The organism is Gemmatimonadaceae bacterium, from assembly GCA_036273715.1.
Lineage (GTDB): Bacteria > Gemmatimonadota > Gemmatimonadetes > Gemmatimonadales > Gemmatimonadaceae > JADGGM01.
The window spans coordinates 1-57237 of record DASUHB010000038.1 but is presented as its reverse complement, the minus strand read 5'-3'; the positions used below and the strand labels follow the sequence as shown (position 1 = coordinate 57237).

Below are 57237 nucleotides of genomic sequence, written 5' to 3'. Positions count from 1 at the left end.
AGCACGGCGACGTCGTCGGGCACGTGTTCCTTGCAGCTCGTCTATCGCGAGCCATTCGAGTGGGACGCGCTGCTGTCGTTTCTGGGCGCGCGCGCGATGCGCGGCGTGGAATGCGTGGAGGGAGGCGCGTATCTGCGCACCGTGCGTCTGGGGACGCACCGGGGATGGCTGCGCGTGACACACGCCCCGGTCCGGCGCGCGCTGATGGTCGAGCTCACGCACACGCTGACGCCCGTGCTGCCGGCCGTGTTAGGCAGGCTGCGCCATCTCTTCGATCTGAGCGCCCGGCCCGATGTGATCGCCGCGCATCTGTCGCGCGATCCGGCGCTCGCCTTGTCCGTCGCGCGCCACCCCGGACTGCGGGTGCCGGGCGCCTTCGACGGCTTCGAGCTGGCGGTGCGCGCCATCCTTGGACAGCAGATCACGGTCAGGGCGGCGACAACGATCGCGGGGCGCTTCGTGGCGGCGTTAGGCGAGCCGGTGCGCACGCCCCATGCCGGTCTCGACCGCGCCGCGCCGACCGCCGACCGCGTGGCCCAGGCCCGCGTCGAGGACCTGGCGGCGCTCGGCATCATCCGGGCGCGCGCCGGGAGCATTCTGGCGCTGGCGCGCGAGGCGGCCTCCGGACGGCTCGTGCTCGCAGCCGGCGCGCGTCCCGACGAGGTGATCTCGCGCCTCGAGGCGCTGCCCGGCGTCGGGCCCTGGACCGCACAGTACATCGCGATGCGGGCGCTGCGCTGGCCCGACGCCTTCCCGAAGGAAGACCTCGCCGCCCGCAAAGCGTTAGGCGGCGCGACGCCGGCCGCCGCCGACGTCGCGTCGCACGCGTGGCGGCCGTGGCGCAGCTACGCGCTGCTGCACCTGTGGCAGAGCTCCGCCGGCCGGTGAGGCGCGCCACAGGGAGAGCTCAACACCCGCTCCCGCCCTTGCCGCGCGCCGGCGCCGCGACGTCGGTGAGCGAATGACGGCCGAGCGCAGCGTCGACCGCCGGAAGGTCGGTGGTCGTTAGGCGCTTGGCGGCCGTCGCGACCTTCGCCAGGTCCGTGCAGGCGGACGCGACCGCCGCGAGCGACGACGGCGTCGGCGCCATGTCGCCGTTGTCCTGGCCCTCGAGCAGTTGCACGAGCGTGCCGCTCACGCGCACGTAGTCGGGCGGCGGCGTCGGGCCGCGGCCGAAGCGAAATCCACGACCCCCCGACGGATTGCCGGCCACGCTGTCGAGCTTCGCATCGAACGTCTTGACGGCGTCCGATACGTCGGACGGCGGAGACGAGCCAGCTGCTTTCTCGACATCGGCCCGCAATCCCGCGAGTGCGTGGTAGCCGGCCCACGCGCTCGCGAGGCCGTGATAGACGCGCATCATGAGATCGTTCTGCGCGCGCAACGCGGCCATCGTCGCGGGCGAGCGCGGATCGTTCCGGACCGTCGCCGTCTGGCTATAGGTGGCGCCGTCGACGGTCAGCTTGAGCGTGTAGACGCCGGGCAGCGCGAGCGGCCCTTCGGGCGACGCCGGCGTTAGGCCGGGGTTGGCGTTGATCTCGTACGTGTGCTCGAACGCGGGCGGCGGGTCGAAGCGCAGGTCCCAGTTGATGCGGTTGAGTCCCACGGCGGTCGGCATCGGCGCCGGCTTGGCGAGCCAGAAGTTAGGCTCCGGCGGATCGGACGCTTCCTTGAGCGGCGGGATCGGCGCGCTCGACAGGTGCCGCACCACCGCGCCGCTCGCATCGAGCACATCGAGCGTGATGTCGCCGCGAGGCGGCGCCGCGAGCGTGTAATAGATGATCACGCCGTCCGGCGGATTGAGCGCGTGCGGCACTTCGGGCGGAAACGGTGTGTCGGCGCCGTCGTTGCGGCGAACGCGAATCGCGTCGTCGGGCTTGAACAGATGTGCGCTCGCCGTGACGATCGCGGGCGTGATCTGCCGCAACACGGCGTAGTCGTCCAGGACCCAGATCCCGCGCCCGTACGTGCCGACGATGAGATCGGACCCGTGGAACGCGATGTCCCGATACGATGTGTTAGGCAGGTTGAGCTGCAGCGACTGCCAGTGGTCGCCATCGTCGAACGAGACGTACATGCCGCTCTCGGTGCCCGCGAACAGCAGGCCCGCGCGCTTGGGGTCGTTGCGGATCGTGTGCGCGAAGCTGCCGCTCGGCTGATCGGTCGGGAGGCCGGTGATGATCTTGGTCCAGGTTTTCCCGTAGTCGCGCGTGCGATAGAAGTACGGAGTGTCGTCGCCCGAGTTGTGCTCATCGATCGCGACGTACGCTCCGCCGGCGCTGGCATGGGAGGCGTCGATGGTCTGGATGTCCGCGTGCGCCGCGTTCGGGAGACCGGCCACCGACACGTCGGACCAGGTTTTTCCGTTGTCGCGCGTGACGCGAATGAGGCCGTTGTTGGTGCCGACCCAGATCGTGCCCGCCGCGACCGTGGACGGCGCGATGGTTTCGATGATGCCGCCGTTAGGCGGGCCGCCGCGGCCGCCGCGCGATGGCGGCTGCGGCGCCGCCGGTTCGCTGCCGTGCGGCACGCCTAAATCCGGACTGATTTTCGCCCAGTGCACGCCGCCATCGGTCGTCTCCATCAGATACTGGAAGCCCGCCAGCAGCTCGCGCTGATTCCACGGCGCCCAGACCAGCGGCTGTGTAGAGCCCGTCCGCAGCTCCAGCTTGGGATCCTGCTGCGGGCTCACATTGATCCACTGTTCGCTCGGGTACGTGACCTTCACGATGCCGTTGCCGCTCGCGTAGACGGTGTCGGGGTGCAGCGGATCCGGCACGATCGTGCCCCATTCCCACGTCGGCACCGGACTCCAGTCGAGCGGCGTGATCTCGCCCAGGTTGCCGCGGTTCCGCGTCCGCACGGCGCCGGCATCCTGCTGCGTCGCATAGATCCAGAACGGATACGAGTTGTCGATCGAGATGTGATAGACCTGCTCGGTCGATTGATTGTACCACTTGCTCCAGTTCGCGCCGCCGTCCAGCGTGACCGTCGCGCCCTGGTCGAGCCCGAGCAGGATGCGTTTTCCGTTAGTCGGGTCGATCCACATCTGCTGCGGGTCGTCGCCGCCCGGAGCGCCCTTGAAGCCCGTGAACGTGTTGCCGCCATCGGTCGAGATGTAGCTCGACGTGTTGATGGTGTAGACGATGTCGGGGTTTTGCGGGTCGACGTAGACGCCGCAATTGTAGCCACCCTGGCCGTTGCCGACGCGGTGGTCGGTCGAATCCATCTGACGCCACGTGTCGCCGCCATCGTCCGACCGATAGAGTCCGAAGTTGCCGATCAGAAAGACGCGCTCCGCATTGGTATGTGCGGCGACCGCGACCGATGTCCGTCCGTAGAGACGCGGCAGTCCGCGGCCGTCCACGGCGTGCCACGTTAGGCCTTCGTCGGTCGACTTGTAGAGCGCCGTGCCCGTGGGTCCGGACGCCGGCTCGGCGCCGCGGCGCGGGGGCGCGCCGGGCGCGTTGTAGTGGCGGTCGGTGGTCGCGAACATCACCTGCGGTTGGTCGAACGCGCTGGCCAGCTTCTCCACACCCGTCTCGTCATCGATGGAGAGGGTCCGCGTCCAGGTCGCACCGCCATCCGTGGTGCGAAAGACGCCGCGCGCGTCGCTCTTGTGGTGCAGGTCGCCCTGCGCCGCGGCGACGACGAGGTTGGGGTCGTGCGGGTCGACGATGATCGACGGGATCTGGCGCGAGTCGTCGAGTCCGACGTGGCGCCACGTCAGGCCGGCGTCGCTCGACCGATACACGCCATCGCCCTGGTTGATCGATCCGCCGGTCGGCATGTCGCCGGTGCCGGCGTAGACGATGTTGGGATCCGACGGGGCGACCATGATGGCGCCGACCGCGGCGACGCTGGTGACGGAGTCGAAGACGGGGAACCAGGTGGTGCCGGCGCTGGTGGTTTTCCAGACGCCGCCCTCCGGCAAGCCGACGTAGAACACGCCCGGTTGGCCGATCGCGCCCGTGACGGACGCGATGCGGCCGGCGCGGAATGGGCCGACGTTGCGCCAGACGAGACCGTGATAGAAGGCAGGATCGATGGGTCCGGCCGGTGCGGGCACCGGCGTGGTATGCGGAACGAAGAGGCCGAGCAGCGCGACGGAGACGGCCGGCAGCCACTGATGCGGGCGAAGCGGTGTCATGGGTGAGGTCCGAGACGCGAAAGGAAAGGAGTAGGAGCGAGTATGTACGGATGACACGCGCCGAGGCAAGCAGCCGGGCCGCCGGCGTGGACGCGGCGGCCGGACGGCCTCGCGTGGCGCGCGTAGCACAAATGCAGTACATTGTGGTACATGAGGGACATGCACCTGACGCTTCGGCTCTCGCGCGAGCTCGCCCGGGCCGTGGCCCGGTGGGCCCGGGCGCACGGCGTGCCCAAGTCGCAGGTCGTGCGCGACGCGGTCGCGGCGCACGTGGGCGTCGCGGGCGCTGGCGGCGCGGCCATCGATACCGCCCGCATCACTCCCGCGCGCTCCGCGGCTGCCCGATGGGCGTCGTTGCCGCACCTGACGTCACAGGAAGCGGGCGGGCTGGCCGGAGGGATTGCGGCGAGTCGGACGGGTCTGCCGTCGGTCGAGTCGCCGTGGGAGTAGTGCTGGACACCTCGATCATCGTCGCCGGTGAGCGCGGCACGCTCAGACTCGAAGCCATGCTCGCGTCGCTCGGCGAGGAGCCGGTCGCGATCGCCGCCATCACCGCCTCCGAGCTGCTGCATGGCGCGAATCGGGGGGCGGATGCCGGCCTGCGCGCGCGACGGGCGGCGTTTGCCGAGTCGGTGCTCGACCTCCTGCCGGTGCTGCCCTTTGGCCTAACTGAAGCACGGCGCCATGCGCAGCTGTGGGCTGACCTGCTGGCGGCGGGCGAGCTCATCGGGCCGCACGCGATGCTCGTCGCCGCCACGGCGATGGCCCATGGCTACGGCGTAGCGACGATGAGCGAGCGCGAGTTGGCGCGCGTGCCGGGGTTGCGCGTGGTGCCGACGGCGCCCTTCCGCACCTGAGTCGGCCTTCGCGCCTCAGGACACGCGCTGATAGATGGAAATGTGCTTGGTGCTCTCGCGCCCGAACGTTTCTTGCCCCCAATCCGCCCATCGATGCTCGAGACGCAGGCCCGCGATGCGCGCCATGAGATCCAGTTCCGACGGCCAGACATAGCGGAGCGTGACCGGATAGAGGCGGACGCCGCCCTCCGTTAGGACAATGTGCTGGCTGGTCACCCGTTGCTGCGCCAGATCCAGCAGCGACGCATCGATCCGCACTTCTCCCGTGTCGACACCGATCACGCGCATCGTCTGCCCCGACACGAAGCGCGTGAGGTCCGGCACGAACGCCTCGATCACGAAACGGCCTCCGGGAGCAAGGTGACGCGCGACCGTCTCCATACACCGGACTTGCTGCGCCTGCGTGAGGAAGGCGAAGAACGTATTGAACGCGATGAAGGCGAGCGAGAAGCGCTCGTCCAGCGCAAAATCGTCGAACGACGACAGGGTGACGGGAATCGCCGCGCCGCCGGGTTTGGCGCGAAGCTTCGCGACCATTGCCGCCGACGCATCAACGCCGTGCACCTGGACGCCCCGGCGCCGCAATGGAAGCGCAATGCGGCCTGTGCCGATGCCGAGTTCCAAGACGGGTCCAGCCTGCGCGAGGTCGGCGAGCGCGTCGATCGAGCGCTCGTCGTACGCGGCGTACCACGAGTCGTAGATGTCGGCGATGCGCTCGCCGTATGTCTCGGCGGTGTAGTCGTGCATGGAAGACGTCCAACGGTGACGCGAGGCGCTCACCGCCAATGTCGCGCGCCCCGTCCGCGAGAGCAAGGAATAGACGCGTCGCGGCGTCGGTCGCGCTGGCGATCCGCGAGGAGGAGGCGGATATTCGGTTTCACGCACCGCCGGCGTCCGAGACATGAACATTCGCGCGGGAGGCATCGCATGCGCGCAGCGTGGAAGCGAGCGACGGTCCTGGCATCGGCAGCGGCGTGTGTGGCCGCCATGTCGGTACAGTCGCAGTCGTCGAGCGCCCTGACGCTCGCCGGATATGGGTCGGTGGATTTCCCGACGTCGACGACATCAGCCGCCGCCCAACGCGAATTCTCCCGTGGTGTGCTGCTGCTGCATCTCTTTCACTACGACGAAGCGGCCGACGCCTTCCAGCGCGCCGAGCACGCCGACACGAACTTCGCCATGGCGTACTGGGGCGAAGCGATGACCTACACGCACGCCGTGTGGGATGAGCAGGACACCGCGGCCGGCCGCAAGGCGTTAGGCAAGTTCGCGCCCACCGCCGATGCGCGCGAGCGCGCCGCTCCAACCGCGCGCGAACGGGCGTACATGCGCGCCGTGGATGCGTTGTACGGCGAGGGCGCCAAGGCGGCGCGGGACACGTTGTTCTCCGAGCGCATGGCCGCCGTGGTGCGCGCGAATCCAGGCGATGACGAGGCGCGGCTCTTCTACGCGCTGTCGCTCATGGGATTGAGCCAGGGCGTGCGCAACGTGCCGACGTACGTCCGGGCGGCGTCCATCGCCGAGAGTGTGTACGCACGACATCCGAACGAGCCGGCGGCGGCGCACTACTGGATCCACGGCATGGATGATCCCGACCACGCGGCCGAGGCGCTGCCGGCCGCGCGCGCGTTGTCGCGCGTCGCCCCCGACGCGGCGCATGCGCAGCACATGACGTCGCACATCTTCATGGCGTTAGGCATGTGGGACGACGTCGTACGCGCCAACGAGAACATGATGCGGATGATGGACGCGATGGCGGCGAAGCGCGGCGTGGCGCACTTCTACTGCGGCCATGGCCAGTCGTGGCTGGCGTACGGCTACGTCGAGCAGGGACGGCTCGCCGACGCACGGCGGATGGTCGTGGGCTGCGAGCAGCAAGCGGCGCGGGCGAAGTACAAGCCGGACATGCGCGATCTCGATCCCGATCTCTCGGCGCTCGGCAGCGCCGCGATGATGTGGGCCCACTACGTGATCGACGCCGAAGCGTGGTCGGGCGGCATGATCCAGTGGACGCCCGATTTCGACAGCGCGGCGTCGCCGCGCCTGTCGTATCAGTTCGCGCGCGGGTTCGCAGCGGCGCGGCGCGGCGACGGCCGGACGGCCTCGGATGCGCGCGCGGCATTCGAGCGCGAACGTGCGCGTGTGGTGGCGCTCATCGGAGCGGAGCAGACTCCTGATCCGTCCGATGTGGAATACACGAAAGGCTTGTCGGTCCTCGGTACCGAGCTCGACGTGGTGACGAGGCTCGCGCTGCGCGACCAGTCACTCGATTCGGCGGCTGCGGTTTCGGCGCTGGCGTCGGCGGCCGCTGCCGAAGACTCGCTGGCCTACGCGTTCGGACCGCCGCCGGTGCTCAAACCATCGCACGAGCTGTTAGGCGAGTTGCTGCTCGGTCTCCGGCGCTTCGGCGATGCCGAGCGCCAGTTTCAGGCATCGCTCGCGCATCAGCCGCGGCGGGTGCTCTCGCTGCGCGGCCTCGCCGCGGCGGCCGTGGGTGCCGGCGATTCGGCGGCCGCGACGCGCGCCCGCGCTGAGCTGCGCGCCATCCAGCACGCCGGCCGTCCGGCGGCGGCGGCCGGCGCGCCGCCGGGCCTCCGTTAGGCGCGCGGCGTCAGGCCAGCTCCGTCAGGCCAGCTCCGTCAGGACGCGCGCCAGGTCGGCAGCGCTGGCGAAGCGGTCGGCAGGGTCTTTGGCGAGCAGCCGCTGCACGACGGCGGAGACTCCGGCGGGGATCTCGGCGTCCAACGACGTGGGGTTGGGCGCGGTGTCGCGCAGCACCTTGGCGATCAGCGCGACGGGCGAGCTCGCCTCGAAGGGCAGCCGGCCGGTGAGGCACTCGAAGAGCACCACGCCGGCGGCGTAGAGATCGGCCCGCTGGTCGAACGCTTCGCCGAAGAGCTGCTCCGGCGCCATGTACGACGGCGTGCCCACGAGGAGTCCCACTTCCGTTAGGCCGCTCGCCGCGGCTGCCGGCCGCGCGACGCCGAAGTCCATCACCTTGAGCACGCCCGCGGCGTCGAGCAGCAGGTTTTCGGGCTTGATGTCGCGGTGTACCACGCCTTGTTCGTGGGCGGCGGCCAGCGAGTACGCGAGCTGGCACGCGATGGCCATCGTCGGCGCGATGCCTAACCGGCCGCGCGTGTGCAGCAGCTCGCGGACGGTGATACCGTGCACGTACTCCATGGTCAGGAAGTACACGCCGTCCTGCTCGCCGATGTCGTGCGTCCGCACCACGTGCTTGCTCGAGATGCGGCGCGCGAGCCTGATCTCCCGCTTGAATCGCTCGACGCTCGCCGCGTCGCTCACCAGCTCCGAGCGCAGGATCTTGAGCGCGACCTGCTCCCCGAGCTCGCGGTCGAGCGCGCGGTACACCGCGCCCATGCCGCCGGCGCCGATCTCCTCGGCGATCTCGAAGCGGTTGGCGAACAGTTCGCCCGCGGCCAGCACAGGCGCCTCCCGTTGGGCAGTGTCGCGCGCCGTTTCGCGCACGACGCCGATCTCGCGCTTCAGCGCCTCCAGCTGCTCGCGCAGGCGCGCCTCGCGCACTTTCACCTGGTTGGCCATGCCATCGAAGACCCGGGCGAGCCGGCCCAGCTCGTCATCGCGGCGCGACACCTGCGCGAGTGCGCCGGCCTCGTAGCGGCCGGCTTCGACCGCCGTCGCGGCCTCGATCACCCGTCCGACTTCCCGCAGATACTCGAGCTCCGTGTCGCGGAGCCGCTTCTTCTCGAGGCACGCGCCGACGCGCGCGCGCAGGAGCACGGGGTCGAACGGCTTCGAGAGAAAATCCTCGGCGCCGTTCTCGATGCAGCGGACCACGCTCGACACATCGTCGAGCGCGGAAATCATGATGACGGGAATGTCGCGTGTCGACGGCCCGGACTTGAGGCGCTCCAACACGGTCAGGCCATCGAGGTCCGGCATCATGACGTCGAGCAGCACGAGGTCGAATCGCTCGTGCGCCAGCATCGCGAGCGCGGCGTGGCCGCCGGCTGCGCATGTGACGTCGTGCCCCTGCCGTCTGAGGCGGCGCTCGAGCACCGCGCGGTTGTCCTCGAGGTCGTCGACGACGAGGATGCGCGCCGAGTCGATGGCCGGCGACGGGACCGCGGCATCGAGCGCCGGGTGGTCGCCCGTGTTCGTTAGGCGCGTGCGGCCGACTTGCTGCGGCAGCTCGACGGTCAGCAAGCGTTCGGCGGAGCTGCGGATCCGGCGCACGTCGCGCTCGAACTGCGGATCCGCATCGGCGCTGGTGAGGGACGCGAGCAGCTCGCCCGTCGCAGTGACGATGCGCTGCTGCGGCTCGCGCAGGGCGCGCCGCAACGCCGCAAACTCTTCGTCCGTGATTTCGCCGCGCGACGGCGGGACCGCGGTGTTGATGCGGTCGAGGATGTCGCGGCCGGCCGTCAGCGTGCGGTCGAGCGCGTCGCGGCGCGCCGGGTCCGTGGCGTCTTCGACCAGCATCTCGCAGTAGCCGATGATCAGATTGAGCGGAGTGCGCAGCTCGTGCCGCAGCTCGGCCACCGACTCCTGCGTGGTGAGTCCGCTCACACGGGTCTCGCGAGCAGGGCTTCGATCTTGCCTAACAGACGATCGAGCTCGACCGGCTTGGTATCGTAGTCGTCGCAGCCGGCGGCCAGCGCTTTCTCGCGGTCGCCCGACATGGCGTGCGCCGTGAGGCCGATGATCGGCACGTGGTGGCCATCGGCCTCGGCCTCGCGCACGCGGCGCGTCGCCTCCCATCCATCAAGCTCGGGGAGGCTCATGTCCATGAGAATGAGATCGTGGCTGCCCGAGAGCGCCATGCGGACACCTTCGAGCCCGTCGACGGCGATCGCGACGTCGTATCCTTTGCGCTTCAACCGGCGCGACAGCATGTCGCGGTTCAGCTCGTTGTCCTCGACGAGGAGAATGGTGGGCATGTGCTATCTCGCGGGTTGCGGCACGGTGCCGGCCAGCTGGCGAACTTCGGCGAGGAGCGCGTCGGTTTGCAGCGCGCGCTTCTGCAGCACGCGCTCGACGCCGCCGTTCAAGCGATTGCGATCTTCGGCGGAGAGCGTGCGGGCGGTGATGACGACGACGGGAATCGCGCGACTGGACGGATCCTGGTGCAGTGCATCGAGGAACTCGAATCCGTCCATTTCGGGCATCATGAGGTCGAGGAGCACGAGCGCCGGGCGCGATGCGGCGATGCGATCCAACGCGATGCGCCCGTTCTCGGCCTGCACCACGGACCATCCTGCTTTCTCGAGGGTCCGCGCGTACAAGGTGCGCGTGTGCTCGTCGTCCTCGACGACGAGAATCGGACCGGCGGACTTGTTCGGCACGTGGCGCCGGACGAGCGCCGCGAGCCGTTTGCGCTCGATCGGCTTGGTGAGGTATTCCGCGGCGCCTAACGCGAAGCCCATGTTGCGGTCTTCGACGATCGTCTGGAGAATCACCGGAATGGCGGCGATGTCGGGGTCCGCCTTGAGCGCCGCGAGCACTGCCCATCCGTCCATGCCCGGCATGAGCACGTCGAGCATGATGAGCGCGGGGCGGCGTTCACGCGCCAGCCGCAGTCCGGTTTCGCCGTCGGCGGCTTCGATCACCTGGTAGCCATCGCGGACGAGCACGCGGTGCGTGATGGCGCGTGCGGCCGGGTCATCGTCGATGATCAGCACCGCCGTGCCGCGCGCTTCGGGCGCGGCCGTCGCAGGCGCGTCGCCGGCCGGCGCGGCAGGTTGTTCGCCTAACGGCGCCGATGCGTCCACGGGCAGCCGCACGGTGAACGTCGAGCCGCGTCCCGAGTCGCTTTCGACGCTCACATCGCCGCCCATGAGCTCGCAGAAGCGTCGTGTGATCGCGAGGCCGAGTCCTGTGCCGCCGTATTTGCGGCTCGTCGACGTGTCGGCTTGGGAGAAGGGCTCGAACAGCCTCCCCATCTGCTCGGGCGTCATCCCGATGCCGGTGTCGCTCACGCGCACGACCACGGCGTCACCGCGCCGCTCGGCGGCCAACGTGATGCGGCCATGCTCCGTGAATTTGGATGCGTTCGAGAGAAGATTGAGCAGCACCTGGCGCACGCGCGTCAGATCCGATCGGATCGCGCCGAGGCTGGGTGCGCACTGGACGGTCAACGTGTTGCCGCGGCGCGCGACTAACGGCTCGACCGTCGTTGCCACGTCCTTGATCGCAGTGGCCAGATCGAACGTCTCGAGGTAGAGCTCCAGTTTGCCCGCCTCGATTTTCGACAAATCGAGCACGTCGTTGATCAACGCGAGCAAGTGTCGGCCGGCAGCGCGGATTTTCTGCAGGTCGGGCACGTAGTCCGGGTGTCCACGGTCGGTCGCGTCCTCTTCCAGCATTTCGCTGTAGCCGATGATCGCGTTGAGCGGCGTGCGCAACTCGTGGCTCATGTTGGCGAGGAACTGACTCTTCGCGGTGTTGGCCGCCTCGGCTACCTGACGCGCGGCGAGCAGTTCGCTCACGTCGTGATACAACCCCATCATGCCCGTGCGAACGCCGTCGACGATCACCGGAACGGCGAGCACTTCGACGTCCACCATGGTGCCGTCTTTCCGTCGCCGCTGGCCGATGCCCTGCACGGTGCGCGACTGCGCCGCTTGCACCGTATACGACACCGCCTGGCTGCGCGTCTCCGCCGTCGTGATGAGATCATCGAGGTTTGCGCCCACGACTTCCCGTTGGGCATAGCCGTACATCTGCTCGAACGCCGGATTGCACGAGAGCACGTGGTGATTGACGTCGAGCACGACGATGGCGACCGGACAGTTGCGCACCAGCACCTCGAAGTACTCGCGCTCCCGTTGGGCGGCGGCGAACAAGCGCGCGTTTTCGAGCGCGATCGCGGCCTGCTGGCCGAACAAGGAGAGCAAGCGGCAATCGGCCTCGGCGAACGTGAGGGACGGGTCCTCGTGCCATACGTTGATCGCGCCGACGGCGCGACGTCCCATGAGCAGCGGCGAGACGACGACCGCGCGCGCGTCGATGCGCGCGTACTGCGGCGAACGCCCCGACCACGTTTGATAGTCGGGAATCATCATCTGCTCGCCGGTCTTCACGACGAGCCCCATCGCGCCCTCGTTCACTTTGAGGTGCGTTCCGCGCGAATCTTCGACCATGTTGTGATTCGCCGCGATCACGAGCTCTCCGGTTCGATCATCGTACGTCGCGAGCTCGCCGCCGGCGGCGCCGAGCAGCCTCACGGCGCGCGTGAGCACGGCATCGAGCAGGCGAGACAGCTCGAGGCTGCCGGAGAGATCGGTGATCGTGTCGAGCAGCGCTTGGCGCTCATCGGCGCGGCGTCGCTCGGCGGCGACGAGACGTCGCTGCTCCTCGACGAGGCGGAGGCGCGCGAGCGCGATGCCCGCGTGCTGCGCCGCGGCGGTGAGGATTTCGCGATCGGCGGCCCCGAACGCGTCGGGCTCGCGGCTCTCGACGACCAGCACGCCGAGCACATCGTCGCCGGCGCGGAGGGGGACGTCGATTTCGGAGCCGCTGCCCAGTCCGGGCACGTATTCCGGCTCGAGCGTGACATCCGGTGTGTACTGCACCTTGCCGTCGCGGAGCGGCCGCGCGCTCAGCCCTTGATCGGCGGGCAGGCGCATGCCGGGTGGAATGTCGTCCCAGCCGACCGATGCGCCTAACACACGCTCGCTGGAGGCGGCATCGAGGAGAAACACACCGATGAAGTCATAGCCGATGGCTTCATCGTGCAGGCCATCGACCACTGCTCGGCAGACGTCCGGCTCGGTTTGCGCGGACGCGATGGCCGCGCTAAGACGCAGCAGCGCGGACTGGCGGTGTGCCAGTCCGGCGGTGTTGCCTTCGGGGGGACGCCGTGCTTTTCGGGCTTGCGCCATGGTGGGTGGCCTCGCTCGCGATAAGCTACCGCTTTTGGCGCTGATCGCCAGGCGACACGCCATGGCACGTGCACCGGCAGTGCCGGGCGAGACGCCCGGCACTGCGACCGATCCCACATCTCGCCGTTAGTCCGTTGCGTTCCGGGTCACCAGGTATCCGCTCGGGTGCCCGTTCGCGTCGATGTAGCCGCCCACGATGTCCCCCTGCTCGTTGATGCCAACAGCCGATGTGGCCTGGGCTCCCGGGTAATCGATCGTCGTGAGCTCGCCGCCGCTCCACAAGAACCCATGCTCCTGGAAAGGCCCGACGAAACACGCGCCTGGAAGATCGCAGTAGGTGCCGACGATATCGCCTCGCGAGTTCGTTCCGCCGTCATCCAACGAGACGTTCTTCCCGTTTGGAAGCGTGAACGTCGTGAACGTGCCGCTGCGGTAGACAAACAGTCCTCCCACGCCGCTTTCCATGAAGCCGCCGACGACGGCGCCGTTTGCCTGCTCCTTGAACGCATCCGTCTCCGTCGCACCGGGCACGTCGAGGACGACGAACCCGCCATCCTGGTAGAGGAAGCCATGGAAGTCTCCGCTACCGACCGGCCGGCATGTGACGGCGGTGCAGAACCGACCGACGACATCACCGCTCTCGCTAATGCCCAACGCATTCGTGAACGTGGCGCCCGCGGGATCGAGTGACGTGAACACGCTCCCCTGCAGCACGAAGCCGTGGCGAACGGCCGGTGCCGCCGGGAGCGTGTACCAGCCCGAGATGGCTCCCGCGTCGTTGATCGATGCAGCGACCGTGAACCCCGAACCGGGATAGTCGATGGTGCTAATCGTGCCATCGGGCTCGCGCAGAAATCCGTGGGTTTTGCCGGCGCTCATATATCGGCCGACAATTTCGCCGCGCGTATTGATGTCGGTTGCCAGCGTTAGGGCCGAGCCGGGCGGGTCGAAGGAGACAAAGATTGTACCGACGCCGCGGCCGGCCTGGCCTACGGGTTCGGCCCGTTCGGGAGCGGAAACACCGGCGCCATCGGCGCAACTGCTCAGTGCCGCTGCAACTGCAGCCATGGTGAACAAGGCGGGAATCGAACGCATTGTGAGTCTCCGGTAAGGGGATGGAATGTCGCGGCCTTGCTGGCTGCGACGGCGCGCCGTAGACTCGGCACCGGCGCTCATTTTTCGCTCAGATTCTCGTCAGATCAGAGGCGGCGGCTCATTGTGTTTCGTCTCGATACATTCGGCGGCCTGAGGCTCACGTGTGACCAGCACGAGCGATCGCTGCGCCGGCGTCAGCTCGCCTTGCTCGCGCGACTCGCCGCCGCGACTGATCGAGCGGTGAGCCGCGACGAGCTCCTCGCGATGTTCTGGCCGGAGAGCGACGGCGACGGGGCGCGCCACTCGCTCGACCAACTGCTCTACGAAGCACGGCGGACCGTTGGCGCGGCATTCACGAGCGGCACCACGGCGCTGCGCCTCGACCCGGATGTGATTGCCTGCGACCTTGCCGAATGGGCTTCGGCTCTCGCCGATAAGAATCTCGAGCGAGCCGTCGCAGTGTATCGGGGACCGTTTCTCCAGGGGTTCTATCTTCAGGGAGCGCAGGGTTTCGAACGCTGGGTCGAGTCGAGGCGGACGGAGTTCGCCACACAACACCGCCGCGCTCTCGAGACCTTGGCCGGACGCGCGTCTCGTGAAGGCAGGTTCACTGACGCGGTGGAATGGTGGCGACGACTTGCCGCGGAAGACCGGTTCGGGTCGCGCACCGCGCTCGGGTTGATGCGCGCGATGGTCGATGCCGGCGATCGGGCCGGAGCGCTCGATTTCGCGCGGGTGCACGAGCAAATCGTACGGGCAGAACTGGAGTCGCCACCGGATCCTGTCGTCACGACGTACGTTGAGTCGTTGCGGGTGTCGCCGCCGCAAGCAGCGGCCGTGTCGCTCGCCGAGCATGCGTTGCCGGTGCCTGCGTCGACCGCCGCGGCGCCGGGACCGGAGGCCTCCACATCGTCAGCCGTGCCGCTGTCGACACAGCCAGGCCAGCCGAGACGAAGCTGGATGCGGTTTCGTGCCGGCGCCGCTGGGCTCGTGCTCGCGCCCATGCTCGCGCTCATGCTCGTGGCGATCCGGCATCGCGACGCGGCGGATGGGCGCCAGGGCGACGTGCCTAACGCACGGCACGACAGCGTGCAGGACAACGCGGCTCCAGGGCGACGTCACGCATCGCGGGGGACGAAGAACCTCGCCGCATACGATCTGTACGTGCATGGGAACGACCGGCTGCACCAGCGCAGCGATTCCGGCTTCATGCGTGCGATCGCGGAGTTGGAACAGGCGGTCGCCCTCGATCCGAATTATGCCGAAGCGTACGCGGCGCTCGCCCGAGCGTACGGAACCGCATCGACGTTCACGTTCTCACTCTCACCCACCGACCGCGAAAACATGCATTCGCGCGCCGTGGCTGCGGCGAGTCGCGCGATCGCGCTCGACAACTCGCTGGCTGACGCGCACGCGGAACTCGGGTATCTCTTGGGACTCGGGGGCGATCCACTGGCCGCGATCGCCGAGCTCGAGCGTTCGATCGCTCTCGACTCGACTGTCAGCGGCGTCTATGAGATGCTGGCCAAGTCGTACGAATTGGCCGATCGCCCGGATGATGCGATCGTTGCCGCAAAGCGCGCCGTCGCCACCGACTCGATGTCCGCCGCTGCCGCCGCGGAGTTAGGCGACGCGTTGTACTACGCGCGGCGTTACGACGACGCGCTCGCGCAGCTGATGAAGGTGGTGGCGCTTCGGCCGCCGCTTCGACGTACGGCGTTCTATCTCGCCGAGGTGTATCTGGTCAAACACCGATGGAAAGAGGCGATCGAAGTGATGCAGCCGGATACCTCGGACCGCGACAGCCGGGGCCTCGTCGGTTATGCGTTGGCGCGGTCCGGGCATCGACCGGACGCGAGGCGTTTGCTGGTACGGATGCTCGCGGCGAGGTCCACCGCTGCGGGGGCGATCGCGGAGGTGTACGTCGGGCTGGAACGATACGACAGCGCCTTCGTGTGGCTGGACCGGTCGTTCGATGATCACTCACTGCATCCGATGATCATGGGGCCGCTGTTCGATGACGTGCATGCCCGGCCCGAATTCAAGCGCGTTAGGCAGCGGCTGGGCCTTCCAGCCGAGTAGACGGCTGGCAGCGCCTTGATGGGCGATCAGGCGCCGCTGCGGGAGAGACCCGCGCGCACTTCTTGGAGCACGCGATCATCGCATTCGTGGGAGAGTCGCGCGCGCAGGGCGGCGAGAGCGTCCGGAGAGCCAATTCGCGCCAGCGCCCACGCCGCATGTGAGCGCACCGCAGGCTCGGAATCGGATAGTGCGCCGACGAGCGACGGCACATCCTCGGACGTTCCGACATTGCCGAGCACGATGGCGGCGTTGCGCTTCAATCCCCCCAATTTGGCTCGCTTCATCGGTGAGCCCTGGAGCACGGTCGAGTACTCCGATGGCGACATCGACAGGAACTCCCGGGCCAGCATCCGCGCATCCTTGCCCGCTATGGCTGGTCGGGGCGCGAACGCGGGTTCGAGCAGCGGTCGCGAGAACTTGCTGGAAAACGGGCAGACTTCCTGGCACACATCGCATCCGTAGAGCAGCTCGCCGATCAGCGGGCGCAGCTCGACGGGGATCTCGCCGCGATACTCGATCGTGAGGTACGAGATGCAACGCCGCGAGTCGAGCACGTGAGGTGCGGTGAAGGCCTGCGTTGGGCAGGCATCGAGGCAGCGGGTGCAGCGGCCGCAATGATCCGTCGCGAACGGTGCGTCCGGCGCCAGGTCGAGGTCGAGCAGGAGCGAGCCGATGAAGAAGTACGACCCGATCCGGGGATTGAGCAGCATCGTGTTCTTGCCTAACCAGCCGAGCCCGGCGCGGCGCGCAAGGTCGCGCTCGAGGACGGGCCCGGTGTCGACGTAGGCCTTCCCCGGGATGCGGCGTCCGAGTTCCGATTCGATCGACGCGTGGAGCGCGCGGAGCTTGTCGAGCATCACGTCGTGGTAGTCGTCGCCGCGCGCGTACCGTGCGACGGGTCCCGACGGCTCGCGCCCGCCGTAGCCGAGCCCAACAACCACGGCGCTGGTAGCGCCGGGGACGGGCAGCCGCGAGTCGCGTCGCACCTCGGCGCGCCGCTCGAGGTAGGCCATGTCGCCGGCGTAGCCGTTCGCGATCCAGTCGTCGAACGCGGCGGCGGAATCCGCGATGCCTAACGGAGCGATGCCGGCCAGGTCGAACCCCAGTCCGTAGGCCTGGGCCTTGATGCGGTGCTCCAGCCGCGGCGCGCGCGGCGTGGTCACGGCGGCGTCCCTGCCCAGCGCGCGTATCGGATGACATCCTCGACGGGCGGAATGGCGTCGTAATCGCCGTACGCCGTGTACATGCGCCACCGCACGTAGTCGCGCGCCGGCAGCGGGAGAAACGGCGGACGGCGATACCAGTCGCGACGCCTGAAACGCCACGCGACGCGCAGAAGATCGATTGCCAAGGGCGGTCGCACGATCGCGCGCGCTGCCAGTGTGATCGCAAGACGAGACCACGAACGGCGAGCGGATCGACTATCGTTTGTGGTCAGGTGTGTCTCCGGCGCAGCGAGTGGTGTCGACAACTCACGTTCAATTTCACGAGGAGCCCGTGCTCTCTCAACTGGGGTATCAAGTCGTGTCGCTGAGCGGGGCCGTCCTGGTCCTGATCGGATATGCCGCGCTGCAGCGCGGAATGCTCCACCGCGAGGATCGCTGGTTCAATCTCCTCAACTTCGTCGGCTCGGCGCTGCTGGCGTGGATCGCGATTCTCGATCGCCGCTGGGGATTCATTTTACTGGAGGTGGCGTGGGCGCTGTTGTCGGTGCCGCCGCTGCTTCGCCGGCCGAATCGACGTCCTACCTGACCTCATACGTCGCTTCGTCCGTCGAGCGCGCCGGGCGCGGACAGCCCCAGCACTCGCAAGGCGGAGGGCATCACGTCCGCGGTCCGACGGGGCGGGATGCCTAACGGGCGGTTCGTGAGCAGCGGGACCAGCATGTGCTCGCGCAGCAGTGCCCCGTGCGTGCTCACGTGCGGGATCGGCTCGTAGCGGGCTCGCAGATCCCAGCCGCGCGACGCCGACACGATCATGTCGCCGGAGCGGGGGGCGGCGGCCAGCGATGCGATCTGCACCAACGCATCCGGGTAGGCGCCGGCAAACGTCGCCTCATGGGATTCGATGGTGTCGAGCGGCGGCAGGTCGCCGAGTCCCAGCGGGTCTCCGCTCAACGGGCGATAGGTGAATCGATTCCGGTCGCGCTCGAGGAGCGCCGCACCGCGATGTCGCGCGCGAATCTCGAAACGCCGCGGCGAGTGCGGCAGGACGAGCACATCGATCGACTCTCGCTCGAGCAACGCCTCGGCGAGCGATGCCCAACGATCGCGCAGCGCGGGCCACCACGGGCGGTCACGTTGGGCGATGTCGAGATAGACGTGCGCCATCGCGTTCCCGCTCACCATCACCGCCGCGTCGGCGCGCGGCGCAACGATCCACGGATGCGCGAGCACGCGGTGGCCGGCAGCGCGAATGGCGTCCGCAAGATCGTCGTGCGATGATACCGGCGAGTGCCCGTGATCGCTCGCGATCCAGAGGTGCGTGCGGTCCCAGCGCCCGGCGCGCTCCAGATCCGTGCGCAGCGCGCCCACGAGGTCGTCCAACGCGACCACGGCGCGGTGCGCGTCAGGCGAGTCATGCCCCGATGCATGCGAGCATTTGTCCAACGCGAGCAGCGCGAGGAAGGTGACGGCCGGATTCTCTTCCTCGATGCGCCGGCGCGTGACCCGCGCCGCCAGCTCGTCGATGGTGAACCACGCGCGCGCGTCGCCGCGCCAGTGCGTGCGCGCGAGATTCCACAGCAAGCCCGCGTTGCGTCCCATCTGCGAGCGACCGCGCGCGCCGCGCGAAATCATGCTCATTGCGGTGAAGCACGACGGGGAGAGCTCGAACAGCGTGCGCGCATCCCGATCGAGATCGGCATCCATGTGACGCATTTCCGCGCCCAGATAGCTGCGACAATACGGCGGCACGCGGCATCGCGTCCGCGCCCGGTCGTACCAACGCAAGCCCGGCAGTCCAACCGCTCCTGGAAATCGGCCGGTGAGGAACGGCGCGTACGCGGGGCCCGTGACGGACGGGAACACGGTGGTGACCGTGTGCAGTCCTCCTTCTGCGCGCAGCCGTGCCAGATGGCCGAGCTCGCCGCGCGCGAAGGGCGCGTCGAAGACATCGGCGCGAGCGCCGTCGAGCAGAATCAGAACGAGCGACAACTGGAGGCGCGGTGTGTCGGTTCAACGGGCGCACAGCGTCCCTCCCGACGCGTGGATCGTCGGGCTAGCTTTGAGTTTCTCTTTCCGCGCACACATGGCCTCACGCCCCAAACCTCGAAAGAAACGCGCCGCGGTAACAACGGCATCGGGAAAGAAAGCCGATGTGAACAAGATGGCCGTGGCCGAGCAGGGATCGCGCGAGGGATTTCGCGAGCGCACGGAAGAAGGTCATCTCAAGGCGGGCAGGATACCACCATCGCAGATGGAGCGGGGTAGACAGGCGGGCGCGGTCAAGATCGTCGACGAGCGTCCGATCGACCAGTCCATTCGCGATTACATCCCGCCGCTCATCACCGAAGATGAAAAGCTGCTGCGCGTGCAAGGCGCGCGCGAGCAGTCGCGCGACTTCACGCGGACGGATCCGTGGCGCTTGCTGCGAATCATGTCCGAGTTCATCGAAGGGTTCGACACGCTCGCGGCGGTGGACAAAGCGGTCACCGTGTTCGGGTCGGCGCGTGTGGGTCCGGATGATCCGCAGTACGCGGCTGCGCAGGAGACGTCGCGACTCTTGGCCGAGGCGGGTTTCACGATCATGACCGGTGCGGGTCCGGGCATCATGGAAGCAGGGAACAAGGGCGCGCGACTCGGCCACGGGCGCTCGATCGGTTGCAACATCGAGTTGCCGTTCGAGCAGGGTGCGAATCCGTACGTCGACACGCTGATCAACTTCCGCTACTTCTTCGTGCGGAAGACGATGTTCATCAAGTATTCATCGGCATTCATCATCTTCCCCGGTGGGTTCGGCACGTTAGACGAGTTGTTCGAGGCGTTGACGCTGATCCAGACGGGCAAGATCTATCACTTTCCGGTGGTGATGTTCGGGCGGCACTACTGGGCGGGATTGATTCGCTGGCTGCACGCGCGCGTTTTGCAGGAACGGAAGATTTCGCCCGGCGATTTGGAACTGATGCTGATCACGGATGATCCGGCGGAAGCAGCGAAGGCGGTGATCGACGCGTACGAGGCGCGATCGGCCGCGCTGCGGCCGTGAGCGCTGCAGGGGTGGCGCGATCCACGTAATCGTTAGGCGGCGGCAATGGCGAAATCCAAGAAGGGCGGCGCGGCGCGCCGCGGCCCGACGGCGGCCGCGCCCAAAGCGGCGCAGAAGCGCGAGGCCGAAGAGCGCGAACGCACGCATACCGCGCACGTGGCCCGCGAGACGAGCCGGTTCCTGCGCGGACAGCGGATCAATCCGCGGCGGATCGACGGCACCGAGAGCGTCGCGCAGCTGATCGACGAGACGTTTCTCGCCTACAACGCGGGACGGTTGCGCGAGGCGGCGCAGCTCTTCGTCGAGAAGATGCTGGAGCGCGACGTGACCGTTGGGCTGACGCTCACCGGCGCGCTCACGCCGGCGGGCCTGGGCCTGGCGGCGCTGATTCCGCTCATCGAAGCCGGCTTCGTGGATTGGATCATCTCGACCGGCGCCAATCTGTATCACGACACGCACTACGGGTTGGGTCTGTCGATGCACCGCGGAAACGCGCAGGAGAGCGACGTGGTGCTGCGCGAGGAAGGCGTCGTGCGGATTTACGACATCTTCTTCGACTACGACGTGCTGCTCTCGACGGACGCGTTCTTCCGCCAGATCATGCGGAGCCCGGAGTTCCAGCGGCCGATGTCCAGCGCCGAGTTCCACTGGCTGTGCGGGCGGTACGTCCGGGAGCGCGAAGATGCGTTAGGCATTGGCCAGCGGTCACTCATTTCGGCGGCGCATGCGGCGGCCGTACCCATCTTCACGTCGTCTCCCGGCGACTCCTCGATCGGCATGAACATCGCCGCGCTCGCGCTCGAGGGCAACGCGCTGGTGATCGACCCGAACCTCGACGTGAACGAGACGGCGTCGATCGTCCTGGCCGCCAAGCGTGGCGGCGGCAAGAGCGCGGTGATGATCATGGGCGGCGGCAGTCCCAAGAACTTCATGTTGCAGACGGAGCCGCAGATCCAGGAAGTGTTAGGCATCGACGAGAAGGGCCACGACTACTTCCTGCAGGTGACCGACGCGCGCCCGGATACCGGCGGCTTGTCGGGCGCGACGCCGGCCGAGGCGGTGAGCTGGGGCAAGATCGACCCCGACCGGCTGCCGGACGCGGTCGTTTGCTACACGGATTCGACGATCGCGCTGCCCTTGCTCACCGCGTACGCGCTGGCCAAGCGAAAGCCGCGCCGGCTCAAGCGATTGTATGAGCGGCGCGGCGCCATGATGGAGGCGCTGGTGCGGGAGGCGAACGCCGCCTCGAGGCCCGCGGCGACGCGCCGTTAGGCAACGTCGGCGCGGCCGCCCCGGCGTCAGGAGCCGGACCGGGTGTCCAGCCGCAAGCGTTAGGCAATTTCGTCGCGCACGCGTGAGACGAACATGATCCGCGACATCGCGCCACGAGAGACATAGTAGGCGAGGTCCTCGCGCCCGAGGACTGCACGCGCGATGGCCCGGTTGGACCAGCCTTGTTCGATACGTCGCTCGATCGCGTCGATCATCTGCTCGAGCCAGTCCGCTTTGGCGAGCAAGGCCGATACGGGATCGCGCACGAGGCCGCGGTGCGCATCGAAGTAGCGGCGCGGACGGAGCGATGCGGCGTGGCGCAGGCTGCGCACGAGCTCGCGCGGGCGTTCGTCCGAATGAGCGGCACGCACTTTGACGCCGAGGAAGAGATCGCCGCCGAACATGGTTTCGCGCTCGGCGTCCCAGACGACGTGATGGTCTGCCGCATGCCCGGGCGTCGGCACGAGACGCAGGGCATCACTCGCAAATCGCACGATCGGGGTGCGCAACGCCGGCGGATTGCCCCAGATGATGCGGCGGTGCAGTCCGAGGTGCTCTGGATTCCGGAGCAGTGCCAGCGTGCCATCGGATGCGCCGATCGGTATCCGCATACGCGCGGCCAATTCGACGTTTCCGCCGTGATCCTCGTGGTGATGGGTAATGAGAATGGCGTCCGGACGCGCACGCGCCAGATACTGCGCGACCGCTCGAGCGACCAACGGAAAGCCGAGGTCGATCATCACGCCGCGCACCAGGTAGGCGCTGACGTCGTAGCCGATGGACCGGCCTGGCAAGCTCGACATGCACACCTGCGTCACGTCGGCGTGTGACTCGATTCGGAGCGTCACTGGAACGTGATTCGCGTCGAAGATTTCATGGGCCAATTTGTGCGGAGTTCGTGCCTCGCTTCAGGGTAGACACCGCCCCGTTTGTCGTCTACTATGAGACATGAGCCTTCTCTCTGGAGCACCAGCGCGTGGATTCGCGGCGGCGGCGCGGTCGCGCGTGCGGCGTGGACCGGCGCGGACCGTTTCGTAGAGAGAGGGACCCTGGCACGCTCGCCCGCAATCGCCCGGCCCCCTTTCCGGAGGCCGGGCGCTCCACTTTTTGCGCCGTGATGAATCGATGATCGAGGAACTGAAGCAGAAGCTGCAAGGCGAGGTCGACCGGCTGCAGCACGAGCTGAACGTCGTGCTGCCGCAGGAAATCCGCAAAGCCGTGGAGCTGGGCGACCTGCGCGAGAACAGCGAGTACAAGGCGGCGCTGGAGCGGCAGCAGTTCGTGCAGGCTCGGTTAGGCCACTTGCGTCAACGGCTCAGCAAGTTGTCGCAGATCGACATCGCGCAGATCCCGACGGATCGCGTGGGCCTCGGCTCGCGCGTCACCGTGAAGGACGTGAAGAGCGGGACGCTCGAGGTGTACTATCTGGTCTTCGGCGACGCGGTCGAGTTCGAGGACGGTCACGTGACAATGGCGTCGCCGATCGGTCGCGCGTTAGTCGGCAAGGCCGTCGGCGAGGTGGCGATGCTCAGGCTGCCGGCCATGACGCGTCAACTGGAGATCATCGAGCTGCTCACGATTCACGCGCAGGCGTAGCCGCGCCCGCGGGCGGCCCGAGCACGAGCGCCGCATCGCGCACATACTCCGCGACATCGGCGGCCGACCAGCCGTATGCCGGGGCGATGGTGTCCGCCAGCGCGGCGCCGTGATCGGCCAGCTGCCACGCGAGCGGTGCGCGTCGCATCAGCACATCGCCTAACGAAAGCGCCATCTCGCGCGCGACGGCCCAGGACACCTCGGCACGGATGTACGGCAGCGGCGGAACGAGCGGAACGGCGAGCGCGCCATCCGCTTCGGCGAGCGACCAGACGCCGGCCCACTCGCCGCCGTAGCGGTGTACGAGATGCGCGGCGAGCGCGCGAGATCCCGTCCGCTTAGCGGCCTGCTCGAGCTGCGCGTCGATGGTCGCGGCGCCGCCCGGCAAGGCGACGGATCCGGTGGGCGCCTCGCTCACGCGCTGGCCGAGCGACCGTTGGACGGCATTGACCGTGTCGCGGGCCATCACGCGATACGTGGTCAACTTTCCGCCGGACACGGTGATGAGACCGGGCGCCGTCGTCGTGACCGCATGCTCGCGAGACAGCGCGTCGGGCTGACGCGCGTCTCCGCCGACGAGCGGTCTGATGCCGGCCCAGGCGGCGATGACGTCGTCTGGCGTCAGGCACGCAGCGGGGAAGTACGCATCTACCGACCGAAGGAGATACGCGACATCCGTCGGAGTGGCGCACACTGCCTCCGGGTCGCCATCGTAATCGGTGTCGGTGGTGCCGACGATGGTCGTCGCACCGGACGGGAGCACGAAGAACACGCGTCCGTCGATCGGCGACAGCAGCGTGAGCGCGCCGGCATTGCCGACGCGCTCGGCCGGAAGCGCCAGGTGCACGCCTTTGGTGCCGCGCACCGACGCCGTTGCGTTAGGCTGCGCGAATCGGCGGATGGTGTCGCTCCAGGGGCCCGTGGCGTTCACGACGCAGCGTGCGGCGATGTCGAACGATTGGTTTCCGATGATGTCGTGCGCACGCGCACCGCGCACGGCGTGGGCCTCGAGGAGGAGGCCGTCGGCGCGGACGCGAGTAACGACGACGGCGCCGGCATCGTGGGCGGCGCGCGCATTGAGGAGGGTGAGACGAGCATCGTCCGTGGCCGCATCGAAGTAGGTAGCGCCGCCGCGCAGCCCGGGGCGGCGGAGCGCAGGCTCGAGCGTCGAGACCGCCGCCGCGTCGAGCGCATGGTGCGGCGCCACGTTGCGAAACAGCGCGAGCGCATCGTAGAGCGTGAGCGCCGCGCGCAGCTTCCACGTTGGAATGCGTGCGCCGTCGAACACCGGCCACAAGAACTGCAGCGGCCGCACGATGTGCGGCGCGATCCGCATGAGCGTGCGCCGCTCCTGGCTCGCCTCGAACACGAGATGCAACTGTCCATTCTCGAGATAGCGGAGGCCGCCGTGCACGAGCCGCGACGAACGGCTCGACGTTCCGCTCGCGAAATCGGATTGCTCGACGAGCGCCACGCGCAGCCCCCGCATGGCGGCGTCGCGGGCGACCCCGGCGCCGACGATGCCGCCGCCGATCACGAGCACGTCGAACGCCTCCCGCGCCAGTGCCTCGATGAACGCGGGCCGGTTGGCGGCGCCGAATTCGGGTCGCGCTGCTGTCGTCACCGGGCGCGCCGCGTCATGGCAGCATGAGCGATCGCGAGACGTGGGACGCGCGCCATCGTGCGGCTCTCGGGACGCCGCTCGGTGCTCCATCGGCATGGGTGATGTCGCGTGCGCTGTCGCTGAGCGCACATGACACGATCGTCGATCTGGCTGCCGGACGAGGCCGTCATGCCGTGCCGCTGGCGCGCGCCGGGCATCGCGTGGTGGCCATCGACATCGTCGCGGCCGCACTCGCCGATGCGCGCGCGGCGGCACCGATGGACGCGATTGCCGCCGACGCATCGCGACTGCCGCTTCGAAGCGGCAGCATCGATGCGATCGTGTGCGTCAATTTTCTGGATCGCACCCTGTTTCCCTCGCTGGCATCGCTGTTGCGACCCGGCGGCGCCGCGATCGTCGAGACGTTCACCGTTGCGCAACGGGCGTTGGGCAGGGGACCGAGCAGCGACGCGTTCCTCTTGCAGAGCGACGAGCTGCCGGCGCTTCTGGCGCCGTTGGTGATTTTGGAAAATCGTGAGGGCCTGGTGCGCGATGCCGCGGGTGAGCGATACGTGGCGCAGGTCATGGCGATGAAGGAGGGTGTGTCGCGGCGATGAGTGCAAGAACGATACGGGTCCGCGCGCGGGGGGCGCGAGGGCTCGGGACGTCATGCCGAATGGCGTCCGGCAACTCGCAGGTCTAAGTTTCCGCCATGGAAAGCTATGGACGCAACGGCCGGCGGGTGGCGCTCGTGGCCGGTTTGCGTACCCCGTTCGCCAAGGCGGGAACGATTCTCAAGCCGATGAGCGCGCAGGACCTCGGCCGCGCCGTGGTCGCAGAGCTACTCGAGCGCACGACGCTCGATCCGGGCGAAATCGACATCATTGTGTTCGGCACCGTCGTGCCATCGGTGCTCGCGCCGAACATCGCGCGCGAGGTGGCGCTGCTGCCCATGATGCCCAAAGACATCCCGGCGTTTACGGTGAGTCGGGCGTGTGCTTCGGCGAACCAGGCGATCACCGACGCGGCGGACCAGATCGTGCTCGGCCACGCCGACGTAGCGATTGCGGGGGGTGCCGAGTCGTTGTCGAACGTGCCGATACTGCATTCGCGCCGGTTTGCGGATGTGCTCGTGCGCGCGAGTAAGGCGAAGTCGTTGGGCGCGCGGGTGAGCGCGTTCTCGCACGTGCGTCCGCGGGACCTGGTGCCGGTGACCCCGGCGATCGCCGAGCCATCGACGGGCGAGACGATGGGGCAGTCGGCGGAGAAGATGGCCAAGCTCAACCACATTCCTCGCGAGGAACAGGACCAGTTCGCGCTGCGGTCGCACCGGCTGGCGGCGGCGGGGACGCAGGACGGTCGCCTAACGTCGGAGATCATGCCGTTGTTCGTGTCGCCATCGTACGAGGCGTGGGCGACGACCGACAACGGCGTGCGGACGGACACGAGTCTGGAGCAGTTGGCGGCGCTCAAACCGGTGTTCGACCGGCGCTACGGCTCGGTGACGGCCGGCAATTCGTCGCCGCTCACCGACGGCGGCGCGGCCGTGATTCTCATGAGCGAGGAGAAGGCTCGTTCGTTAGGCATGCAGCCGATCGCGTACCTTCGATCGTACGCGTACGCGGCGCTGGACCCGGGCGAGCAGTTGTTGCAGGCGCCGGTGTTTGCGGCTCCGAAAGCGCTCGAGCGCGCCGGCCTCACGCTGGCCAACATCGACCTGGTCGAGATGCACGAGGCGTTCGCGGCCCAGGTGTTGTCCAACCTGCAAGGATTCGAGAGCAGGGCGTGGGCGGCGCGCGCGGGCCTGTCGCAGCCGATGGGTGAAGTGGACCGGTCGCGTCTCAACGTCATGGGCGGCTCGATCGCCATCGGCCACCCCTTCGGCGCCACCGGGGCGCGCATCACGACGACGCTGGCGCACGAGCTCAAGCGGCGCGGCGGCCAGTTCGGCCTCATGACCGTGTGCGCGGCTGGCGGAATGGGCTTCGCGATGGTGTTGGAGAACGCCGCGTGAGCGCCGCGACGGACCCGGTGCAAGCGGCGTCCGCGCTCGCGGTCGACATCCAGAACGGTATCGCGGTCGCAACGCTCGACGTGCCCGACGCGTCGGTGAACGTGCTCGACGCGCAGGTGGTGGCGGAGTTTGCGTCGTTCCTCGACCGTGTCGACCGCGACGCTGCGGTTCGCGCGGTGGTGTTGATGTCCGGGAAGCCCGAGAATTTCATCGCCGGCGCCGACATCGAGCAGTTCAACGCCTTGCGCACCGCGCACGACGGGGAAGAGCTGAGTCGTCGCGGGCAAGCACTGATGAGCCGGCTGGAGCACTTGCGCGTGCCGGTGGTGGCGGCGATTCACGGCGCCTGCCTGGGCGGCGGACTGGAAGCGGCGATCGCCTGCTCGTATCGCATCGTGACGGACCATCCGAAGAGCGTGCTCGCGGCGCCGGAGGTGCAGCTCGGCATCTTCCCGGGCGCGGGCGGCACGCAGCGCCTGCCGCGTTTGATCGGCTTGCGCGCGGCGCTGGACCTGATGCTCACCGGGCGCAACGTGCGGGCGCGCAAGGCGCTGCAGTTAGGCTTGGTGGACGAGATGGTGCACCCGTCCATCCTGCGCGAGATCGCGGTGGATCGGGCGCGGCAGCTGGCCGACGGCACGCTGGCGCGGTCGCGCGGCCGGGCGTCGCGCGGGGTGGCGGGCGTGCTGCTCGAGGACAACCCGTTAGGCAGGCGTCTCATCTTTTCGCGGGCGCGCGCCGGCGCGCTCGCCAAGACGATGGGCAACTATCCGGCGCCGATCGCCGCCATCGACGCCGTGCGCGCCGGCTACGAACTGGGCCGCGACGGCGGGTACGCCGAGGAAGCGCGCCTGTTCGGCGAGATGGCGGTGTCCGAGGTCTCGCGCCAGCTGGTGTATCTGTTCTTCGCGACCACGGCGCTCAAGAAGGATTCGGGGACCGCGGTGGCCGCGGCGCCGCTGCCCGTGCGCAAGTTAGGCATCTTGGGCGCGGGGTTCATGGGCGCGGGCATCGCCTCGGTGGCCGCCATGCAGGGCGTGATCGTCCGGCTCAAGGACGCGGAATACGGGCGCGTCGCCAAAGGCCTCGCGGCGGTGAGCGCCGTGATCGGCGAGCGCGTGCAGAAAAAACAGATCACGCGGCGTCAGTTCGAGGACCAGATGTCGCTCGTCGGCGGGACCACCGACTACGCCGGATTCTCGAGCTGCGACCTGGTGATCGAAGCCGTGTTCGAGGACATCGATCTCAAGCAGCGCGTATTGCAGGAAGCCGAGCAGGTGATGCCGAGCGACGCGATTTACGCATCCAACACGAGCACGATCCCGATTTCGCGCATCGCGGAAGTGTCGAAGCGGCCCGAGCAAGTGCTCGGCATGCACTTCTTCTCGCCGGTGCACAAGATGCCGCTCCTCGAGGTGATCGTGACGCCTCGTACGACGGCCGTGGCAACATCCACCGCCGTCGCGTTCGGCAAGAAGCTCGGCAAGCACGTGATCGTGGTGAACGACGGGCCGGGCTTCTACACCACGCGCACGTTGGCGGCGTTTCTCAACGAAGCGGGCTACCTGTTGGACGAGGGTGTGTCGATCGAAGCACTGGATCGCGCGCTGATCGACTTCGGCTTTCCCGTTGGGCCGATCACGCTCATGGACGAGGTCGGCCTCGACGTGGGCGCCAAGGTGGCCACGGTGCTGCGCGATGCGTTCGGCGACCGGCTCACGCCATCGCAGTCGTTGTCGCGCGTCGTCGCATCGGGGCGGTTGGGCAGAAAAGGCGGAAGCGGGTTCTATCGCTACGACGCGCCGGGCGGCAAGAAGACCGGTGTGGATGACACCATCTACACGCTGCTGCCCACGGGAGCGAATCGAACGGAGATTCCTGTGCTCGAGATGCAACAGCGATGCGTGCTCGCCATGGTGAACGAAGCGGCGCGGTGCCTCGAGGAGGGAATTCTTCGCTCGGCGCGGGATGGCGATGTCGGCGCCGTGTTCGGCATCGGCTTCCCGCCGTTCCGCGGCGGGCCCTTCCGATACGTGGATTCGGTCGGGCTCGCGCACATCGTGCGTCAGCTGGAGGTGTATCATGGCCGGTTCGCGCCGCGCTTCGAGCCGGCTCGCATTCTGCACGACCGGGCGGCGCAAGGCGGCGGACGCTGGCTCGATTGACTGGATGGCGGTGAACGCGAGGGCTAGCTTATGCGCCGCCGCGCGTCTGTAAGGCATTCATCGGCCGAGTCGCATTCTCCGTCCCCGATCATCAGACGACATGCTGCGTCGAACTTTCCTCTATCTGTCCAACCAACCTCGGCTGTTCCACTTCGTGCGTCACAACGGCATGGCGAAGAAATTCGCGTCGCGGTTCGTTGCCGGGGAAACGCTGGACACGGCGCTGGCAGCCGTGCGCCAGCTCAATGCCCGGAAGATTCGCGCGTCGCTCGATTTGTTAGGCGAGAGCGTGACCAACGAAGCGGAGGCGCGCGCGGCGAGCCGGTCGTACCTGCAGATGCTCGACCGGATCAATCAGGCTGGAGTCGATGCGAACGTGTCGGTGAAGCTCACGCAGATGGGACTCGACATCAGCGAAGAGCTGTGCGTCGACATCATGCAGCAGATTCTCGAGCGTGCACGCAGCTACCGCACGTTCGTGCGGTTGGACATGGAGGGCAGCGACTACACCGATCGCACGCTCCGATTGTTCGAGGACCGGTTGTATCCGAGCTTCGCGGAGAACGTCGGCATCGTGTTGCAGAGCTATCTCTACCGCACGCAGGCGGACGTGGAGCGGGCGATCCAGCTCAAGTGCCGCGTGCGGTTGTGCAAGGGCGCGTACAATGAGCCGGCGACGGTCGCGTTTCCGGAGAAGCGCGACGTCGATGCGAATTACGTGAAGTGCATGCAGCAGCTCCTGCTGAACGGCAACTATCCGGGCATTGCCACGCATGATCCGGCGATCCTGGCGCAGGCCAAGCGATTCGTGCGCGCGCAGAGCATCCCGCCGGAGCGCTTCGAATTCCAGATGCTGTACGGCGTTAGGCGAGACCTGCAGGATCAGATCGTGCGCGACGGGTTCAATATGCGGGTGTACGTGCCGTTCGGCACACAGTGGTATCCGTATTTGATGCGCCGGCTCGCGGAGCGTCCGGCGAATGTCGCGTTCATCACGGGCAACATGGTTCGCGAGCTCCTCGCGGGCCGGCACTGATGCATTGGCCGGCGCGGATGCGTCGTGGGTAGGTTTCTTCCACCCGATCACTCGAAAGGCGACGAGCGGACGCTCGGCGGCTACACGGCGGTGCACGCGCGGCCGCCTGCATTCGAAGGACGCGATGGCCGCTCGTACAGTGTGTCGATCGAGACGGACGCGACCGGCGATGCGGCGGCGCCCGTTGGTGCGTATCTCTTGTTTGTGCAGTGGAGTCCGGGCGAGCCCCGGGTGAGCGGCCATCTGGAAACGGACTTTCTGGAGCGGGCCGCGACGGAGGACGAGGCGCGCGAGCGCGTCGGCGCGCTGCCGCTCGAGCGGGTGCGCGAGATGCTCGACGCGTTGATCGCCGAACGGGCGCCTAACGCAGATCGCCCCTGGTGGGACGTGATGCGTGATGAGGACGGCGCGTGAGCGCGCCGGTACCAGCGTGAAGGCGGTCGTGCTCCGCGGATCGGGGGGCGTCTGGCGGGTGCGCGACGCCGCGGGTGCGGAGCACGAGGTCTCGCTCCGCGGCCGGGTCAAGCAGCGGGCCTCGTCAAAGCTCGTGGTGGGCGACGAGGTCGATCTCGAGCGCGACGCGCGGGACGGCACCTGGGCCATCGCCGAGATTCTGCCGCGCCGCTCGCGGCTGGCGCGGCGCGCACCGGGGGGTGCGCACGGGGAGCGCGTGGTCGCGGCCAACGTGGATCAGATGGTGGTCGTGTTCGCGGCGGCGCATCCGACGCCTAACGCACGGATGCTGGACCGGTTCCTCGTCATCGCTGCGGCCAACGACGTGCCGGCGCGGATCGTGATCAACAAGCGCGACCTCGCTCCGGACGATGCGCGCGATGTCTTCTCGCCGTATGCCGCCGCGGGATACCCGGTGCACGAGACGAGCGTGTCCACCGGGCAGGGCCTCGGAGCGCTCCGCGATGTGTTGAGCGGCCGGGTGTCTGCGCTCACGGGTCCTTCGGGCGTGGGGAAATCGTCGCTGCTCAACGCGATGTATCCGGGACTGGCGCTCCGCGTGGGCGAGATCAGCCGATCGGTGGACAAGGGGAGGCACACGACGGTCGGCGTCACGATGCATCCGCTGCCGGACGGCGGCTACGTCATGGACACGCCCGGGCTGCGCGAAGTGGGCGTATGGAACGTGGCGCCGTACGAGCTGGATCGGTGCTTTCCCGAGTTCCGGCGGTTCATCGCCGAGTGCCGGTTTCGCGACTGCAGGCATCACGACGAGCCGGGGTGCGCGGTCCGCGCCGCGGTGGAGGCGGGCGGCGTCGCCATCCAGCGCTATGACAGCTTTCGCCGATTGATGGTCGAGCTCGAGGCGGCGCCGCCTAACCGATGATCGCTCTCCGATAATGGATCGCAGCCGTCCGCTCCACTTCCGTGAGGCGCTGCTCTCGCGTTTGGGCACGCCGTGGGCACGGGTGGTGACGCTGTTCGCGCGCGCCGATTGGGACGAGGGCGCCTTGCTGATGGGCTTCGCGCTGCTCATCGGCGTCGGCGCGGGGTTAGGCGTCGTCGGCTTCTACCATTTGATCGATGCCGCGTACGATCTCTTCATCACCATGGTCGGGACGCGGTTGCACATCACGACGCACGTGGCGTATCGGCCGGCGCTCACGGCGCTGGGGCTGTGGGCGGCGTGGGCGCTCGTACGCCGCATTCCGGACGGACAGAACGTCGCCGACGTACAACTGGCCGTCGCGAAACGCGGCGGTGTGCTGGGGTGGCGGGACATCCTGGTCCGCACGCTGGCGTCGGCGGTGACGTTGGGATCGGGCGGCTCGGCCGGAAGCGAAGGCCCGACGGCTGTGTTAGGCGCCGGCATTGGTTCGATCATCGGCCAGGGGCTGCGATTCGAGCAGCGGCGCCTGAAGATTCTCGTCGGCTGCGGCGCCGGCGCCGGGATTGCGGCGGCATTCAACGCGCCATTCGCCGGCGCGTTTTTCGCGCTCGAGGAAGTACTCGGGTCATTCTCCATCGGGGCATTCAGCCCCGTGGTCATCGCGAGCGTCGCCGGCGCGCTCACCGTGCGGCCGTTCCTCGGCTCGCATCCGGCATTTCACATTCCGGCTTACGGCACGATCCGTCCGGCGGCAATCTTCGTCTTTTATCCGCTGTTGGGCATCGTGTGCGGCCTCTGGTCCGCGTTCTATACGCGGACCTTTTTTGCGACGGCGACGGCATTCTCGAGGGCGCGGGGCCCGCGGTGGTTGCGGCCCGTGGTCGGCGGCCTGATCGTCGGGCTCATCGTCTATGCCTCCGGCGGACTGCTCGTCGGCAACGGACACCTTGCGATTCCGACGCCCATTTTCGGCGGCATCGCGTGGTATTTCCTGTTAGGCATCGCGCTCGCCAAATCGGTGGCCACCGCCGTCACGCTCGGCTCCGGCGGATCGGGCGGCGTCTTCACCCCCACGTTGTTCATCGGCGCAGCGTTGGGCGGCGCCATGGGACGCATCGGCTATCTGAGCTTCCCCAACTTCGGGCTCCATCCGCAGGCGTGGGCGCTCGTGGGGATGGCTGGATTGGTGGCCGGCGCGAACCGCGCGCCCATCACCGCCATCTTCATGGTGTTCGAGATGACGAACGATTACCAGCTCGTGCCGCCGTTGATGCTGGTGTCGGTCATCGCGTTCGCCGTCGCCCGCAAGGCCGCGCCTTACGGACTATATGATGGATGGCTCGAGCGCCGCGGCGAGCATCTCGCACACGGCGCCGACCGCGCGCTGATGGATCGCATTCGCACGGCGGAGGCCCTGGATACGCATCCGATTGTCGTGCGCCCATCGGACACGCTGGCCGACGTGATTGCCGCGGCCGGACGCACGCGGTATCCGACGCTGCCGGTGGTCGACGTCGATGATGTGCTGCTCGGCGTGATCACGTACGATGGACTGCGGCAGGCGATGCTGGATCGCGGCGTGCTGGCCGGCGTCGTGCTCGCGGCCGACCTCGCCGCTCCGACCGAGGTGGTATTGCCATCCGATTCGCTCGCCGTCGCGCTGCGAAAGATGAATGCCCGCGCGATCGAGGTCATTCCGGTCGTGATGAGTGAATCGCATCCGCGGATCGTCGGCATCTTGAGCCGGGCGGATGTGCTCGCCGCGTACGAACGGCAGCTCATGCACGAAGTCTGACCGCCCGGCCGAGGTTCGCAATCGCCGGCTAATACAGGGCCGGTCGGGCGGCGGCCGCCGGGTACGGGTCGGGCCGGCGCACCACGCAACCCTTCTCGCGCGGGTCGTGTCCCAAGGACAAGTCACTGCGTGGGATCGCGTTCGCCCACGACTGTTTGCGACCGAGGTTCGGTGGACGAAGCGGATCTCCTAACCAGAGCCCGAGCCGGCGATCCCGCGGCCGAGCGCGCGCTGTACGACGCGCACGTCGACCGTGTCTATCGGCTCGCGTACCGGTTGGCGGGGAGCGACGATCTCGCGCAGGACTTCACGCAGGAGACGTTCATCCGCGCGTTCGCCCGGTTAGGCGACTTTCGCGGCGACTCCAGTTTCGGGACGTGGCTGCACACGATCGCGCTGTCCGTCTCGATGAATGGACTGCGGAAGGTGAAGCGGTTCCGGACCCGCGAGGCCGATCTGGATGAAGCGCGGAACCACGGGTGGACGGCCAGGCGGTCGGAGCCGGACCTCAAGCAGCGGCTGGCGGCGGCGATCGATGCGCTGGCGCCGGGGTTTCGCGCGGTGTTCGTGATGCACGACGTGGAAGGATACACGCACGAGGAGATCGGTACTGCGTTAGGCATACAGCCGGGGACGTCCAAGGCGCAGCTTTCACGGGCGCGCGCCAGGCTGCGCGAGATGCTCTCGGATTTTGCCGGAGAATGGACCGCATGAGCGACGACAAGTTCGACGAATTCCTGCAGCGTGCGGCGCGCTCGTATCACGAGCCCCCGCCGGCGCCGCGCGAGGCGATGTGGGCCCGCATCGACGCCGAGCGCCGGGTGCGCCGGCTGGCGCCGGTGTCGCCGCGGCGGCGGTGGTGGCTCGGCGCCACGGCGCTGGCCGCCACGCTTCTGTTAGGCATCGCGTTGGGCACCTGGATCGCGGGCCGGAGGGGCGCGCCGGGCGGCGCGCCGGCGGCCATCGCGCTGGGGCCGGCTGCGTCGCCGGCGGCGCCGGTGCCGGCCGCACCGCTCGGACCGGCGCCCGCGCCGCACGCGGCGAACGCCCGCAGGGCGCCGGCATCGGGCGGACCCGCATCGGTGACCTTCGACGCGGCGGCCGCCGATCACCTCGGCCGCGCCGAAGCGTTGCTCACCACGTTCAACACGGAGTCCGCGCACGGCGACCTCGACCCGCAGATCGGTGCATGGGCCGGCGATCTCCTCACGACGACGCGGCTCCTGCTCGATTCCCCGCGGGCGCGCGATCCACGCACGCGCACGCTGCTGAGCGATCTGGAAGTGGTGCTCGCACAGATCGCCCAACTCACGTCCCAACCGGATTCGCAACGCGATGAGCTCGAGATCATCGAACAAGCGGTCCGCAGCCAAAACATGATGACCCGACTTCGCGACGCGACGCCCCCCGGGAATGTCGTCGTCACGACTGGCTCCTGAGGAGAATCTCGATGCCGACCTTCTTGATGGTGTTGTCGTTCGTCCTGCTGATGGGCGCGCCGCGCCAACCGGCGTCAGCGCCTAACGCGAAACCGGCGCCGGCGCCGGAACGGTTCGCGACGCAGGCGCCGGCGGCGATGTTCCCCGGCGACTCCGCCGACTCGCTCTACCGGGTCGCGCGGAAGGCCATGAACGACGGCGACTATCGCCGGGCCGCCGCGGTCTTCCGCCGGATCGCCGAGGCGTATCCGTCGTCGCGCTACGCGGGCGACGCGCTCTACTGGCAGGCGTTCTCGCTCTACCGCCGCGGCGGATCCGGCGATCTCCGCGCGGCACTCGATGCGCTCGCTGCCCAACGATCCAGGTATCCCGCCGCCGCCACACACGGCGACGCGGCTGCGCTCACGGCGCGGATCAATGGGGTGCTGGCGCAGCACGGCGATCCCAACGCGGGCCAGGAAGTGGCGCGGCAGGCGGACAGCGCCGCGCACGGCTGCCCGAACGAAGACGATGACATGCGCGTGGCGGCGCTCAACGCGCTGATGCAGATGGATGCGCAGGAGGCGCTGCCCGTGCTGCGCAAAGTGCTCGCCCGGCGGGACGCGTGCTCGGAAGCGCTGCGGAAAAAGGCGGTGTTCATCGTCGCGCAGAAGCAGGACGACCAGAGCGCGGACATTCTGTTAGGCGTAGCGCGCGGCGATCCGTCGTCGGACGTGCGCCAGAGCGCCGTGTTCTGGCTCGGCCAGGTGTCGGGCGACCGGTCCGTGTCGCTGCTCGACTCGATTCTCACGTCGACCAAGGACGAGGATCTGCAGGACAAGGCGATCTTCGCGCTGTCGCAGCACAGCGGCGAGCGCGCGGGCAAGATTCTGCGCGATGTCATCACGTCGCCATCCACGTCGGAAGACGTGAAGTCGCGCGCGATTTTCGCTCTGGGCCACTATCGCGCCAACGCGAGCGACTTCGCCTACCTGCGCGACGTCTTCCCGACGCTTCACAGCGCGGACCTCGAGGCACAGGTCATTCAGTCGATCGCGCAGAGCGACGATCCGGACAACCGGCGCTGGCTGATCAACGTCGCGGATGATCCGCACCAGGACATCGAAGTCCGTAAGAAGGCGCTGTTCTGGGCCGGACAGGGTGGCGTGCCCATCGCCGATCTGTCGGCGATGTACGACCGCATGACCGACGAGCCGCTCAAGGAGCAGGTGATTTTCGTGCTGTCGCAGCGCGATGAACGTGAAGCGACCGACAAGCTGATCGACATCGCGCGCCACGACCGCAACGTCGAGCTGCGCAAGAAGGCCATCTTCTGGTTAGGCCAACGCGATGATCCGCGCGTCCGCAAACTTCTCGAGGAGCTGATCAACAATGATTCCATTTGATCGGGTGACGCGCGCGGCCTGGGTCGGGGCGGCCGCACTCGTGCTGCTCGGCGTGCCGACGGCGCGTGCGCAGTCCATCGCCGACCGGCTCCGTGGCGCATCGGGCGATGTGGAGATCCGGTTCGCATCCCGCCCGGGAGTGTGCGGCGACGGGGAAGGGTCGATGTCCTTCCGCCGCCCGGAGCGATCCGATGACCGCACCGACTGGAATTGCGAGCCGGGGCCGGTGCGTGTGCGCCTCACGGTGCACGATGGGTCGGTGCAGGCCATCCATACGCTCGTCGGGACGCGGCACCGGCCGATCCAGGGCCTAACGGACCTCGGCGCCGTCGGCGACCGTGATGCGGTCCAGTACTTTCTGTCGCTCGCCCGCACCGCCGACGTGCCCGTGGCGCGTGAAGCCGTGACGCCGGCGGCGCTCGCGGATTCGAGCACGGTCGCCCCCGAGCTGCTGGCGTTGGCGAACGAGCGCGCTCGGCCGATCGAAGTGCGGAAAAGCGCGCTGTTCTGGGCCGGCGAGGTGGACGAAGGCAACGTGAGCGCCGCGGTACAGCGCATCGCCGGCGATTCCACCGACGACCGGCGGCTGCGCGAGCAGGCGGTCTTCGTCCTGTCGCAGCTGCCGGATGGCGCCGGCATCCCGGCCCTCATCCGGGTCGCCCGGTCGAGCGCCGAGCCCTGGCTGGCGGCCAAGGCGACGTTCTGGTTAGGCCAGAGCGACGATCCCCGGGCGAGCCAGACGCTGCGCGAGCTGGTGACCAACGGCGACGTCCCGGACGAGGTGAAAGGCCAGGCGGTGTTCGTCCTCGGCCAGCACGACGCGCCGGAGGATCAGGCCTTTCTGCGACGCCAGTTCGATTCGTTAGGCAGCACCAAGCTGCAGGACCGCGTGCTCATGGGGGTGGCGCAGCACGGCGGCGCGGACGCCAAGGCCTGGTTGTCCGGCATTGTCACGGACAGCGCGCGGCCCGTGGACCTGCGCAAACGCGCGTTGTTCTGGGCAGGACAGAGCGACGCGCTCACGACCTCCGAGCTCAGCGCCCTGTACGATCGGCTGCAGGGCGATGCCATGCGGCGCCAGGTGATTTTCGTGCTGTCCCAGCGCGACGATTCCCTGGCGACCGACGCGCTCATGCGCATCGCGCGCTCGGATCCCGATCACGACCTGCGCAAGCAGGCGATGTTCTGGTTAGGCCAGAAGAACGATCCGCGCGTGGCCAAGTTCCTGACCGACATCCTCGAGCACTGAGGCGCCCCATGCGGTATCGACACATGCTGGCCGCGGCTGCCGCGGTGGCGTTAGGCGCCGGGCACGCGCCGGCGCAATCGATCGCGCAGCGGGTGAGCGGCGCCGGAGACGGGCTCATCCAACTTCGATTCGCCTCGCGACCCGGCGTGTGCGGCGACGGACGCGGCATGATCGCCGGCGGCGACCGCATGATGCTCGGCGACGGCGGGTGGTCCGACGGCAGTGGCGGCTGGCGCCGCCGATGTCAGCCGGGCCCGGTGCGTGTGGTGCTCAAAAAGACGAACGGCGCCATCGAACGGGTGAGCAGCTTCATCGGCGGCAACGATAGCAGTGCCGGCGTCCACGACCTCGGTACCGTCTCGGCGCCGGAAGCGGCAACGTATCTGCTCGCGCTCGCTCGCGACGCGGCGCACACCGTCGGCAATGGTGCGGTAGTCGGTGCCATCCTCGCCGACAGCGCCGCGCCCTGGCCCGCCCTCGCCGAGGTCGCGCGCGACGCGCACTCGCACGAGACGCGGCAGGACGCCGCCTTCTGGTTAGGCCAAGCCGCCGCGGCGCGCATCAAGGGGACCACCTTGTTCGGCGATCGCGGCGACGAGACGCCATCGGACGACGAAGAAGTGCGCGGTGAGGCGATCTTCGCGCTGTCACAGCAACCGCGCGACGAGAGTGTGCCGGCTCTGATTTCGGTCGCGCGCACGAATCGCGATCCGATGCTCCGAGGCAAGGCGCTCTTCTGGCTCGGCCAGAGCGGGGATCCGCGGGCGATCGACCTGTTCAGCCAGATCCTGGCCGGCGCGCAGCGGTAGGTCGGCGGTCTTCCGCGCGGGCGTCCTCGACATCAACTTACCGGCCGCGTCGCGAAATCGCGGCGCGCGCCGGACCTCTCCTCCGGGTGCGCGCCGCGACGCCTCTCTGCGGAGGACGTCATGGTGTCGAGACGGAAATTCCTCGGTGTCTCTGCGTTAGCCGTCGCCGGTACGGCGTGTCATTCGGCCGCAGCGCGCACGGAACCCGCGCCTGCCGATGGCGACGCCGCGCTGCCGCCGGCGATTGCCGCGCTCACATCGATGACGGCTCGCGCCCAACCGATCACGGTGGACGAGCGTCGCGCTCGCATCGAGAACGCGCGCGGCCTCATGCGGGACAACGAGCTGAACGCGATGATGCTCACGGGCGGCACGTCGCTCGACTACTTCACGGGCATCCAATGGGGACTGAGCGAGCGGTTGTTGGCGGTCGTGCTGCCCGTGCGCGGCAAGCCGCTTCTCGTGACGCCGGCGTTCGAGCACGCGCGCGCCATGGAGCAAGTGGCGGCCGGTCCGCTCGATACGGGGACCGACGTGATGACGTGGCAGGAGCACGAGAGTCCGTACGCGCTCGTCGCGCAGGGGCTGCAGTCGCGCGGACTCGCCACCGGTCGGTTAGGCATCGAAGAGACGGTGCGCTACGTCTTCAGCGACGGCGCGGCGCACGCGCTGCCGGCCATGACGCTCGCCAGCGCGACGCCGGTCACGGCCGGCTGCCGCATGGTGAAGACCGATCACGAGGTCGCGCTGATGCGGCTCGCCGCGGCGGTCACGCTCCGCGCGTACCACGCGGCGTGGCAATCGATCCGGGAAGGCATGACGCAGGAGGATGTGAGCACGATGATCGCCGCGGCGCATCGCCGGCAGGGTTTCGACGGCGAAGCGTCGGTGCAGGTCGGCGAATATTCGGCGCTGCCGCACGGCTCGCGAACGCCGCAGACGATCCGCGACGGCACCATCGTCATGATCGACGGCGGTTGCAAAGTGGAGGGCTACGTGTCGGACATCACGCGCACGTTCGTGCTCGGCGCGCCGACGGATGACATGAAGCGCGTGTTCGACATCGTGTATCGCGCACAGACGGCGGCGCTGCACGCGGCGCGGCCCGGCCTCGAGTGTCAGGCCGTCGACGCCGCGGCGCGCAAGGTGATCGTCGATGCGGGATACGGTCCGGACTACACGTACTTCGGCCACCGGTTAGGCCACGGCATGGGCATGGACGGACACGAGTGGCCCTATCTCGTCCGCGGCAACACGCTCGCCATGCAGCCGAACATGATGTTCAGCGATGAGCCGGGGATTTACATCCCGGGCAAGTTCGGCGTGCGCATCGAGGACGACATGCACATCACCGCCGACGGCGCCGAGCTCCTGACCCCGCGCAGCCCGTCGCTCGAACAGCCGTTCGGCCCCGCCGCCTAACGAACGGGCTGTGGCCGGCTGCCGCCGCCGGCCGTCATCCGGCGGCCGAGTGCGCGCAGCACGAAGCGGAGCCGGTCGCTCCACGGCAGCCGGCCGAAATTCGTCTTCACCACGCCGCGCGTGAAATACGTCGCGTGCGCGTAGTCGATGGCGGCCTCGACGACAACCGGACCGCCGCGCTCCGTGATCCCGGCTGCCTGATCGATCACGTCGGCGATTTCGAGATCGCGATCGAGGCGGAGGTACTGGACGCCGAGTCCGGCGCACAGCTGCTCGAGGTCGTAGTCGGGCACGCGGCTGGCGCTCTTCCTGCCTAACGCAATGGCCTGAACCTGCGCGATCTGTGCGAGCTCGTGGTCCCGCAGCACGATCACGGCGATGCCCACGTCGTGGCTGGCCGCCGTGAGCAGCTCCAGCCCCGTCATGAGGAACGCGCCGTCGCCGGTCAGGGCCACGCAGGGCGTTTCCGGGCACACGAGCTTGGCACCGATCGCCGCCGGCACGCTGTAGCCCATGCACGAGTAGTCGAGCGGCGCCAGAAACTGTCCGGCGCGCTCGAGGCGCAGGCACTCCATGGCGAGAAAGGTTCCGTTGCCGCTGTCGGTGGTGTAGGTGGTGGCCGGACCGAATCGGCGCTGCACGCCATCGAGCAGCGCGTGCGGGGTGACGCCGGCGGCGCTCGCCTGTTCGCGCCACGCGCGTTCGACGGCGGCATGTCCATCGCGGATCGCCGCACGCATCCTGGCGTCGATCGGGCGGTGCGTTAGGCGGGCGAGCAGCGCGTCGACAAACGCGCCGGCATCCGACACGATGGCGAGGTCGGTCTCCATGTTGCGTTCGAGCGCCGACTGGCCGATGTCGACATGGATCAGCGGGCGCCGCGGGACCGCGCCGTAGCTGCCGGTCGCGACCTCGCCGAAGCGACAGCCGATCGCCAGCGTGGCATCGCACTCGTGCGCGATGGAGCGCGCGAACGGCGGCGCGGCGTCGCCGAATCCCGGCCACAATGAGAGGGGATGCGATTCGGGGAACACTCCCTTGCCGTGCAGCGTCGTCGCGACGGGCGACTCGAGCGTCTCGGCGAGCGCGACCACCCTGGCGCCCCGCGCGCCGAAGCCGAGATACAGCAGGGGCCGGCGCGCTCGGGTGAGCATCGCGGCGGCGCGCTCCACGAGCTCGAGCGCGGGCTGCGGCGGCGCGGCGCCTAACGACAACGGCGGCGCGGCGTCGCCCTCGTGCGCGAGCAGGTAGAGCTCGGCGGGCACCTCGACGAACACCGGCCCGGGCACGCCCGCGCGCGCGATGCGACACGCCTCGCGCACGGTGCGATAGAGATCGGCGCCGTGCTCCGGGCGCAGCACGCTCTTGGTCACCGGCCGCACCAGCGCCGCCTGATCGATGTCGTGCAGCTGAAACGCCATGCCGATGTCGCGCCGCACGCCGCAGCCCAGCACGAGCATGGGCACGGTATCGAGGAACGCTTCGGCGATGCCGCTCAGCGCGTGCGTGAGGCCGGCACCGGGGACGAGCGCGGCGCAGCCGAGGCGCCCGGACGCGCGCCACACGCCGTCGGCCATGAACGACGCGCTCTGCTCATCGGTGACCAGAATCGGCTTGACGCGCGACGACCTCGCCAGCGCGTCGTACAGCTCGATCGTGTGCGTGCCGGGGATGCCGAAGGCGAACGGGACGTCCTCGTCCTCGAGCGCGCGGACCACGGAGTCGGCGCCGGTGGGCATGGCGCGCTGCCTAACGCAGGAGGCGCACCGGCGGCCGGGACGCCCTCAGAAGCCGGTGAGCAGCGCGCGCGACACGCGGGTCGTGTCGCCGAGATACGCGAACTTCACGTCGTGCATGTACCGCCGTGCCGCGCGCTGCACATCCTGGGGCGTCACGCGCTCGAGCTCGGCCGCGAAGTCATCGGCCGCGTGCCAATCGCCGCGGTACAGTTGGGCGCGCGCGAGAAAGTTGGCCTGCTGGTCGTTCGTTTCGTTGTTCAGGAAGTATTCGGTGAGGAACTGGGCGACGATCACGTGCAAATTGTCCACGTCGACGAGTCCGTGCTGCAGCTCCTGCACCTGCTCCCGCATGATGGCGAGGACCGAATCCGGATACACGGTGGTGACGTAGAGGCCGCCCGCGGAGACGGCTCGCTCCAGAAACGGCGCTTCCACCGCATAGGTGAGATTGCGCCGCGAGCGCACCTCGGCGAACAGCCGGCCGCTGAGCACGGCCGTCGCAACGCGCAGCGCCTGGTAGTCGCTACTCGTCGCCGCCGGACCGTTGTAATAGCCGAGGATGTAGTTCGTGGGCAGCGAGCGCTGCTCGAGCACCGCCGGCGCCGGGGATCTTGCGGGCGACGGGTCGCCCGACGTGTCCGCGCTCATGCCCGATGGAATCGCCGTCCAGTGATACGCGCCGGCCGGCAGCGTGCCTAACGTGCGCTGGATGTCGCGCGAGACCTGCGCGCTGTCGACGTTGCCCACGACGACGACGAGCATGCGCGAGGTGACGAGCGCGGTGTCGCGAAACCGGCGCAGATCCTGTGCGGAAATCGAGGCGATGGACCGCTCGGTGCCCGAGGCCGCAAGCCCGTACGGGGTACCGGCAAACGCGACGCTGTCGGCGAGATACTCCACCCAATCGTCCGGCGAGTCGCGCCGCTCGCTCACGCCGCTCGCGACCTGTGCGCGTGTGAGCTCGACGTCGCTCGAGTCGAGTGTGGGATGCATGAGCCGGTCGGCAAACAACATCCAGGTGCTGTCGAACGTGGAGCGAATGCCGCGGAAGCCGAACATCGTCCAGTCGGGCTGCGGCTCGACGACGATGCTGCTGCCGAGCTCGGCGGTTTTGAGGCGGAGCGCTTCGCGCGAATAGTGCTCGGTGCCGCGCTCCGACACCCAGAGCATCATGGGCGCGATGCCGACGGTGGAGTCCGTTAGGCCGCGGGTGCCGCCGAGCAGATACAGATTGACGGCGACGACGTCGTTGGCGGCGTTGCGGCGCAGGATGACGTGAACGCCGGAGACGTCGAAGCTCGTCGTCAACGTGTCGGGCGGCGGCACGTGCGGCCGCGGCGCGGCAGCGGCCGCATGGGACGCGCCGCCGGCCGTGAGCGTGACCGCGAGTGCGATCGCAACGAGACGCGGCATCATGGCTGCGGCGAAGTACGCACCGGCTTTTCCGGGCGAAGGAGATCGGCGTCCGTGAGGCCGATCAGCTGCCGGTCCTCCGGTGAGATGAGCACGCCCACGACGCGCGGCTTGCCGGCGATGTACGTGCGCACGTAGCGCCGCAAATCGTCGGGCGTCTGCCGTGCCATGTTGTCGATGTAGCCGAGATAGTAGTCGAGACCGGCGACCGCCCACCAGAATCCGAGCTGGTGGGCAAATCCCGACGCGCGCTCGAGGCCGAGCGCCGTGCCCACGGCGCGCTGCTGCTTTTGCAGCGCGACGTCGGCGGCGCTGAAGTAGCCGGGCGTGCCGAACTTCGAGATTTCGGAATCGAGCGCGGCGAGCGCGGGACGCAGTTTGTCGGCGGTGGTCTCTCCGCTGATCGTGATCGGTCCGGTGTGGTTGAGCGTGTAATAGTTCACCACCACCGAATGCCACAGCCCGCTGTCCACGAGGCGGCGCTGGAAGCGCGAGCCGTCCTGATTCATCACGTCGGAGAACACGTCGGCGGCATACGTCGATTGCGGATCTTTCCCGACGCTCGGGCCTAACCACTGCTCCTGGACGAACACCGTGCTCACCGGCTGCTCGACGATTTCGGCTTCATCGTGCGGGAGCGGCGGGACGTCGGGGATCGGATATTTCGTGAACGGATCGGGGCCGCGCGGAATGCTGCCGAACGTGCGTTGGGCGAGCGCGAACACGCTGTCGGGCCGGACGTCGCCGGCCACGATGAGCGCCGCGTTGTTGGGGATGTAGTAGCGGTGCTCGATCTCGCGCATCTGCGCCGGGGTGACGTGCAGAACGACGTCGCGATTGCCGATCATGTTCTTGCGGCTGTACTGCGAGCGCCACAAGAGATGGTTCATGTCCTCGGTGAACTTGAAGAACGGGCTCGATTCCTGGCGGTCGTATTCGCCTAACACGACCTGGCGTTCGGTCTCGAGCTCATCCGGGCGAAAGAGCGGCGCGCGAAACGCGGCGGCGAGAAACGACAGGCCGGCCGCGACGCTGTCCGATGGCAGGGTGATATAGTAGTTCACCACCTCTTCACGCGTGCTGCCGTTGAACACCGCGCCGAGCTCGGCCGCGCGTTGGACGAACTGCTCGGGCTCGGGATAGGAGGCGTTGGCCTTGAAGAACATGTGCTCGTACATGTGCGCCAGCCCCTCGTACTCGGGGGTCTGCGTGAACGCGCCGTTCCGCACATCGATCTCGACCGTCGCCAGCGGGACCCCGTGATTCTCGATGACGATCACCTCGAGACCGTTAGGCAGCACGGTCTTGTGGATCACCTTTTCGAGCGTCGCGCGCATACCGGCCGCGGCCGCCGGCAGCGCCGCGGGCGCGCCCGCCGCCGCCGTGGGCGCGGAACGCGATCGTTGGGCAGCGGCGGTTCCGGCGCCGAACACCAGCGATGCGCAGACCGCGAGGCACGCGCGAAATCGGAGATGCGTCACGGGGAGGTGGGGACCGAGGGTGGCGCGGCGGCGTCGCGAACGAGCTCGCGCTCGCCCAACTTATCCAGGTACTCGAGCACGTCGGCCCGCACGTCGGCGCCGTAGCGCTCGCCCAACGCCGCGGCGATCGCGTCGATCGTCCGCTCGCCGTCGCACAGCGCAAGGATCTCGGCCGCGGTGTCGTTGAGCAGGATCGCCCCCTCCGGATACAGCAGCACGCGACGCTGGCGCACCGGGTCGAAGTCGACGCGGGCGAACCGCCAGAGCCGGGGCCGCGTGCCGCCGCCGAATCCCACGGCTATTCCTCGCGGTAGGCGTGGTGGATCGTGTCGATCATGGCCCACAGCATCTCGATCTTGAACCGCAGCGCCTCGAACGCGCGCTGCTGCGTTTCGACGGTGGTGCAGTACCGGGTCACGATCGCCAGCCCTTCGGCGCTGTCCCGCGGCGCCTGCGTCAGGCGGCTCTCGAAGTACGCGTACGCCTCGGGCTTGATCCACGGATAGTTCTTCGGCATCGACGCGAGGCGGCGGCGCATGATGTCCGGCGCGAACAGCTCCGTCAACGACGCGGCCACCGCATCGACCCACGGCTTGGTCTTGCAGAACGTGACGTACGCCTCGGTGGCGAAGCGGACGCCCGGCAGGACGTAGCGCTCGTCGTCCATCTCCTCGCGCGAGAGGCCCAGTCCGATGCCTAACTGGATCCATTTCTCGATGCCGCCTTCGCCCTCGCGCGTTCCGTCGTGGTCGATGAGGCGCTGGATCCACTGCCGGCGGACCGCGGGGACCGGGCAGTTCGAGAGAATCGCCCCGTCCTTGCGCGGCACCGCCCGCTGATAGCACAGGCGGTTGGCGACCCACCCTTGCAGCTGCCGCTGCGTCAGCTGGCCGTCGTGCATCAACTGATGGAACGGGTGCTCGACGTAATACGACGAGTGGAAGGCGCGCAGCGCGTCGGCCAGCTCGTTAGGCACGAGCGGCCGCTCCAGCCGCGGGATCGGCGGCGGCGGCGGAGCCGACATGGTGGTGAATGACGAAGCGGCCATGGTCAGATCTGAAATGTCATCCCGTCAGCTCCGACGACGACGCCCGCGCGCTCCACGGTGCGGCGTTCCGGAGAATCTTCGATCAGGATCGGGTTCGTATTGTTGATGTGCGTGTACACCTTGTGACGGCAAGGGAGCCCCCAGAAGCGGCCCAGGGTGCCCGCGGTCCCGCTGATGGGCGCGTGACCCATCTGCACGGCGGTGCGGTCGCCCAGGCCAACGCGTTGCGGCTCGTCGTCGGTGAAAAAGGTGCCGTCGAGGAGCGCAACGTCCGCGCCTGCGAGACGGCCGGCGAGGGCGTCGTCGAGCGCTGCCGACCCTGGGACGAACGCGCAGGTCCCGCCGGTGGTGCCATCGTGAACGAGGAGGCCCACCGTGTGACCGGGCTCGTTCGAGGACGCGAAGCGCGGCGGGTCGCCTGCCACCTCGACGGCCTCGAGCGAGAGGCCGCTCGCCGTCCCGTCGCGGTAGCGGAGCGCCGCCGCCATCCCGTTCGCCTCGAGGACGGTGACATCGACGCAGGCGAAGGCGCGCGTGACCGGGAGAATGCGGGAGTCGCGCTCGAGCGTGCCTAACACGGAAGCCGTCGCGTAGAGGTGCAGCGCGCGCCCCTCGCGCAACAGCTCGATGCCTAACGTGTGGTCGAGCTCGGCGTCGGTGAGGGCGATGCCATCGATCGGCACATAGCGCGTTTCGGTGGTCCGCGCGGTGGGCAGCGTCGCGATCTGCTCGCGCACGTCGGGCGAGGCGTCCAGCAAGAACCAGCGTGCACCGTCGGCGCTGACCGCGATCGAGGATTGCGTGCGAGCGCGTGCTCGCTCAGGCGCCTCGCGAGCCGTGCGGCAGGACGGACACCAGCAATTCCATTGCGGGAATCCGCCGCCGGCTGCGGTCCCCAACAGCGTCACGTGCACAAATCACCGGAGCGGAGAAAAGAAAAGAGCCCGGGGTCACCGGGCTCTTGCTGCCGCGTTGGTTAGCGCCGCGCGACGTATGCCGTGACTTCCATCGTCACTTCGACGACCTCGAACTCTGGTTTCGTCCACCGCATGCGATTGCCTCTCGAGAGAAGTGAATGTCCGGCGCGGCCGCACCGGTCCCACTTGGGAAGGTCAGCCACGAATCCCTGACCCTCTCATGGTCACTATAGCACTCCGCGGACGCGACACGCAAGCCAAGGCGAAAGACGGGTCCAGCATCAAGGCAGACGCGCGGCCAGTCCCGGAGCAGATGTGGGTGGTGGGCTTCTGCGCGTTGAAGAACGGATTGAACGGGTGACAGCACGGATCGCTCGGCTGCGCGGTGCCGGTCCATCGGAAGCGGGTGAGGGTCGATCCCTTGTTTGCCTCAAAGAAAGATGGTCAACGACTGCTCACGCGAGGCCAGCGGCCCTGATTCCGAGGCGGACGACAGCGATGCGATGGTGACACTTAACTCTTTCGGGCGCAATCGTTTGACTACTCTCGTCTTTTGACGAAATTGTAACGCCGAACCACGGCACAGACGGGAACCGCTCGTGTATACGCGGTCATCAGTTGGTATCGCTGCCGGAGTCAACAAGCCCACGACGGTGGTGGGAAACACACGAGGCCCTTCATGGATGGAACGCTGACCGCCGCTGAGTCGCACCGCGTCGACTCGAGACGCTTTGAGGTTGAAGCGTTGCCCTGGCTGGACGATGTGTACCGGTTCGCGCTCTCGATGACGCGCGATGAATCCGATGCCGACGACGTCGTCCAGGAGACCTTTCTCCGCGCGTACCGCTCGTGGCACACCTTCGAGCCCGGCAGCGAATGTCGGAAGTGGCTCTTCACGATCTGCCGGAACGTTTTTCTCAGGCTTCGGGAACGAGAACGGCGTCGTGTGGATTACGGCGGTGATGATGCGCAGCTCGAAGCGCTTGCATCGGGGCAGGAGATCGTGGGGTCGATCGGCGAGCACGCCGACATCCTCAGCCACGTGGATCTCGCGCCGGCGCTCGAGCGCGCGATTGGAGACTTGCCGGAGGTATTCCGCTCTGCCGTCGTGCTGGTTGACGTCGAAGGGATGGCATACAATGAAGCAGCGTCCGTGCTCGGCGTCCCGGTCGGAACGATCCGATCGCGCCTGTTTCGCGGACGGCGGTTGTTGCAGGAGTCGCTCGTGATGTTCGCGCGAGACGCGGGACTGCCCACGCGCGCTGCATGCGAGGTCTAACGTGTTCCTCACCGAGACAGAGATCGTCGCCATGGACTGTACCGACGTCGTTCGCCAACTCTGGGATTACCTGGACGGCGAGCTCACGGACGAGTCGATGGATGCCATTCGGGGGCACCTCGCCGAGTGCCGGCAGTGCTATCCGCAGTTCGACTTCGAGCGCACGTTTCTCGAGGCGGTGGCAGCGACGCGGCGCGAGCATCCGGCGCCCAACATGGTGCGGCGCAAGGTGCTGGCCAAGCTGCGGAAGGCGGGCCTCGAGTTCTAACGGAGCCTGCGCCTAACGCTGGGCTCGCGCGTCGCGCGCATCAGGACGCGGCGCGATCCGGTTCCGCAAACAACGCCGTCGACAGGTACCGCGCCCCGGAGTCCGGCGCGATCATCGCGACGCGTTTCCCCGGACCCAGCTCCCGCGCGATGCGCAGCGCCCAGAACGCGATGGCGCCGCTCGACATGCCGACGAACAATCCTTCCTCGCGTGCGAGCCGGCGCGCCAACGGGAACGCGTCTTCCTCCCACGCCGTGACGACGCGATCGATGACGGAACGATCGAGGTTGTCCGGGATGAAGCCAGGTCCCATGCCCTGAAAACGATGCTCGCCGCGCGCTCCTCCACTGAGCACGGCCGAGCGTGCGGGTTCGACGGTGATCACCTGGATGCGGGAGTCGCGCTCCTTGAGAAAACGGCCGACGCCGCTGATCGTGCCGCCGGTGCCCGATCCGTACACGAACGCGTCGACGCGGCCGGCCATCTGCTCCCAGATCTCCGGGCCCGTGGTGTCATAGTGCACGCGCGGATTGGCCGGGTTGGAGAACTGGTTAGGCATCCAGGCGCCGGTGGTGTCGCGGATGCGCTCGGCTTCCTCGATGGCGGCGAGCATGCGCCGTTCGGGATCGGTGAGCACGAGCTCGGCGCCGTACGCGAGGAGCGTGCGTTTGCGCTCTTCGCTCATCTGCGCCGGAAGGCAGAGGATGAGCCGGTAGCCGCGGGCCGCGGCCACCTGCGCGAGCCCCACGCCGGTGTTACCCGATGTCGGTTCGACGATCGTGCCGCCCGGGTGCAGGAGGCCGCGCTGCTCGGCGTCGACCACCATGCCTAACGCAGTCCGGTCCTTGATCGAGCCCCCGGGATTCATCCCCTCCATTTTGACCCACACTTCGGCCATGTCCGGCTCCACGACGCGCTCGAGGCGGATCATCGGCGTGCGGCCGATGGCGGAGGAGACCGTGGGATGGACGATCGTCGACATGGCAGCGGACCGGCTCAGTGCAGCTCCACCTCCCACTCGACCGGAATGTCGCGGTCGAGCGACGAGCGCACCGAGCAGTATTTCTCCACCGACAACTGCACGGCGCGCTCGGCGTTCTCGCGATCGAGGCCCTGGGCGGTGATGTGGAAACGGAGGAGCACGTGGGACAAACGGCGCGGAATCGTCTCGACGCGCCTGCCCACGACTTCGACGCGCAGCGCCTGGATGGGCGTGCGTCGCTTGGCGAGAATGTCGATCACATCCACGGATGCGCAGCCGGCCAGCGAAGAAAGCATCGTGTCCACCGGCCCGGGCGCCGTGATGCCGTCACCATCGATCGGCAGCGTTGGGCCGCCCGGCCGGCCGGCCGTGAAGCGATGCTCCGCGTGCCACACGAGCTCGACGCGGTTAGGCTTGTGCTTCACGACGGCCGCCGGTGCGGCTCCGCTCGTCGGATCGGTCACGCGGTCGCCCCTTTCTCGATCGGGAGGCGCACGGAATTGCCCCACTCGGTCCAACTCCCGTCGTAGTTGCGCACTTTGTCGTAGCCTAACAGATACGTGAGCACGAACCAGGTGTGCGACGAACGCTCGCCGATGCGGCAATACGCGATCACATCGTCGCTCGGCTTGAGGCCCGCTTCCTTCTCGTAGATGCTGCGCAACTCATCGGCGCTCTTGAAGGTGCCGTCGGGATTCGCGGCGCGCGCCCACGGAACGTTCTTGGCGCCCGGAATGTGTCCGCCGCGCAGCACGCCTTCCTGCGGATATTCGGGCATGTGCGTTTTCTTACCGCTGAATTCGTCCGGCGAGCGGACGTCGATCAGCGGCAGCTCCGCCTTCGCGTGGCTGAGCGTCTCCTCGCGAAACGCGCGAATGGGCGCGTCCTTGCGTTCGGGCGCGGTGTAGTTGCTGCGCTGAAAGTGCGGCACATCGGCGATCAACCGGCGCCCCTCCTGCTCCCACTTCACGCGTCCGCCATCCAACACGCGCGCGTTCTCGAATCCGAAGAGACGGAACACCCAGAGCGCGTAGCAGGCCCACCAGTTGTTCTTGTCGCCGTAGAAGACGACCGTTTTCGAATCGTCGATGCCGCGCGAGCGGAGCAGCTCCTGGAAGTGCTCGCGGTCGACGTAGTCGCGCACGATCGGATCGTTGAGGTCGGCGTGCCAATCGACTTTCTGTGCGTTCGGAATGTGGCCCATGTCGTAGAGCAGCACATCTTCGTCGCTCTCAATGATGCGGATGGATGGATTGTCGAGATTGGCCGCCAACCATTCGGTGGAGACGAGCAGTTCCGGATGGGTGTATCCCTTGGCCAGAATCGTCTTGTCCGGCGCGGCGGCGGGTGTGGTCGCGGTTGCCATGGGTCGGTCCTCGTGCTCGAGTGAGAGGTGCAGGTGACGAACGCCGACGCGCAGGAAATGGTTCGCGTTGGGCTCGACGGAGACAAAAAAGCCGGCCGCTGCGTTCAGCGACCGGCCGGAATGCGCGTTGCGACGATGATGTCAGCAGCGACGACGCGCGGATCCGCCCGGCCACCGATGGGCGGCCCGGCAACATGCGCACATGGATTGATCCTTACGCGACTGCATCATCACCATGAATCAACAAGTATCCGGCAGCCGCGTCCGTGTCAAGGATGTTCGGGTCCGAGTACGGTGCTAGCCGATGCGCGTGCCGTCGTCGACGGCGCGATCGACGCAGAGCAGAATGACCTCGCGTTCCGTCGGCATGGCGCCGAGCACCAGCACGTCGCTTTCGAAGCCGGCGATGCGACGAGAAGGAAAATTCACGACGGCCACGACCTGCCGTCCCACGAGTTGCTCCGGTGTATAATGGACCGTGAGTTGGGCGCTCGATCGTTTCACGCCCAACGCAGGCCCGAAATCGATGCGCAGTTTGATCGCGGGTTTTCGCGCTTCGGGAAACGGCTCGGCCGCGACGACGGTGCCGACGCGGATGTCGAGCGTGAGGAAGTCATCGACGGTGGCCATGGCGGACAACCTCGCGCCGCGTGACGTTCGCGGCAACCCCGGCCACGCGGGATGCGGCGTGTAATGATGTCCAACGACAAACCGTTGGCGGCGAGCGAGTCGTTCCTTGGCGGGACGGACCTCGCCGCGTGGTTGGATCGCGCGATGCCATGGCTCATCGCGGCGTACGTCCTCGCGGCAACGCTCGCGTGGTTCACGCGGACGTTCACGCTGCACCATCACTGGACGTATCCCGTCTTCCGGCAATCGTTCTATCACTTGCTTGCGCATCGCAATCTGTACGCGAGCGATCCGGCGCAGGGATACGATTTCTTCAAGTACAGTCCGACGTTCGCGCTCCTGTTCGCGCCGTTCGCGCTGCTGCCGTCGTCGGTTGGGCTGCTCGTGTGGGATGTCGCGAATGCGCTGGCCGTGCTCGCCGCGGTGGCGATGGTGTTGCCGCGGCGCCAGGCGGCGATTGCCGCGATCGTGGTGCTGCCGGAAGTGTTCGTGTCCGCGCAGGCATCGCAGTCGAACGGGCTCGTGGCCGCGCTCATTGTGTGTGCGTTCGTGGCGCTCGAGCGCTCGCGATTGACGGCGGCGGCCATCGCCGTCGCCGTCGGTACGGCGATCAAGATTTTCCCGCTCGCTGCGGTGACCTTGGCGCTGCCGCGGTCGACGCGCTGGAAGTTCGGCTGGCGGATCGTGGTGGCGGGCGCCGTGCTGGCCGCGCTTCCGTTAGGCGTCATCTCCTGGCCGCTGCTGCGGCAGCAGTACCAGTGGTGGGCGAACATTGAGGCGGTGGATGCGCTGGCCCGGGGCGCCTCGGCGATGGGATTGTTGGCCGGCGTCGTGCCCGGCTCGTGGCCTAACTGGCCGGTGCAGCTCGCGGGCACCCTCGTCCTGCTGGCGCCGCTCGTCCTGCGCCCGGGCCAGTGGAACGACGCGAGATTTCTGCGACTCTATCTCTGCTCGCTGCTCGTGTACGTGGTGTTGTTCAACCATCAGGCGGAGCGACCGTCGTACGTGATTGCCGTGACGGGCGTGGCGCTCTGGTACGCGATGTCGCCGCGCACGCTGTGGCGCACCCTGCTCGTGCTTCTCACGCTCGTTGGCTTGCGAGAAGCGCCGTGTCTGCTGGTCTGGATCGTGATCCAGTACGACCTGTGGACATTTCGCACCGCCGAGCCCGCTGTAAGTGACGGAGTGGCCGCTGGTTCCGGGTGATGTCGAAATGCGGCCTGCTGGTTCGACGTGATGATGAAGGCACGAATCACCACGACTCGAACCGGAGACACGCCATGACTGCCATTTTGCTTTCGCCCCGCGCTGAAATTCGCTCGAGCCATCGGTCCGTGACGCGCGCGATCGGTCGCCGGCTCTCGCTCGTTTCCCGCTCCCTGCTCGGCTCGATCTTCGTGTTCGCGGGCTTGAACGGCTTCCTGAATTTCATGCCGCAGCCGACGTCACTGCCGAAAGGCGCAGCGGCGTTCGCGCTTGCCTTGTTCCAGAGCGGCTACATGATGCAGTTGATCGCGGGAACCCAGTTGCTCTCCGGCGCGCTGCTCCTGGCGAACCGGTACGTTCCGCTCGCGCTGGCGCTGCTGGCGCCGGTGATCGTGAACATTGTCGCCTTCCACACGTTCCTGCTGCCGTCGGGCCTCGTGATGGCGGCGATCGTGTTCGGGCTCGAGCTCCACCTGGCGATCACGTACCGCGCGGCGTACCGCTCGATGCTCAGGGCCCGGGTATCGCCCGAGGCACGCTAGCGGAGTGGTTTCACGGCGCATCGGAGAGTTTTTGCCTACACAGTAGGTAACACTTCCCCGATGGCCGCGGGCGGTCCCGATGTTGCGCGCGGACTCCCGCCCAGACTGTCGGCCGGACACACACACACACACTCTCGAACTCGAGAAAACGGAGACACGCCATGCGGTTCATGATCCTTGTGAAGGCCAACGCTGAGAGCGAGGCCGGCAAGCTGCCGACCGCGCAAGATCTGGCCGAGATGACGAAGTTCAACGAGGAGTTGGCTAAGGCGGGCGTCATGCTCGCCGGCGAAGGACTTCACTCCAGTGCGAGGGGCGTGCGGGTTCGCTTTGGCGAGGGCAAGCCGAAAGTCATCGATGGTCCGTTCACGGAAACCAAGGAGCTCATCGCCGGCTTCTGGATCTGGAACGTGAAGTCCAAGGAAGAGGCGGTCGAATGGCTCAAGCGCGCGCCGTTCAAGGAAGGGGAGGTCGAGATCCGGCAGGTTTTCGAGGCCGACGACTTCGGCTCGAATCTCACGCCGGAAACGAAAGCACGTGAGGAGCGCATTCGCGCCGAAGTATCGAAGCGGCACGGACGCTGATCACCGAATTCGAGACGAGGTTCCGGAAGGCTAGTGGCGGACATCAACCGAACTATCGATGCGGTGTGGCGGATCGAGTCGGCGAAGCTCATTGCCAGCTTGACCCGCCTCACGCGCGACGTAGGCCTTGCCGAGGACCTGGCGCAGGACGCGCTGGTGGCGGCGATGGAGCGGTGGCCGGAGACGGGAATCCCCGACAACCCGGGCGCGTGGCTCATGGCGACCGCCAAGCACCGCGCGATCGACCACGTGCGACGCGGCAAGATGCTGGACCGGACGCACCAGCAGTTAGGCGCGGAGCGCGACGACGAACAGGACACTCCCGAGTCGGCCCTGGTGGAATCGATGGACGACGAGATCGGAGACGAGCTGCTGCGCCTGGTGTTCATCGCCTGCCATCCGGTGCTGCCGATGGAGGCGCGGGTGGCGCTCACGCTGCGCCTGTTAGGCGGGCTCGCGACCGAGGAGATCGCGCGCGCATTCCTGGTGCCCGTCGCCACGATGGCGCAGCGGATCGTGCGCGCCAAGCGCACGTTGTCGGAAGCGTGCGTGCCGTTCGACGTGCCGCGCGGCCCCGATCTCAAGGCGCGGCTGGCATCGGTGCTGCAGGTGATCTATCTGATCTTCAATGAAGGCTATACGGCGACGGCCGGCGACGACTGGATTCGCCCGTCGCTGTGCGAGGAAGCGATGCGGCTTGGCCGCATCGTGGGCGGGCTCATGCCTGAGGAATCGGAAGTCTTCGGTCTCGTCGCGCTGATGGAGATCCAGGCGTCGCGGCTGCGCGCCCGCGTAGGGCCGGCGGGCGAGCCCATCTTGCTGCTCGACCAGAACCGCGCGCTCTGGGACCACGTGCTGATCCGTCATGCGCTCGGCTGTCTCGAGCACGCCGAAGGGTTGGGCGGAACGTTAGGCCCGTACGCGCTGCAGGCCGAGATCGCGGCGTGTCATGCCCGCGCGCGCACGGGAGCGGAGACGGATTGGCCGCGCATCGCGGCGTTGTACGACGCGCTCGCGCAGCTGGCGCCGTCGCCGGTGGTCGAGCTCAATCGCGCCGTCGCGGTCTCGATGGCGTTTGGACCAGCGGCGGGCCTCGAGATCGTGAATGAGTTGCGCGATGAGAAAGCGCTCGCGAGCTACCATCTCCTGCCGGCGGTGCGGGGCGACCTGCTTGCGAAGCTGGGCCGTCACGCCGAGGCGCGGGAGGAATTCGAGCGCGCGGCCAAGCTCACGCAGAACGCGCGCGAGCGCGAGCTGCTGCTCGCGTGCGCGCAGACGTCAGGCGCGCCGCCCGACGACGGCCCAACGGCTGCCTAACGCAAACCACGCACGGCCTTGCCGGTGGCGATCGCCTGGCCGACATGCCGCTGCGTGTGCTCGGCCACGTGGAACAGCAGGCCCAGCACCGTCGACGGCAGCTGCTGCTTGCCGACCCCGCGCGCGTCGAGCAGCGTGGCGCGCTCGGTCGCCCGAAACTGCTCGATGGCGCCCGCGATCGCCGCGCGTGCGCGCGCGATGAGCGCTGCGGCGTCTCCCGGCGCGTTGCCCTCGGCCGATTCAGTGACGAGCGCGCGGCGCTGCGCATCCGAGAGCGCGGCGCCGCGCGCATACGTGAGCAGCCGCTCGATGCTGCCGGCGATGTGTCGCAGGTGAAAGGCCACCGACGCGGCGCCGCCGGGGCGCGTTGCCAGCTCGTCGGGCGACAGGTCGCCTGCGGCGCGCTCGAGGTCTTCGGACGCCATGAGCAGCGCGTGCGCCGCTGGCTGCAGGTACGGGTCGACGCCAGGCACAGGGCCTCGAAGCCAGGGCTCGACAGTGGTCTTCGGTGTTGGGGTGGGTGACATGCGCGAAAGCTGTCATGGTGCGAGGGCGACGGCGAGGGCCGGGAATGCCCTGGGTGCAACGCCGGTCTATCTTCAATCATGGGTCAATACAAACATCACGTCTTCGTATGCACGTCCGGCAACACGTGTCCCACGCAAGGATCCGATGCCGTGCACGCGACGCTCAAGCGCGGCGCCGCGGCGGCGGGGCTCAAGGGCATCGTCAGGGTGAATCATGCCGGATGCATGAACCAATGCGGACATGGCCCGATGGTGGTCGTGTATCCCGACGACGTGTGGTACGCGGGCGTGGATGTGCACGGCGCGGAACGCATCGTGCGCGAGCACCTGCTGGGCGGCCGCGTCGTGGAAGCATACCGGCATCGTGCGCCGCCGGGCGACAACAAGCTCGTGGACTGACGCGATGGGACGTCGTTCGGCGTGAACGTGCTGGCGTTGAATTGCGGCAGCTCGTCGGTCAAGCTGCAGCTCGTGGACGCCGAGCCCGGCGCGGGCGACCACGCGCCGCTCGCCGTGCTGGCGCGGGGCGCGCTGCACAACGTGTCATCGCCTAACGCGACCTGGTCGGTGGATGCGGGCGACCGGCGCGTCGAAGGCGAGCTCCACCTGCGCGATCACTCCGTCGCCGCGCGGGAGCTGCTGGCGCGGTTCCGCGACGCGTACGGCGGCGCGATCGACGCCGTTGGGCATCGCATCGTGCACGGCGGGGCGCGGTACCGCGAGGCGACGGTCATCGACCGGGCCGTCATCGACTCGCTCACCGAGCTCGAGGAGCTCGCGCCGCTGCACAACGGACCGTGCGTCGCCGGGGTGCGCGCCGCGCGCGCTGCGTTAGGCGACGCCGTGCCGATGACCGCGTCGTTCGACACGACGTTTCATCGCGACCTGCCGCCGGTCGCATCGCAGTACGCGATTCCCGGCGCCATGGCCGAGCGGTGCGGCATTCGTCGCTACGGCTTTCACGGCCTGTCGTACCAGAGCGTGCTCGCGCGGTACTGCCACCTCACCGACACGCCGTCCGAGCACGCGACACTCATCGTACTACACCTCGGCAGCGGATGCTCGGCGGCCGCCATCCGCGACGGTCGGTCGGCGGACACGAGCATGGGCTTCACGCCGCTCGAAGGCCTGATGATGAGCACACGCAGCGGCGACCTCGATCCGGCCATCGTGGCGTTTCTCGCCCAACACGACCACGTCAGCGCGACGACGGTAGAGCAGTGGCTCAATACCCGGTCGGGCCTGCTCGGCGTGTCGCGCTCGACGGCGGACATGCGCGAGTTGTTGGCGGTCGAGCGCGACGACGAGCACGCCCGGTTGGCCATCGAGATGTTCGCGTATCGTGCGCGCAAATACGTGGGCGCGTATCTCGCCGCGTTGGGCGGCGCCGCGGCGGTCGTGTTCACCGGTGGAATCGGCGAAAACTCGCCGGTGGTGCGAACGCGCATCCTCGATGGGATGGAATGGCTCGGCATCCGACTGGATCCGGCGTGCAACAGTTCGTGTGTCGGCGCGCCGGCTCGCCTGAGCACTGACGATTCGCGCGTGGCGGTATACTCCATCCCGACCGACGAAGAAGGTGTGATCGCGCGCGACGCGGTACGGCTGCTGAACACGCCTGCGTGAGGCGAGCTCGAGCATTGGCGAGAGCCTCGCGATCGGCTATAGTGTGTGAGACCTGAACTCCTGTGTCGTTCGAACCCATTCCTCCACGCCGTGCTCTCATGGGTGCGGCCAAGCGATTCCTTCTCGCACGAGCCGAAGCGAGCATCAAGCCGCCGGCCGAGATCGAGCCGCCCCGTCTCATCCTTCGAGCCCTCGAGGCAATCCGTATGTCCCGTTCGCGCGATCGCATCCTGTCCAACCTCGACGAGATGTACCGCGAGGCGTTCGAACGCGCGAAGTCGAGCGCCGATCAAACGCAGATGTCGACGCTGGATTTTGCCTACCGGCGCGAACAGCTGTACTTCGAGATTCTGTTGGACATTCGCGACGCCATGGAGCGTCGCTGAGTGCGCGCGCCGTTCGTTGCACTCGCTCTTCTCTCGCTGCTCGTGACCGCATCGCATCCCACAACATCGTCGCCGATGACGATGGCCGTGGTGAACGCGCGCGTGTGGACGGGCGATGCCGCGCGTCCGTGGGCCGACGCGATCGCGGTGAGCGGGGACACGATCGCGGCGGTGGGCTCGAGCGCCGAGATCCGGAAGATGGCCGGCAGCGCGCGCATCATCGACGCGCACGGCGCGATGCTGGTGCCGGGATTCATCGATGCGCACGTGCATTTTCTGGACGGCGGGTTTGCGCTCGCGTCGGTGCAGCTGCGCGATGCGAAGACGCCGGCGGAGTTCGTTAGGCGGATCAAGGCATACGCGGCCACGCTGCCCAAAGGTGCCTGGGTATTGGGCGGCGACTGGGATCACACGCTGTGGGGAGGCGAGCTTCCGCGGCGCGATTGGATCGATTCCGTGACGCCGGATCATCCGGTGTGGGTCGGGCGTCTCGACGGGCACATGGGTCTCGCCAACAGCGCCGCCTTACGTGCCGCTGGCGTGA

Annotated in this window: 55 protein-coding genes (1 of these 55 only partly in view); 33 read left to right on the top strand and 22 right to left on the bottom strand. The window is 68.0% G+C overall.

Annotation, left to right across the window (positions count from 1 at the left end; genetic code table 11):
* Positions 1-888: the 3' portion of an AlkA N-terminal domain-containing protein gene (locus tag VFW04_09370; protein HEX5179527.1), read on the top strand. 573 nt of this gene lie to the left of the window's left edge; only the last 888 of its 1461 coding nucleotides appear in the window; its start codon lies beyond the left edge, outside the window; the stop codon is at positions 886-888.
* Positions 889-907: 19 nt separating this feature from the next.
* Here the strand turns inward: VFW04_09370 and VFW04_09365 are convergent, their stop codons facing one another.
* Entirely contained in the window at positions 908-4150 is a 3243-nt protein-coding gene (locus VFW04_09365; GenBank protein HEX5179526.1) for a hypothetical protein, read from the bottom strand.
* Positions 4151-4309: 159 nt separating this feature from the next.
* Between VFW04_09365 and VFW04_09360 the strand changes: the two genes are divergently transcribed.
* Entirely contained in the window at positions 4310-4600 is a 291-nt protein-coding gene (locus VFW04_09360) for a ribbon-helix-helix protein, CopG family (GenBank protein HEX5179525.1), read from the top strand.
* A complete protein-coding gene (locus VFW04_09355; protein ID HEX5179524.1) occupies positions 4591-5007 on the top strand; it encodes a PIN domain-containing protein in 417 nt (138 codons plus the stop codon). The genes VFW04_09360 and VFW04_09355 overlap by 10 nt, the downstream gene beginning before the upstream one ends.
* Before the next feature lie 15 nt (positions 5008-5022).
* On the opposite strand, the gene VFW04_09350 is transcribed toward VFW04_09355, so the two are convergent.
* Positions 5023-5754, bottom strand: coding sequence for a class I SAM-dependent methyltransferase (locus tag VFW04_09350; GenBank protein ID HEX5179523.1), 732 nt, complete (start codon positions 5752-5754; stop codon positions 5023-5025).
* A 180-nt stretch (positions 5755-5934) separates the two neighbouring features.
* On the opposite strand from VFW04_09350, the gene VFW04_09345 reads away from it, so the two are divergent.
* Positions 5935-7608, top strand: coding sequence for a hypothetical protein (locus tag VFW04_09345; protein ID HEX5179522.1), 1674 nt, complete (start codon positions 5935-5937; stop codon positions 7606-7608).
* Positions 7609-7632: 24 nt separating this feature from the next.
* On the opposite strand, the gene VFW04_09340 is transcribed toward VFW04_09345, so the two are convergent.
* The 4 genes from VFW04_09340 to VFW04_09325 all read right to left on the bottom strand — a co-directional run bounded on the left by VFW04_09340 (position 7633) and on the right by VFW04_09325 (position 13967).
* Positions 7633-9558: a protein kinase gene (locus tag VFW04_09340; protein HEX5179521.1), complete on the bottom strand. Its 1926-nt coding sequence runs from the start codon at positions 9556-9558 to the stop codon at positions 7633-7635.
* Complete coding sequence (locus VFW04_09335; protein ID HEX5179520.1) at positions 9555-9929, bottom strand: response regulator; 375 nt, start codon at positions 9927-9929, stop codon at positions 9555-9557. Before VFW04_09335 ends, VFW04_09340 begins: the two co-directional genes overlap by 4 nt.
* Positions 9930-9932: 3 nt before the next feature.
* Positions 9933-12872: a response regulator gene (locus tag VFW04_09330; protein ID HEX5179519.1), complete on the bottom strand. Its 2940-nt coding sequence runs from the start codon at positions 12870-12872 to the stop codon at positions 9933-9935.
* 126 nt (positions 12873-12998) lie between these two features.
* Entirely contained in the window at positions 12999-13967 is a 969-nt protein-coding gene (locus VFW04_09325) for a hypothetical protein (GenBank protein ID HEX5179518.1), read from the bottom strand.
* A 123-nt stretch (positions 13968-14090) separates the two neighbouring features.
* Here VFW04_09325 and VFW04_09320 point away from each other — a divergent pair, with 123 nt between their 5' ends.
* Positions 14091-16049, top strand: a complete 1959-nt coding sequence (locus VFW04_09320) for a BTAD domain-containing putative transcriptional regulator (protein HEX5179517.1) — start codon at positions 14091-14093, stop codon at positions 16047-16049.
* 26 nt (positions 16050-16075) lie between these two features.
* Here VFW04_09320 and queG read toward each other — a convergent pair whose 3' ends face one another.
* Positions 16076-17212, bottom strand: coding sequence for a tRNA epoxyqueuosine(34) reductase QueG (gene queG / locus VFW04_09315; GenBank protein HEX5179516.1), 1137 nt, complete (start codon positions 17210-17212; stop codon positions 16076-16078).
* Positions 17209-17412, bottom strand: a complete 204-nt coding sequence (locus tag VFW04_09310; protein HEX5179515.1) for a hypothetical protein — start codon at positions 17410-17412, stop codon at positions 17209-17211. The genes queG and VFW04_09310 overlap by 4 nt, the downstream gene beginning before the upstream one ends.
* 134 nt (positions 17413-17546) lie before the next feature.
* On the opposite strand from VFW04_09310, the gene VFW04_09305 reads away from it, so the two are divergent.
* The gene (locus VFW04_09305) at positions 17547-17801 is read left to right on the top strand and encodes a hypothetical protein (protein ID HEX5179514.1); all 255 of its coding nucleotides are present in this window, start codon (positions 17547-17549) and stop codon (positions 17799-17801) included.
* A 2-nt stretch (positions 17802-17803) separates the two neighbouring features.
* Here VFW04_09305 and VFW04_09300 read toward each other — a convergent pair whose 3' ends face one another.
* Entirely contained in the window at positions 17804-19204 is a 1401-nt protein-coding gene (locus tag VFW04_09300; GenBank protein HEX5179513.1) for an alkaline phosphatase family protein, read from the bottom strand.
* A 94-nt stretch (positions 19205-19298) separates the two neighbouring features.
* Here VFW04_09300 and VFW04_09295 point away from each other — a divergent pair, with 94 nt between their 5' ends.
* Positions 19299-20255, top strand: a complete 957-nt coding sequence (locus VFW04_09295; protein ID HEX5179512.1) for a TIGR00730 family Rossman fold protein — start codon at positions 19299-19301, stop codon at positions 20253-20255.
* 45 nt (positions 20256-20300) lie between these two features.
* A complete protein-coding gene (speY, locus tag VFW04_09290) occupies positions 20301-21527 on the top strand; it encodes a deoxyhypusine synthase (protein HEX5179511.1) in 1227 nt (408 codons plus the stop codon).
* Positions 21528-21586: 59 nt separating this feature from the next.
* Here speY and VFW04_09285 read toward each other — a convergent pair whose 3' ends face one another.
* Positions 21587-22375 (bottom strand): MBL fold metallo-hydrolase, encoded by a 789-nt coding sequence (locus VFW04_09285; protein HEX5179510.1) that lies wholly within the window; start codon positions 22373-22375, stop codon positions 21587-21589.
* Positions 22376-22652: 277 nt separating this feature from the next.
* On the opposite strand from VFW04_09285, the gene VFW04_09280 reads away from it, so the two are divergent.
* A complete protein-coding gene (locus tag VFW04_09280) occupies positions 22653-23123 on the top strand; it encodes a GreA/GreB family elongation factor (GenBank protein ID HEX5179509.1) in 471 nt (156 codons plus the stop codon).
* Here the strand turns inward: VFW04_09280 and glpD are convergent.
* Positions 23101-24747, bottom strand: coding sequence for a glycerol-3-phosphate dehydrogenase (glpD, locus tag VFW04_09275; protein HEX5179508.1), 1647 nt, complete (start codon positions 24745-24747; stop codon positions 23101-23103). The two genes, VFW04_09280 and glpD, sit on opposite strands and share 23 nt — an antisense overlap.
* A gap of 23 nt (positions 24748-24770) precedes the next feature.
* Between glpD and VFW04_09270 the strand changes: the two genes are divergently transcribed.
* From VFW04_09270 to VFW04_09210, 13 genes are all read left to right on the top strand, one after another.
* Positions 24771-25343 carry a methyltransferase domain-containing protein gene (locus tag VFW04_09270; GenBank protein HEX5179507.1) on the top strand — a complete coding sequence of 191 codons (573 nt, stop codon included), beginning with the start codon at positions 24771-24773 and terminating at the stop codon, positions 25341-25343.
* Between the two features lie 95 nt (positions 25344-25438).
* Positions 25439-26740: an acetyl-CoA C-acyltransferase FadI gene (gene fadI, locus VFW04_09265; protein ID HEX5179506.1), complete on the top strand. Its 1302-nt coding sequence runs from the start codon at positions 25439-25441 to the stop codon at positions 26738-26740.
* The gene (fadJ, locus tag VFW04_09260; GenBank protein ID HEX5179505.1) at positions 26737-28905 is read left to right on the top strand and encodes a fatty acid oxidation complex subunit alpha FadJ; all 2169 of its coding nucleotides are present in this window, start codon (positions 26737-26739) and stop codon (positions 28903-28905) included. The genes fadI and fadJ overlap by 4 nt, the downstream gene beginning before the upstream one ends.
* Positions 28906-29005: 100 nt before the next feature.
* Positions 29006-29941 carry a proline dehydrogenase family protein gene (locus tag VFW04_09255; protein ID HEX5179504.1) on the top strand — a complete coding sequence of 312 codons (936 nt, stop codon included), beginning with the start codon at positions 29006-29008 and terminating at the stop codon, positions 29939-29941.
* Between the two features lie 24 nt (positions 29942-29965).
* Positions 29966-30355, top strand: coding sequence for a hypothetical protein (locus VFW04_09250; GenBank protein ID HEX5179503.1), 390 nt, complete (start codon positions 29966-29968; stop codon positions 30353-30355).
* A complete protein-coding gene (gene rsgA, locus VFW04_09245) occupies positions 30339-31280 on the top strand; it encodes a ribosome small subunit-dependent GTPase A (protein HEX5179502.1) in 942 nt (313 codons plus the stop codon). The genes VFW04_09250 and rsgA overlap by 17 nt, the downstream gene beginning before the upstream one ends.
* 13 nt (positions 31281-31293) lie before the next feature.
* Positions 31294-33078 (top strand): chloride channel protein, encoded by a 1785-nt coding sequence (locus tag VFW04_09240; GenBank protein HEX5179501.1) that lies wholly within the window; start codon positions 31294-31296, stop codon positions 33076-33078.
* A 171-nt stretch (positions 33079-33249) separates the two neighbouring features.
* Positions 33250-33792, top strand: a complete 543-nt coding sequence (locus tag VFW04_09235) for a sigma-70 family RNA polymerase sigma factor (GenBank protein ID HEX5179500.1) — start codon at positions 33250-33252, stop codon at positions 33790-33792.
* Positions 33789-34517, top strand: a complete 729-nt coding sequence (locus VFW04_09230; GenBank protein ID HEX5179499.1) for a hypothetical protein — start codon at positions 33789-33791, stop codon at positions 34515-34517. Before VFW04_09235 ends, VFW04_09230 begins: the two co-directional genes overlap by 4 nt.
* A gap of 11 nt (positions 34518-34528) precedes the next feature.
* Positions 34529-35902, top strand: a complete 1374-nt coding sequence (locus VFW04_09225) for a HEAT repeat domain-containing protein (GenBank protein HEX5179498.1) — start codon at positions 34529-34531, stop codon at positions 35900-35902.
* Complete coding sequence (locus VFW04_09220; protein ID HEX5179497.1) at positions 35889-37151, top strand: HEAT repeat domain-containing protein; 1263 nt, start codon at positions 35889-35891, stop codon at positions 37149-37151. Before VFW04_09225 ends, VFW04_09220 begins: the two co-directional genes overlap by 14 nt.
* 8 nt (positions 37152-37159) lie before the next feature.
* Positions 37160-37960, top strand: coding sequence for a HEAT repeat domain-containing protein (locus tag VFW04_09215; protein ID HEX5179496.1), 801 nt, complete (start codon positions 37160-37162; stop codon positions 37958-37960).
* 120 nt (positions 37961-38080) lie between these two features.
* Complete coding sequence (locus tag VFW04_09210) at positions 38081-39382, top strand: Xaa-Pro peptidase family protein (protein HEX5179495.1); 1302 nt, start codon at positions 38081-38083, stop codon at positions 39380-39382.
* Here the strand turns inward: VFW04_09210 and VFW04_09205 are convergent.
* Genes VFW04_09205 through pqqB form a run of 6 tightly spaced genes read right to left on the bottom strand, consistent with a single transcriptional unit; the run spans position 39379 to position 45971 of the window.
* Positions 39379-41121 (bottom strand): thiamine pyrophosphate-binding protein, encoded by a 1743-nt coding sequence (locus tag VFW04_09205; GenBank protein HEX5179494.1) that lies wholly within the window; start codon positions 41119-41121, stop codon positions 39379-39381. The genes VFW04_09210 and VFW04_09205 overlap by 4 nt on opposite strands.
* Before the next feature lie 45 nt (positions 41122-41166).
* Positions 41167-42537 (bottom strand): pitrilysin family protein, encoded by a 1371-nt coding sequence (locus VFW04_09200; protein ID HEX5179493.1) that lies wholly within the window; start codon positions 42535-42537, stop codon positions 41167-41169.
* Positions 42534-44015: a pitrilysin family protein gene (locus VFW04_09195; GenBank protein ID HEX5179492.1), complete on the bottom strand. Its 1482-nt coding sequence runs from the start codon at positions 44013-44015 to the stop codon at positions 42534-42536. Before VFW04_09195 ends, VFW04_09200 begins: the two co-directional genes overlap by 4 nt.
* Positions 44012-44311, bottom strand: coding sequence for a pyrroloquinoline quinone biosynthesis peptide chaperone PqqD (gene pqqD, locus VFW04_09190; protein ID HEX5179491.1), 300 nt, complete (start codon positions 44309-44311; stop codon positions 44012-44014). Before pqqD ends, VFW04_09195 begins: the two co-directional genes overlap by 4 nt.
* 2 nt (positions 44312-44313) lie before the next feature.
* Positions 44314-45063 (bottom strand): pyrroloquinoline-quinone synthase PqqC, encoded by a 750-nt coding sequence (pqqC, locus tag VFW04_09185; protein ID HEX5179490.1) that lies wholly within the window; start codon positions 45061-45063, stop codon positions 44314-44316.
* Positions 45064-45065: 2 nt separating this feature from the next.
* Positions 45066-45971: a pyrroloquinoline quinone biosynthesis protein PqqB gene (gene pqqB, locus VFW04_09180; GenBank protein ID HEX5179489.1), complete on the bottom strand. Its 906-nt coding sequence runs from the start codon at positions 45969-45971 to the stop codon at positions 45066-45068.
* A 229-nt stretch (positions 45972-46200) separates the two neighbouring features.
* Between pqqB and VFW04_09175 the strand changes: the two genes are divergently transcribed.
* From VFW04_09175 to VFW04_09165, 3 genes are all read left to right on the top strand, one after another.
* Entirely contained in the window at positions 46201-46341 is a 141-nt protein-coding gene (locus tag VFW04_09175; GenBank protein ID HEX5179488.1) for a hypothetical protein, read from the top strand.
* A 318-nt stretch (positions 46342-46659) separates the two neighbouring features.
* Entirely contained in the window at positions 46660-47259 is a 600-nt protein-coding gene (locus VFW04_09170) for a sigma-70 family RNA polymerase sigma factor (GenBank protein ID HEX5179487.1), read from the top strand.
* Position 47260: 1 nt separating this feature from the next.
* Positions 47261-47527, top strand: coding sequence for a zf-HC2 domain-containing protein (locus VFW04_09165; GenBank protein HEX5179486.1), 267 nt, complete (start codon positions 47261-47263; stop codon positions 47525-47527).
* 40 nt (positions 47528-47567) lie between these two features.
* Here the strand turns inward: VFW04_09165 and cysK are convergent, their stop codons facing one another.
* The 4 genes from cysK to VFW04_09145 all read right to left on the bottom strand — a co-directional run bounded on the left by cysK (position 47568) and on the right by VFW04_09145 (position 50505).
* On the bottom strand, positions 47568-48509 hold the full coding sequence (gene cysK, locus VFW04_09160) for a cysteine synthase A (GenBank protein ID HEX5179485.1): 942 nt from the start codon (positions 48507-48509) through the stop codon (positions 47568-47570).
* 14 nt (positions 48510-48523) lie between these two features.
* Entirely contained in the window at positions 48524-48973 is a 450-nt protein-coding gene (locus VFW04_09155; protein ID HEX5179484.1) for an OsmC family protein, read from the bottom strand.
* Positions 48970-49875 (bottom strand): sulfurtransferase, encoded by a 906-nt coding sequence (locus VFW04_09150; GenBank protein ID HEX5179483.1) that lies wholly within the window; start codon positions 49873-49875, stop codon positions 48970-48972. Before VFW04_09150 ends, VFW04_09155 begins: the two co-directional genes overlap by 4 nt.
* Positions 49876-50172: 297 nt before the next feature.
* Entirely contained in the window at positions 50173-50505 is a 333-nt protein-coding gene (locus VFW04_09145; GenBank protein HEX5179482.1) for a tRNA-binding protein, read from the bottom strand.
* 63 nt (positions 50506-50568) lie between these two features.
* Between VFW04_09145 and VFW04_09140 the strand changes: the two genes are divergently transcribed.
* The 4 genes from VFW04_09140 to VFW04_09125 all read left to right on the top strand — a co-directional run bounded on the left by VFW04_09140 (position 50569) and on the right by VFW04_09125 (position 54154).
* Complete coding sequence (locus VFW04_09140; GenBank protein ID HEX5179481.1) at positions 50569-51711, top strand: glycosyltransferase family 87 protein; 1143 nt, start codon at positions 50569-50571, stop codon at positions 51709-51711.
* Between the two features lie 74 nt (positions 51712-51785).
* A complete protein-coding gene (locus VFW04_09135) occupies positions 51786-52253 on the top strand; it encodes a hypothetical protein (GenBank protein ID HEX5179480.1) in 468 nt (155 codons plus the stop codon).
* Between the two features lie 161 nt (positions 52254-52414).
* Positions 52415-52837, top strand: coding sequence for a YciI family protein (locus VFW04_09130; protein HEX5179479.1), 423 nt, complete (start codon positions 52415-52417; stop codon positions 52835-52837).
* Positions 52838-52870: 33 nt separating this feature from the next.
* Positions 52871-54154, top strand: a complete 1284-nt coding sequence (locus tag VFW04_09125) for an RNA polymerase sigma factor (protein HEX5179478.1) — start codon at positions 52871-52873, stop codon at positions 54152-54154.
* Here VFW04_09125 and VFW04_09120 read toward each other — a convergent pair.
* A complete protein-coding gene (locus tag VFW04_09120) occupies positions 54151-54627 on the bottom strand; it encodes a DinB family protein (GenBank protein HEX5179477.1) in 477 nt (158 codons plus the stop codon). The two genes, VFW04_09125 and VFW04_09120, sit on opposite strands and share 4 nt — an antisense overlap.
* A gap of 132 nt (positions 54628-54759) precedes the next feature.
* Between VFW04_09120 and VFW04_09115 the strand changes: the two genes are divergently transcribed.
* The 4 genes from VFW04_09115 to VFW04_09100 form a co-directional block, all read left to right on the top strand.
* The gene (locus VFW04_09115) at positions 54760-55080 is read left to right on the top strand and encodes a (2Fe-2S) ferredoxin domain-containing protein (protein HEX5179476.1); all 321 of its coding nucleotides are present in this window, start codon (positions 54760-54762) and stop codon (positions 55078-55080) included.
* Positions 55081-55107: 27 nt separating this feature from the next.
* Positions 55108-56307, top strand: a complete 1200-nt coding sequence (locus tag VFW04_09110) for an acetate/propionate family kinase (protein ID HEX5179475.1) — start codon at positions 55108-55110, stop codon at positions 56305-56307.
* A gap of 98 nt (positions 56308-56405) precedes the next feature.
* The gene (locus VFW04_09105; GenBank protein HEX5179474.1) at positions 56406-56693 is read left to right on the top strand and encodes a hypothetical protein; all 288 of its coding nucleotides are present in this window, start codon (positions 56406-56408) and stop codon (positions 56691-56693) included.
* Positions 56694-57237: amidohydrolase family protein (locus VFW04_09100; GenBank protein HEX5179473.1), on the top strand; the 544-nt coding region annotated here is incomplete at its 3' end.

What these genes read in the sequence shown, in the direction of transcription:
- VFW04_09365 (HEX5179526.1), bottom strand. Translation starts at nt 4,150, where the DNA reads ATGACACCGCTTCGCCCGCATCAGTGGCTGCCGGCCGTCTCCGTCGCG.
- VFW04_09360 (HEX5179525.1), top strand. Translation starts at nt 4,310, where the DNA reads ATGCACCTGACGCTTCGGCTCTCGCGCGAGCTCGCCCGGGCCGTGGCC.
- VFW04_09350 (HEX5179523.1), bottom strand. Translation starts at nt 5,754, where the DNA reads ATGCACGACTACACCGCCGAGACATACGGCGAGCGCATCGCCGACATC.
- VFW04_09345 (HEX5179522.1), top strand. Translation starts at nt 5,935, where the DNA reads ATGCGCGCAGCGTGGAAGCGAGCGACGGTCCTGGCATCGGCAGCGGCG.
- VFW04_09335 (HEX5179520.1), bottom strand. Translation starts at nt 9,929, where the DNA reads ATGCCCACCATTCTCCTCGTCGAGGACAACGAGCTGAACCGCGACATG.
- VFW04_09330 (HEX5179519.1), bottom strand. Translation starts at nt 12,872, where the DNA reads ATGGCGCAAGCCCGAAAAGCACGGCGTCCCCCCGAAGGCAACACCGCC.
- VFW04_09325 (HEX5179518.1), bottom strand. Translation starts at nt 13,967, where the DNA reads ATGCGTTCGATTCCCGCCTTGTTCACCATGGCTGCAGTTGCAGCGGCA.
- VFW04_09295 (HEX5179512.1), top strand. Translation starts at nt 19,299, where the DNA reads ATGGCCTCACGCCCCAAACCTCGAAAGAAACGCGCCGCGGTAACAACG.
- speY (HEX5179511.1), top strand. Translation starts at nt 20,301, where the DNA reads ATGGCGAAATCCAAGAAGGGCGGCGCGGCGCGCCGCGGCCCGACGGCG.
- VFW04_09280 (HEX5179509.1), top strand. Translation starts at nt 22,653, where the DNA reads ATGATCGAGGAACTGAAGCAGAAGCTGCAAGGCGAGGTCGACCGGCTG.
- VFW04_09270 (HEX5179507.1), top strand. Translation starts at nt 24,771, where the DNA reads ATGAGCGATCGCGAGACGTGGGACGCGCGCCATCGTGCGGCTCTCGGG.
- fadI (HEX5179506.1), top strand. Translation starts at nt 25,439, where the DNA reads ATGGAAAGCTATGGACGCAACGGCCGGCGGGTGGCGCTCGTGGCCGGT.
- VFW04_09255 (HEX5179504.1), top strand. Translation starts at nt 29,006, where the DNA reads ATGCTGCGTCGAACTTTCCTCTATCTGTCCAACCAACCTCGGCTGTTC.
- rsgA (HEX5179502.1), top strand. Translation starts at nt 30,339, where the DNA reads ATGAGGACGGCGCGTGAGCGCGCCGGTACCAGCGTGAAGGCGGTCGTG.
- VFW04_09240 (HEX5179501.1), top strand. Translation starts at nt 31,294, where the DNA reads ATGGATCGCAGCCGTCCGCTCCACTTCCGTGAGGCGCTGCTCTCGCGT.
- VFW04_09230 (HEX5179499.1), top strand. Translation starts at nt 33,789, where the DNA reads ATGAGCGACGACAAGTTCGACGAATTCCTGCAGCGTGCGGCGCGCTCG.
- VFW04_09225 (HEX5179498.1), top strand. Translation starts at nt 34,529, where the DNA reads ATGCCGACCTTCTTGATGGTGTTGTCGTTCGTCCTGCTGATGGGCGCG.
- VFW04_09220 (HEX5179497.1), top strand. Translation starts at nt 35,889, where the DNA reads ATGATTCCATTTGATCGGGTGACGCGCGCGGCCTGGGTCGGGGCGGCC.
- VFW04_09215 (HEX5179496.1), top strand. Translation starts at nt 37,160, where the DNA reads ATGCGGTATCGACACATGCTGGCCGCGGCTGCCGCGGTGGCGTTAGGC.
- VFW04_09210 (HEX5179495.1), top strand. Translation starts at nt 38,081, where the DNA reads ATGGTGTCGAGACGGAAATTCCTCGGTGTCTCTGCGTTAGCCGTCGCC.
- VFW04_09205 (HEX5179494.1), bottom strand. Translation starts at nt 41,121, where the DNA reads ATGCCCACCGGCGCCGACTCCGTGGTCCGCGCGCTCGAGGACGAGGAC.
- VFW04_09200 (HEX5179493.1), bottom strand. Translation starts at nt 42,537, where the DNA reads ATGATGCCGCGTCTCGTTGCGATCGCACTCGCGGTCACGCTCACGGCC.
- pqqC (HEX5179490.1), bottom strand. Translation starts at nt 45,063, where the DNA reads ATGGCCGCTTCGTCATTCACCACCATGTCGGCTCCGCCGCCGCCGCCG.
- VFW04_09175 (HEX5179488.1), top strand. Translation starts at nt 46,201, where the DNA reads ATGGTCACTATAGCACTCCGCGGACGCGACACGCAAGCCAAGGCGAAA.
- VFW04_09170 (HEX5179487.1), top strand. Translation starts at nt 46,660, where the DNA reads ATGGATGGAACGCTGACCGCCGCTGAGTCGCACCGCGTCGACTCGAGA.
- cysK (HEX5179485.1), bottom strand. Translation starts at nt 48,509, where the DNA reads ATGTCGACGATCGTCCATCCCACGGTCTCCTCCGCCATCGGCCGCACG.
- VFW04_09150 (HEX5179483.1), bottom strand. Translation starts at nt 49,875, where the DNA reads ATGGCAACCGCGACCACACCCGCCGCCGCGCCGGACAAGACGATTCTG.
- VFW04_09145 (HEX5179482.1), bottom strand. Translation starts at nt 50,505, where the DNA reads ATGGCCACCGTCGATGACTTCCTCACGCTCGACATCCGCGTCGGCACC.
- VFW04_09140 (HEX5179481.1), top strand. Translation starts at nt 50,569, where the DNA reads ATGATGTCCAACGACAAACCGTTGGCGGCGAGCGAGTCGTTCCTTGGC.
- VFW04_09135 (HEX5179480.1), top strand. Translation starts at nt 51,786, where the DNA reads ATGACTGCCATTTTGCTTTCGCCCCGCGCTGAAATTCGCTCGAGCCAT.
- VFW04_09130 (HEX5179479.1), top strand. Translation starts at nt 52,415, where the DNA reads ATGCGGTTCATGATCCTTGTGAAGGCCAACGCTGAGAGCGAGGCCGGC.
- VFW04_09115 (HEX5179476.1), top strand. Translation starts at nt 54,760, where the DNA reads ATGGGTCAATACAAACATCACGTCTTCGTATGCACGTCCGGCAACACG.
- VFW04_09105 (HEX5179474.1), top strand. Translation starts at nt 56,406, where the DNA reads ATGGGTGCGGCCAAGCGATTCCTTCTCGCACGAGCCGAAGCGAGCATC.